General features: G+C 67.8%; 55 protein-coding genes (2 of these 55 running past the window's edge). 32 read left to right on the forward strand and 23 right to left on the reverse strand.

The features are described from left to right. Together IEY31_RS09880 and mscL are read right to left on the reverse strand one after the other, a co-directional pair. Positions 1-4 carry the start of an aminotransferase class V-fold PLP-dependent enzyme gene (locus IEY31_RS09880; RefSeq protein WP_188971457.1) on the reverse strand. It extends 1,268 nt beyond the left edge of the window, so only the first 4 of its 1,272 coding nucleotides appear in the window; the start codon lies at positions 2-4; its stop codon lies beyond the left edge, outside the window. A gap of 109 nt (positions 5-113) precedes the next feature. After that, positions 114-497 carry a large conductance mechanosensitive channel protein MscL gene (mscL, locus tag IEY31_RS09885; RefSeq protein ID WP_188971459.1) on the reverse strand — a complete coding sequence of 128 codons (384 nt, stop codon included), beginning with the start codon at positions 495-497 and terminating at the stop codon, positions 114-116. 198 nt (positions 498-695) lie between these two features. Here mscL and IEY31_RS09890 point away from each other — a divergent pair, with 198 nt between their 5' ends. Next, positions 696-1,115, forward strand: a complete 420-nt coding sequence (locus IEY31_RS09890) for a cysteine hydrolase family protein (RefSeq protein WP_188971461.1) — start codon at positions 696-698, stop codon at positions 1,113-1,115. A gap of 24 nt (positions 1,116-1,139) precedes the next feature. Here IEY31_RS09890 and trmH read toward each other — a convergent pair whose 3' ends face one another. From trmH to IEY31_RS09905, 3 genes are all read right to left on the reverse strand, one after another. Then, positions 1,140-1,805, reverse strand: a complete 666-nt coding sequence (gene trmH / locus IEY31_RS09895) for a tRNA (guanosine(18)-2'-O)-methyltransferase TrmH (protein WP_188971463.1) — start codon at positions 1,803-1,805, stop codon at positions 1,140-1,142. A 94-nt stretch (positions 1,806-1,899) separates the two neighbouring features. After that, on the reverse strand, positions 1,900-2,952 hold the full coding sequence (locus IEY31_RS09900) for an MBL fold metallo-hydrolase (protein ID WP_188971466.1): 1,053 nt from the start codon (positions 2,950-2,952) through the stop codon (positions 1,900-1,902). Positions 2,953-3,027: 75 nt separating this feature from the next. Then, a complete protein-coding gene (locus IEY31_RS09905; protein WP_188971468.1) occupies positions 3,028-3,795 on the reverse strand; it encodes an ABC transporter substrate-binding protein in 768 nt (255 codons plus the stop codon). Between the two features lie 181 nt (positions 3,796-3,976). Between IEY31_RS09905 and IEY31_RS09910 the strand changes: the two genes are divergently transcribed. The 6 genes from IEY31_RS09910 (at position 3,977) to IEY31_RS09935 (ending at position 8,904) form a co-directional block, all read left to right on the forward strand. After that, positions 3,977-4,744 carry an AIM24 family protein gene (locus tag IEY31_RS09910; protein WP_229723467.1) on the forward strand — a complete coding sequence of 256 codons (768 nt, stop codon included), beginning with the start codon at positions 3,977-3,979 and terminating at the stop codon, positions 4,742-4,744. Between the two features lie 57 nt (positions 4,745-4,801). After that, positions 4,802-5,389: a hypothetical protein gene (locus tag IEY31_RS09915; RefSeq protein WP_188971470.1), complete on the forward strand. Its 588-nt coding sequence runs from the start codon at positions 4,802-4,804 to the stop codon at positions 5,387-5,389. 29 nt (positions 5,390-5,418) lie between these two features. Further along, complete coding sequence (locus IEY31_RS09920; protein ID WP_188971472.1) at positions 5,419-6,588, forward strand: MFS transporter; 1,170 nt, start codon at positions 5,419-5,421, stop codon at positions 6,586-6,588. Positions 6,589-6,602: 14 nt separating this feature from the next. Next, positions 6,603-7,439 carry an enoyl-CoA hydratase/isomerase family protein gene (locus IEY31_RS09925; protein WP_188971474.1) on the forward strand — a complete coding sequence of 279 codons (837 nt, stop codon included), beginning with the start codon at positions 6,603-6,605 and terminating at the stop codon, positions 7,437-7,439. 121 nt (positions 7,440-7,560) lie between these two features. Beyond that, positions 7,561-8,568 (forward strand): malate dehydrogenase, encoded by a 1,008-nt coding sequence (locus IEY31_RS09930; RefSeq protein ID WP_188971476.1) that lies wholly within the window; start codon positions 7,561-7,563, stop codon positions 8,566-8,568. A 51-nt stretch (positions 8,569-8,619) separates the two neighbouring features. After that, positions 8,620-8,904, forward strand: coding sequence for a hypothetical protein (locus IEY31_RS09935; protein ID WP_229723468.1), 285 nt, complete (start codon positions 8,620-8,622; stop codon positions 8,902-8,904). On the opposite strand, the gene IEY31_RS09940 is transcribed toward IEY31_RS09935, so the two are convergent. Then, entirely contained in the window at positions 8,901-9,737 is an 837-nt protein-coding gene (locus tag IEY31_RS09940; RefSeq protein ID WP_229723469.1) for a DMT family transporter, read from the reverse strand. The genes IEY31_RS09935 and IEY31_RS09940 overlap by 4 nt on opposite strands. Before the next feature lie 183 nt (positions 9,738-9,920). Beyond that, entirely contained in the window at positions 9,921-10,895 is a 975-nt protein-coding gene (locus IEY31_RS09945; RefSeq protein ID WP_188971478.1) for a hypothetical protein, read from the reverse strand. A gap of 219 nt (positions 10,896-11,114) precedes the next feature. On the opposite strand from IEY31_RS09945, the gene IEY31_RS09950 reads away from it, so the two are divergent. Then, the gene (locus tag IEY31_RS09950) at positions 11,115-11,624 is read left to right on the forward strand and encodes a DinB family protein (RefSeq protein ID WP_188971480.1); all 510 of its coding nucleotides are present in this window, start codon (positions 11,115-11,117) and stop codon (positions 11,622-11,624) included. After that, positions 11,621-12,193: a class I SAM-dependent methyltransferase gene (locus tag IEY31_RS09955; RefSeq protein WP_229723470.1), complete on the forward strand. Its 573-nt coding sequence runs from the start codon at positions 11,621-11,623 to the stop codon at positions 12,191-12,193. Before IEY31_RS09950 ends, IEY31_RS09955 begins: the two co-directional genes overlap by 4 nt. A gap of 43 nt (positions 12,194-12,236) precedes the next feature. Here the strand turns inward: IEY31_RS09955 and IEY31_RS09960 are convergent, their stop codons facing one another. Continuing rightward, a complete protein-coding gene (locus IEY31_RS09960) occupies positions 12,237-13,538 on the reverse strand; it encodes a hypothetical protein (RefSeq protein ID WP_188971482.1) in 1,302 nt (433 codons plus the stop codon). Further along, entirely contained in the window at positions 13,526-14,233 is a 708-nt protein-coding gene (locus tag IEY31_RS09965; RefSeq protein WP_188971484.1) for an RNA polymerase sigma factor, read from the reverse strand. The genes IEY31_RS09960 and IEY31_RS09965 overlap by 13 nt, the downstream gene beginning before the upstream one ends. An 87-nt stretch (positions 14,234-14,320) precedes the next feature. Between IEY31_RS09965 and IEY31_RS09970 the strand changes: the two genes are divergently transcribed. The 4 genes from IEY31_RS09970 (at position 14,321) to IEY31_RS09985 (ending at position 17,125) form a co-directional block, all read left to right on the forward strand. Beyond that, on the forward strand, positions 14,321-15,004 hold the full coding sequence (locus tag IEY31_RS09970; RefSeq protein WP_229723471.1) for a hypothetical protein: 684 nt from the start codon (positions 14,321-14,323) through the stop codon (positions 15,002-15,004). Between the two features lie 106 nt (positions 15,005-15,110). Then, positions 15,111-15,764: a MarC family protein gene (locus IEY31_RS09975; protein ID WP_188971486.1), complete on the forward strand. Its 654-nt coding sequence runs from the start codon at positions 15,111-15,113 to the stop codon at positions 15,762-15,764. Positions 15,765-15,876: 112 nt separating this feature from the next. Then, positions 15,877-16,467: an HNH endonuclease gene (locus IEY31_RS09980; RefSeq protein ID WP_188971488.1), complete on the forward strand. Its 591-nt coding sequence runs from the start codon at positions 15,877-15,879 to the stop codon at positions 16,465-16,467. A gap of 103 nt (positions 16,468-16,570) precedes the next feature. Then, the gene (locus tag IEY31_RS09985; RefSeq protein WP_188971490.1) at positions 16,571-17,125 is read left to right on the forward strand and encodes an HD domain-containing protein; all 555 of its coding nucleotides are present in this window, start codon (positions 16,571-16,573) and stop codon (positions 17,123-17,125) included. A gap of 61 nt (positions 17,126-17,186) precedes the next feature. Here the strand turns inward: IEY31_RS09985 and IEY31_RS09990 are convergent, their stop codons facing one another. From IEY31_RS09990 to IEY31_RS10000, 3 genes are read right to left on the reverse strand one after another with little or no spacing between them, the layout of a single operon-like run. After that, entirely contained in the window at positions 17,187-17,648 is a 462-nt protein-coding gene (locus tag IEY31_RS09990) for a response regulator (protein ID WP_188971492.1), read from the reverse strand. Continuing rightward, the gene (locus IEY31_RS09995; protein ID WP_229723472.1) at positions 17,641-20,076 is read right to left on the reverse strand and encodes a PAS domain-containing sensor histidine kinase; all 2,436 of its coding nucleotides are present in this window, start codon (positions 20,074-20,076) and stop codon (positions 17,641-17,643) included. Before IEY31_RS09995 ends, IEY31_RS09990 begins: the two co-directional genes overlap by 8 nt. A gap of 16 nt (positions 20,077-20,092) precedes the next feature. Next, a complete protein-coding gene (locus tag IEY31_RS10000; protein ID WP_188971496.1) occupies positions 20,093-20,758 on the reverse strand; it encodes a response regulator transcription factor in 666 nt (221 codons plus the stop codon). A 277-nt stretch (positions 20,759-21,035) separates the two neighbouring features. On the opposite strand from IEY31_RS10000, the gene IEY31_RS10005 reads away from it, so the two are divergent. The 4 genes from IEY31_RS10005 to lon all read left to right on the forward strand — a co-directional run bounded on the left by IEY31_RS10005 (position 21,036) and on the right by lon (position 27,615). Beyond that, entirely contained in the window at positions 21,036-22,694 is a 1,659-nt protein-coding gene (locus IEY31_RS10005; RefSeq protein WP_188971498.1) for a ribonuclease J, read from the forward strand. A 522-nt stretch (positions 22,695-23,216) separates the two neighbouring features. After that, the gene (clpP, locus tag IEY31_RS10010) at positions 23,217-23,822 is read left to right on the forward strand and encodes an ATP-dependent Clp protease proteolytic subunit (RefSeq protein WP_188971500.1); all 606 of its coding nucleotides are present in this window, start codon (positions 23,217-23,219) and stop codon (positions 23,820-23,822) included. After that, a complete protein-coding gene (clpX, locus tag IEY31_RS10015; protein WP_188971503.1) occupies positions 23,819-25,033 on the forward strand; it encodes an ATP-dependent Clp protease ATP-binding subunit ClpX in 1,215 nt (404 codons plus the stop codon). Before clpP ends, clpX begins: the two co-directional genes overlap by 4 nt. A 146-nt stretch (positions 25,034-25,179) precedes the next feature. Beyond that, entirely contained in the window at positions 25,180-27,615 is a 2,436-nt protein-coding gene (lon, locus tag IEY31_RS10020) for an endopeptidase La (RefSeq protein WP_188971505.1), read from the forward strand. A gap of 72 nt (positions 27,616-27,687) precedes the next feature. Here the strand turns inward: lon and IEY31_RS10025 are convergent, their stop codons facing one another. The 4 genes from IEY31_RS10025 to pgeF form a co-directional block, all read right to left on the reverse strand. Then, positions 27,688-28,935: a type IV pilus twitching motility protein PilT gene (locus IEY31_RS10025; RefSeq protein ID WP_188971507.1), complete on the reverse strand. Its 1,248-nt coding sequence runs from the start codon at positions 28,933-28,935 to the stop codon at positions 27,688-27,690. An 82-nt stretch (positions 28,936-29,017) separates the two neighbouring features. Continuing rightward, positions 29,018-31,696 (reverse strand): ATPase, T2SS/T4P/T4SS family, encoded by a 2,679-nt coding sequence (locus tag IEY31_RS10030; protein ID WP_188971509.1) that lies wholly within the window; start codon positions 31,694-31,696, stop codon positions 29,018-29,020. 89 nt (positions 31,697-31,785) lie between these two features. Beyond that, positions 31,786-32,292, reverse strand: coding sequence for a YqeG family HAD IIIA-type phosphatase (locus IEY31_RS10035; protein WP_188971511.1), 507 nt, complete (start codon positions 32,290-32,292; stop codon positions 31,786-31,788). Further along, a complete protein-coding gene (gene pgeF / locus IEY31_RS10040; protein ID WP_188971513.1) occupies positions 32,289-33,044 on the reverse strand; it encodes a peptidoglycan editing factor PgeF in 756 nt (251 codons plus the stop codon). Before pgeF ends, IEY31_RS10035 begins: the two co-directional genes overlap by 4 nt. A gap of 120 nt (positions 33,045-33,164) precedes the next feature. On the opposite strand from pgeF, the gene IEY31_RS10045 reads away from it, so the two are divergent. Further along, on the forward strand, positions 33,165-33,950 hold the full coding sequence (locus tag IEY31_RS10045) for an enoyl-ACP reductase FabI (protein ID WP_188971515.1): 786 nt from the start codon (positions 33,165-33,167) through the stop codon (positions 33,948-33,950). Between the two features lie 82 nt (positions 33,951-34,032). After that, positions 34,033-35,550, forward strand: coding sequence for an IMP dehydrogenase (gene guaB / locus IEY31_RS10050; RefSeq protein WP_188971517.1), 1,518 nt, complete (start codon positions 34,033-34,035; stop codon positions 35,548-35,550). Between the two features lie 106 nt (positions 35,551-35,656). Here guaB and IEY31_RS10055 read toward each other — a convergent pair whose 3' ends face one another. Then, a complete protein-coding gene (locus IEY31_RS10055) occupies positions 35,657-36,088 on the reverse strand; it encodes a hypothetical protein (RefSeq protein WP_188971519.1) in 432 nt (143 codons plus the stop codon). Between the two features lie 165 nt (positions 36,089-36,253). On the opposite strand from IEY31_RS10055, the gene IEY31_RS10060 reads away from it, so the two are divergent. From IEY31_RS10060 to uvrB, 10 genes are all read left to right on the forward strand, one after another. Beyond that, a complete protein-coding gene (locus tag IEY31_RS10060) occupies positions 36,254-37,666 on the forward strand; it encodes a DR2241 family protein (RefSeq protein ID WP_188971521.1) in 1,413 nt (470 codons plus the stop codon). A 280-nt stretch (positions 37,667-37,946) separates the two neighbouring features. After that, positions 37,947-38,666: a phosphoribosylaminoimidazolesuccinocarboxamide synthase gene (gene purC, locus IEY31_RS10065; RefSeq protein WP_188971523.1), complete on the forward strand. Its 720-nt coding sequence runs from the start codon at positions 37,947-37,949 to the stop codon at positions 38,664-38,666. Positions 38,667-38,721: 55 nt separating this feature from the next. Further along, positions 38,722-38,988 carry a phosphoribosylformylglycinamidine synthase subunit PurS gene (purS, locus tag IEY31_RS10070; protein ID WP_188971525.1) on the forward strand — a complete coding sequence of 89 codons (267 nt, stop codon included), beginning with the start codon at positions 38,722-38,724 and terminating at the stop codon, positions 38,986-38,988. Continuing rightward, entirely contained in the window at positions 38,985-39,356 is a 372-nt protein-coding gene (locus tag IEY31_RS10075) for a cupin domain-containing protein (protein WP_188971527.1), read from the forward strand. Before purS ends, IEY31_RS10075 begins: the two co-directional genes overlap by 4 nt. Beyond that, positions 39,353-40,018 carry a phosphoribosylformylglycinamidine synthase subunit PurQ gene (purQ, locus tag IEY31_RS10080; RefSeq protein ID WP_188971529.1) on the forward strand — a complete coding sequence of 222 codons (666 nt, stop codon included), beginning with the start codon at positions 39,353-39,355 and terminating at the stop codon, positions 40,016-40,018. The genes IEY31_RS10075 and purQ overlap by 4 nt, the downstream gene beginning before the upstream one ends. Next, the gene (locus IEY31_RS10085; protein ID WP_188971531.1) at positions 40,015-40,485 is read left to right on the forward strand and encodes a DinB family protein; all 471 of its coding nucleotides are present in this window, start codon (positions 40,015-40,017) and stop codon (positions 40,483-40,485) included. Before purQ ends, IEY31_RS10085 begins: the two co-directional genes overlap by 4 nt. 61 nt (positions 40,486-40,546) lie before the next feature. Further along, positions 40,547-42,787, forward strand: coding sequence for a phosphoribosylformylglycinamidine synthase subunit PurL (gene purL / locus IEY31_RS10090; RefSeq protein WP_188971533.1), 2,241 nt, complete (start codon positions 40,547-40,549; stop codon positions 42,785-42,787). Then, complete coding sequence (gene purF, locus IEY31_RS10095) at positions 42,784-44,247, forward strand: amidophosphoribosyltransferase (RefSeq protein ID WP_188971535.1); 1,464 nt, start codon at positions 42,784-42,786, stop codon at positions 44,245-44,247. Before purL ends, purF begins: the two co-directional genes overlap by 4 nt. A 94-nt stretch (positions 44,248-44,341) precedes the next feature. Continuing rightward, complete coding sequence (locus tag IEY31_RS10100; protein ID WP_188971537.1) at positions 44,342-45,247, forward strand: LysR family transcriptional regulator; 906 nt, start codon at positions 44,342-44,344, stop codon at positions 45,245-45,247. Positions 45,248-45,453: 206 nt separating this feature from the next. After that, positions 45,454-47,469, forward strand: a complete 2,016-nt coding sequence (gene uvrB / locus IEY31_RS10105; protein ID WP_188971539.1) for an excinuclease ABC subunit UvrB — start codon at positions 45,454-45,456, stop codon at positions 47,467-47,469. Between the two features lie 23 nt (positions 47,470-47,492). On the opposite strand, the gene IEY31_RS10110 is transcribed toward uvrB, so the two are convergent. Further along, positions 47,493-48,416: a DMT family transporter gene (locus IEY31_RS10110; RefSeq protein ID WP_229723474.1), complete on the reverse strand. Its 924-nt coding sequence runs from the start codon at positions 48,414-48,416 to the stop codon at positions 47,493-47,495. Between the two features lie 160 nt (positions 48,417-48,576). Further along, entirely contained in the window at positions 48,577-51,426 is a 2,850-nt protein-coding gene (locus IEY31_RS10115; RefSeq protein WP_188971541.1) for a 2-oxoglutarate dehydrogenase E1 component, read from the reverse strand. 114 nt (positions 51,427-51,540) lie between these two features. Here IEY31_RS10115 and IEY31_RS10120 point away from each other — a divergent pair, with 114 nt between their 5' ends. Then, on the forward strand, positions 51,541-51,780 hold the full coding sequence (locus IEY31_RS10120) for a hypothetical protein (RefSeq protein ID WP_188971543.1): 240 nt from the start codon (positions 51,541-51,543) through the stop codon (positions 51,778-51,780). A 49-nt stretch (positions 51,781-51,829) separates the two neighbouring features. Here the strand turns inward: IEY31_RS10120 and IEY31_RS10125 are convergent, their stop codons facing one another. The 4 genes from IEY31_RS10125 to IEY31_RS10140 form a co-directional block, all read right to left on the reverse strand. Continuing rightward, the gene (locus IEY31_RS10125; protein ID WP_188971545.1) at positions 51,830-52,399 is read right to left on the reverse strand and encodes a dienelactone hydrolase family protein; all 570 of its coding nucleotides are present in this window, start codon (positions 52,397-52,399) and stop codon (positions 51,830-51,832) included. A gap of 89 nt (positions 52,400-52,488) precedes the next feature. After that, on the reverse strand, positions 52,489-52,779 hold the full coding sequence (locus IEY31_RS10130) for an addiction module toxin RelE (RefSeq protein WP_188971547.1): 291 nt from the start codon (positions 52,777-52,779) through the stop codon (positions 52,489-52,491). A gap of 72 nt (positions 52,780-52,851) precedes the next feature. After that, entirely contained in the window at positions 52,852-53,046 is a 195-nt protein-coding gene (locus tag IEY31_RS10135) for a YwbE family protein (RefSeq protein ID WP_456236829.1), read from the reverse strand. Positions 53,047-53,077: 31 nt separating this feature from the next. After that, a complete protein-coding gene (locus IEY31_RS10140) occupies positions 53,078-53,752 on the reverse strand; it encodes a haloacid dehalogenase type II (RefSeq protein ID WP_188971551.1) in 675 nt (224 codons plus the stop codon). 115 nt (positions 53,753-53,867) lie between these two features. On the opposite strand from IEY31_RS10140, the gene IEY31_RS10145 reads away from it, so the two are divergent. After that, positions 53,868-54,242 carry a VOC family protein gene (locus IEY31_RS10145; protein WP_188971553.1) on the forward strand — a complete coding sequence of 125 codons (375 nt, stop codon included), beginning with the start codon at positions 53,868-53,870 and terminating at the stop codon, positions 54,240-54,242. Between the two features lie 317 nt (positions 54,243-54,559). After that, a protein-coding gene (gene aceE, locus IEY31_RS10150; protein WP_188971555.1) for a pyruvate dehydrogenase (acetyl-transferring), homodimeric type crosses the window boundary here: on the forward strand, positions 54,560-55,735 show its start. It continues 1,554 nt past the right edge of the window; 1,176 of the gene's 2,730 nt are visible here — the first part of the coding sequence; the start codon lies at positions 54,560-54,562; the stop codon falls past the right edge of the window.

Below are 55,735 nucleotides of genomic sequence, written 5' to 3' on the forward strand. Positions count from 1 at the left end.
TCATGCGTCCACGCTACGCGCGTGCGGGCCGGAACGCACGGGGCATGTCCATCACACCAGGCCCGGTGCTGACGTTCGGGGTGCTGACGTTCAGGCGGTCAGCCTCAGCGGCTTCAGACCTTGCCCCTGATGGCGTCGCGGATCTCGGCCAGCAGTTTTTCCTCGTTGCTGGGCTGGGCCACCGCTGCCTTATCCTCGCGCTTGAAGCGCTCGATCAGGTGGTTGAAGGGAATGATGACGAAGAAGTAGATGATGGCCGCCGTCAGAATGAAGCTGAGCAGCGAGGTCAGGAACGCGCCGTACTTGAAGATGCTGCCGTTGACCGTGAAGGTCAGCGCCGTGAAGTCCGGCACCCCGCCGAAAATGCCAATAATCGGAAGGATCAGGCCGCTGGTGAAGGAATCCACCAGTTTGCCGAAGGCCGCCCCAATCAGCACGCCGACAGCAAGGTCTACGAGGTTGCCGCGCAACAGGAACTTCTGAAATCCACGCACCATATGTGAAGTGTGCTTCATTTGATGTTGGGTGGCAACTGCGATGACCCCCGGCACGGCGCATCCACCCCACGCGTCCTGGCATGAGCGTCCAATCCACTGTGGGGGAGCGAGGGACGAAGAGAACAAGCATGCCTGTGGGCCATGGCAACCCAGGTCGTGTGGGGAAGCGGTGAGCGTCAGTCCACTATGATCGTGTCCATGTCCCTGACCCCCACGGCCCTGCTGTTCCTCAGCGTGCAGCGCTGGCGTCTGGAAGGCCACCCGCACGAGCGGGAACTGGCACGCGGGTGGGCGCGGGCGGTGGATGAGGCCCGCGCGGGCGGGCAGTTGATCGTGCTGCTTCAGTGGGACGGCGCGGCCGACACGCCGGGCGAGACCTTCGGCAAGGGCTGGACGCTGCACCCCGATTTCCGGGCTGAGGCGGGTGACCTGCTGATCCGCGCCATGCTGCCGGACGCCTTTGCCCATACCGATCTGGCTGCTGAACTGCACGCCCGCGCCGTCCGCGATCTGGTGCTGCTGGCCCGGCCGGACGCCCCGGAAGCGGCGGCCACCGCCGGGTCAGCCCAGGCCGCCGGCTTTACCGTGCGCGTGCTGGACCTTCCTGCCCTGGCCTGAGCCGTCCCACAGGTCACGAAATATTCAGCCCAGCATCTGCCCGTGCTCGTCCAGCGCCGGGTACGGCTCGCCGCGCTCGCGGTACGCGGGGGCCAGCTCCGGATAGCCCCACTCGAAGGCCAGCCGCGCCAGCTCCTCTGGCGCAAGCTGGGGCGCCTCGTACATGCCCGCCGCCAGCCGTTGTCGCTGCGCCTCGAACAGGATGGTGGCCGCCGCCACCGAGACGTTCAGGCTCTGCACCATGCCGAACATGGGGATGATGATGTTGCCGTCCGCCGCGTCCGCCGCCGCGTCGGCCACGCCCCACTTCTCGGCGCCCAGCAGCACGCAGGTGGGCCGGGTGTAGTCGGCCTCGCGGTAGTCCACGCTGCGCTGCGAGAGGTGCGTGGCCAGCACCTGCACGCCCTGCCCCTGCAATTCACGCACGGTCTCCAGCGTGTCCGCGTGCGTCTGGACCCGCACCCACTTGTGCGCGCTGCCGGAGGTGGCCTCGAAGGTGTTGCCCTCAAAGTCCAGCGGCTTGCCGTTGCCCGGCGGCACGGCGTGGGCGGTGAGCACCCCCACCGCGTCGCAGGTGCGGACAATGGCCGAGAGGTTGTGGGGTTTGTTGACCTGATCCATCAGGACGGTCAGGGTGGGCTGGCGTTTGCTCAGCACCCGCAGAATCTTGGCGTAGCGCTCGGGGGTCATAACACCGCAGGGTAACGCAGCTCAGCCGGGATACGGCGCGGTACGCGCTGCCCAGATGGACCACTCCAGCTGTCCGGCTGGAAAGGTGGTGGACTCATGCCCGCGTAAATAACGCCGCCCCGTCTTCCCGCCGGGTCTCCACCAGATCCCCCCGTGCCGTCAGGTATTCGGCCAGCGCCGCCGTCTGGTCCAGCAGCAGGATGGCCTGCATGGGGCGCAGGCGTGGGTGCAGCGCGTGGGTCAGGTCATGGACAGTGACCGGCGCGGCAGCAGCGTCCAGCACGGCACGCAGCTTGTCGTCGTAGCGGTCCCGCAGGCTCTGGATGCGGCCCTGCCAGTCGTGCATGGGGCCGTCGTGCCCGCCCAGGGCCACGCCCACGCCGTCCAGCGCCTCGATGCGGTCCAGTGAGGCGAGGTAGTGTCGCAGCCCGGCCCCGCGCTGAGCACGCTCTGGCATCAGCGGCGGCGAGTTGCGCGGCAGCAGGTGATCGGCGCTGAGCAGCAGATCGTCCACGCGCAGGCACACCTGCGAGCCGTCGTGGCCGGGGGTGTGAATCACTGTGAACACGTCGTCCAGCACGTCGCCGTCTCTCAAGACGGTCTGCACCCTCACCGCTTCCGGCAGCATGGTGTTGCGGGCGCGGCGGCGCAGACGTTCGGCGTACTCGGCTTCCGTTCCGCCGCCGGTCAGCCCCAGCCAGCGGATGTGCCCCTCCATGTCGGCCTGCCGCGTGACCGGGTCGCCCTGCGGGTGTTCGAGGGTCTGAACGGCTCCCTCATGCGCGGCGACGGGCGCGGCGGTCCGGCTGCGAACGAACGGCAGCCCCGCCACATGGTCCGGGTGCGGGTGCGTGACCACCACGCGGTCCAGGGTCTCCCAGGCCACCGTCTCACTGTAGTCGCGGCGAATGGCCTCCAGCCCTGCCTCCAGCGCGGCGGTGCTGGCCTCGTGGCTCCCCCCGGCGTCCACCAGCGCAGTGTAGGTGGGCGCGGCAGGCTCGCCCCGCACCACCACGAACACGTTCGCGGCGAAGTGCGGAAAGGCCGGCACGCTCAGCGTGTAGACCCGCGTGCCGCCGGACGTGACGTGGCGGGTGGGCCGCGCCGCTGCGGAGGCCGGGGAAGAGACGGGGGTGGAGGCACTCATGCCCGCACCCTAGAGCAGTCGCCCCGGCCAGAGTGTCATTTCAGGTGTCGCCGGGGGCTGTTCTTGTGTCCCGGTCTACTTGCAGCGGATGTCCTGCCCGAACCACTTGTCCGACAGTCTGGCGTAGGTGCCGTCTTCCAGCAGGTTCACGAGTGCGCCGCTCATGGCCCCGTGCAGGGCCGCATTGCCCCTGGCGACGGCCCCGGCGTTGCGCTCGTTGCTGATGGCCTGGCCGATCAGGAACTTGCCGGTCTGGCCCGTCGTCTTGAGCATGTAGGCAACAACCGGGCCGTTGCTGGTCCAGGCGTCCACCCGGCCCGACTGCAGCGCCGCCAGGACGGCCTGGTCATTGGGGTAGGTCCGCACGTCCCGGATGCCGGGAATGGCCTTCAGCACCGGAATCTGTGCGGTGCCCACCTGCGTTCCCACCGTCTTGCCAGCCAGCGCCTGCCGGGTCAGGGGGCCGCCCGCCCTGGCCACAATATTGACTGCGGAGCAGTAGTGCGGCGGCAGAAAGTCCACCGCCTTCTGCCGCGCGGGCGTGATTGCGTGGGAGGCCACCACGGCGTCGAAACGCCCCTGGTTGAGCGAGATCAGCAGGTTGTCGAAGGGCTGCACCACCCACTCCACCTTCAGGCCCAGCGCCTGCCCCAGCGCGTTGCCCAGGTCCACCTCAAAGCCCATCAGCGCCTTGCCCTCGTAGAAGTTGAAGGGCGGAAAGGCAGCCTCGGTACCCAGCCGCAGCGTTCCCGACGCCGTGATCTGGTCCAGGGTGCGCGGGGCGGCCAGCGCGGTGGCGGACAGCAGCAGGGCAGCACTCAGCAGGGGGACAACTCGGATCATGGCAGAACCTCCGGTTAGTGGAGCAGGGTTTTTGGGGGGGCAGCATACAAGGCTGGGGCAGGCTGGGGTGGTCTGTTCAGCATAGGCCCAATGACTGCCGCGCCGCCCACGCGTGGCCCCGCTTCCCTCCCGAGAATCGGCCCACACATTCCGAAATAGAGGCGCGTATTACACTTCTGTCATGAGCCACATGCAACTGGTGCAGGAGCAGAAAGGCGACGGCCTGACGTTTCGGATTCACGCGCTGACCCACGTGACCCGGTATTCGGCGTCCTCGGACGGTGAGCTGGCCGAGACGCGCGTGATGGACGGGCGCTTCACGGTGGAAGCGCAGCTGCACGGCTCCGGCGTGCTGATCGAGCCGGGTGCTTTTCAGTACAGCCACGGCAACATCCAGGCCAAGGTGGAGCAGCAGGCCAAGGGCGGCTTTCTCAGCCGGGCCATCGCCACGGCGGGTACTGGCGAGAGTGCGTTCGCCACCCGCTTCACCGGCCAGGGCAAGGTCTGGACCGAGCCGACGCGCAAGCACTTCATCATCGCGGAGTCCAGCGGGGCCAAGGGCGACGACATGATTCTGGACGACAAGGCGTTCTACATGGCCCAGGACACCATGCAGCTGGGGACCCACACCCACACTTCCATCGCCGGGGCATTGTCGGGCAACGGGCTGCGCCAGCCCAAGCTGTCGGGCAAGGGCATCTTCGTGGTGGAGTCCCCGGTGCCGGTCTCGGAGGTGGAGGTGATCGAGCTGAGCGGGAGCGACAGCCTGATCGTGGACGGCGACCTGATGCTGATGTACAGCGCCTCGCTGAACGTGGAACTGCGCCCGCTGGTGCGCGGGCTGCGCAACGCCATGCGCAGCGGTGAGGGGCTGGTGTTCATGATCAGCGGCCAGGGCAGCGTGTTCCTGACGCCCACCCACCGCAACCTCTCGGCCGCCACGCTGTAGGGGTGCCGCAGGAAAGCGTGAAGGGCCGCGCCGCGCCCCATGCTTTACGCTGCCTCCATGCTGACGTTTGGGGAAGCCGCGCGGCGCGGCGCGGACACAATGGGAGAGGAAGTGCTGCGGCTCTCGGCGCAGGGCGTGCGCGGCATGGTGCTGCTGCCGGAGTTCGAGGAAGCCTTTTACCTGAGCGTCAATCTGCCGGAGCAGCTGGGCCGCCTGTTCGCGCCCATCAATCCCGCCCGGGTTGACGAGGACGCGCTGGAGGGCCTGACCGCGCGGGCCGAGGCGCTGATCCGCACCAGCTTTTTAATGGACGACGCGGTGCAGCGCTTCTACCGGGCGCTGCACAACGCTGGCCTGGACCGCGGCGCGGTGCATGTGCGCCGTCCAGGGCTGCGGTCCAACGAGGAGGCGCGGGTCACGCCCCCCGGCACGGCGGCCCTGCAGGCGGTCAAGCGGCTGTGGGCCAGCGACTGGGCCTTTGGCGCGGTGCTGACCCGGCTGGACGAGACCGGCGGCGTGGGTCTGGACGCCCGCCCCACCCTGGTCCTGCCCGGTCTGAGCGGCACGCCGGACCCGCTGCTGGCCGAGGCGCTGGGCGTTCAGACTGCCTGGGTCAACGAGACCGGCCTTGTCGGGCTGCCCTGAGCGCCGGGGCAGGATGGCCGGGAGATGACATGACGGTGCAGGCCCCCGCTCCCCATCCTCTGCTGTTCGCGGCGCTGGGCACGCTGGTCTTTCTGAACGTCTACGCGCCGCAGAGCCTGCTGCCGGTGCTGGCGCAGGAGTTCGGTGCGGGCGCGGCACAGGTGGGCTTCGTGGTGGGCGCCACCACCCTGGCGATGGCGCTGGCCTCGCCGCTGGTGGGCGTGCTGGCCGACGCCCTGGGCCGCCGGGGCGTGGTGGTCTGGGCCTTTGCGTTGTTGACCGTGCCGGCGGTGCTGGCGGTCTTTGCGCCCACGCTGGGTACCCTGAACGCGGCCCGTTTCGCCCAGGGCCTGCTGATTCCGGGCGTGATGGTGGCCCTCAATGCTTTTATTGCCGAAGAGGTGCCGCCGGCCGGGCGCGCCCGCGCCCTGACGCTGTACGTGACCGGCACGGTGCTGGGCGGGTTCCTGGGCCGGTTCCTGGCGGGGCTGGTGGCGGTCCGCTGGGGCTGGCACGCGGCGTTCTGGCTGCTGGCGCTGGCCTCGCTGGCCGGGTTCTTTCTGGCCCGCGCCGGACTGCCCCCCGAACGGCACTTCACGCCCCAGCGGAACGTGCGTGTGGTGCTGGAAGGCCTGGGCGCCCACCTGAGAAACCCCGCGCTGCTAGCGACCTGCGCGGTGGGCTTTCTGATTCTGTTCACGCTGGTGGGCCTGTTCAACACGCTGACGCTGCGGCTGGCCGCCCCCCCCTACGCGCTGAACACCGCCCAGACGGGCCTGATCTTCGCCGTCTACCTGCTGGGCGTGGTGATCACGCCGGTGGCCGGGCCGCTGCTGGCGTTGCGCGGCCCCCGGATTGCCCTGCTGACGGCGGTGGGGGCCAGTCTGGCGGGACTGCTGCTGACCCTGGCCGCGCCGCTGCCCGTGATCATTGTCGGCGTGGCAGCGGGGGCCTGCGGCGTGTTTCTGGCGCAGTCCGCCGCCCTGAGTGCCGTGCAGCGCGAGGTCACGCGGGCGCGCAGCCTGGCGTCGGGGCTGTACCACGCGGCGTACTACGGCGGGGCTGCCGCCGCCAGCGTGCTGGCCGGTCACGCGTACGAGGTTGGCGGCTGGCCCACAGTGGTGCTGCTGGTGACGGGCAGCATGGCGCTGGCCGGCGTGGTGGGTGTGCTGGGCTGGCGGAAAAGTGGCGCGGTCTGAGCTAGCCTCACACCATGAATCTTGAACAACTGTGCGCTCCCGGCGCGTACCCTGGCCTGCACCTGGAGGCGCATGACCTGACCGAACGGGGCAGCGGCATCCTGGAGATCGTGATCCGCAGCGAGAAGACGCTGAACAGCGTCAACGCTGAGGCCCACCGCGCCCTGACCGGGGTGTGGCGCGACATCGACGCCGCTGAGGGCGTGCGCTGCGTCCTGATCCGGGGTGAGGGGCGCGGCTTCTCGTCGGGCGGGGACTTCACGCTGATTGAGGAGATGAGCAGCGACTTCACCGCCCTGGCCCGCGTGTGGCGCGAGGCGCGCGATCTGGTGTACAACGTCGTGAACTGCGGCAAGCCCATCGTGAGCGCCATCCACGGCCCCTGCGTGGGCGCGGGGCTGGCGGTGGCGCTGCTCTCGGACGTGAGTGTAGCGGCAAAAACCGCCCGCATTCTGGACGGGCATGTGCGGCTGGGCGTGGCCGCCGGGGACCACGCCGCAATCATCTGGCCGCTGCTGTGCGGGCTGAACAAGGCCAAGTACCACCTGCTGACCGGCGAACCCGTCTCCGGCGAGGAGGCCGAGCGCATCGGGCTGGTCAGCCTGTGCGTGCCGGACGATGAACTGCTGGACCGTGCCTGGAAGGTGGCCCGCACCCTGGCGGCAGGCAGCCCCACGGCGGTCCGCTGGACCAAGTACGCCCTGAACAACTGGCTGAGGGCGATGGGACCGACGTTTGACGCCAGCCTCGCCCTGGAGTTCCTGGGCTTCACCGGCCCCGACGTGAAGGAGGGCCTGAGCAGCCTGCGCGAGAAGCGGCCGCCGAACTTCGCGGAGGACGCGCCGATCTGAAGACACTCAGACCTGCAGCCGTGTGAACCTCCCCCTGTTCCCCCCAAAGGAACGCCCGGCCCGCCCCCGCCCCCGCCGCGTTATGGTGGGCTGAACATCAATTCACCCAGGAGGAAGTCCCATGACCAATCAGTCCAAGAGCGACAAACACCCCGTCCGTGTGGCCGTGACCGGCGCGGCGGGCCAGATCGGCTACAGCCTGCTGTTCCGCATCGCGTCCGGCGACATGCTGGGCAAGGATCAGCCGGTCATCCTGCAACTGCTGGAAGTGACCCCGGCCCTCAAGGCGCTGCAGGGCGTCGTGATGGAACTGCGCGACTGCGCCTTCCCGCTGCTCGCGGACATCGTGACCAGCGATGACCCCAACGTGGCGTTCAAGGACGCCGACTACGCCCTGCTGGTGGGCGCGATGCCGCGCAAGGCCGGCATGGAGCGCGGCGACCTGCTGTCGGCCAACGGCGGCATCTTCAAGCCCCAGGGCGAGGCGCTGAATAGGGTGGCCAGCCGCGACGTCAAGGTGCTGGTGGTGGGCAACCCCGCCAACACCAACGCCCTGATCGCCCAGCAGAACGCCCCCGACCTGACCCCCGGCCAGTTCACGGCAATGGTTCGTCTGGACCACAACCGCGCCGTGTCGCAGCTGGCCGAGAAGACCGGCGAGCCCGTCACCGCCATCCAGAACCTGACCATCTGGGGCAACCACTCCAGCACCCAGTACCCGGACCTGAGCGCCGCCACCGTGAGCGGCAGGCCTGCGCTGGAACTGGTGGACCGCGAGTGGTACGAGGGCCAGTACATCCCCACCGTCGCCAAGCGCGGCGCGGCCATCATCGAGGCGCGCGGGGCCAGCAGCGCGGCCAGCGCCGCCAGCGCCGCGATTGACCACATGCGCGACTGGGCGCTGGGCACCCCCGAGGGCCAGTGGGTCAGCATGGGCATTCCCTCGGACGGCAGTTACGGCGTTCCCGAAGGCCTGATCTACGGCTTCCCGGTCAAGTGCAGCGGCGGCAGCTACGAGATCGTGCAGGGCCTGGACGTCTCCGACTTCAGCCGGGGCAAGATGGACGCCACCGCCCAGGAACTGACCGAGGAACGCGACGAGGTGCGTAAGCTGGGTCTGGTCAAGTAACACCACGACTGTCGAGGGGGTGAGGCTTGCGGGCCTTGCCCCCTTTTTCCCATGTATGCGCCCTTCAACGTGCCTGCCCTGCTGGGCCGCCCGCTGGAACTGCGCCTGACGACGGACGGCGGCCTGGCTGGATTGATCTTCCTGATCAAGGCGCACACCGGCCAGGAGCTGTCCAAAGACGACGCCGGACTGCGCGCCCTACACGCCCGACTGGGCGCCGAGTTCGGGGCAGGCCGTCAGACGGCGGTGGAGTGGGAGGAGATTGCAGACGAGGCGTGCGCGGTGGTGGCCGACCGGAAGGGGAGTCGGTCCGCTTCCGCTCTGCCTGACGCCTAACGCCCCGCGATCAGCCCCGCGCCCACCAACGCCACCACCACGCCCACCCATTGCGCGGCCCGCAGGCCCTCACGCAGCACGGTGACGGCCAGCAGGGTGGTGAAGGCCGGGTACAGGCTGGACAGCAGCGAACCCACCGCCAGCCCACCGCCCTGCACCGCCAGCAGGTAGAACAGGTTGCCCAGCGTATCGCCCGGCGCGGAGGCCAGGATCAGCGCCGGGTTTTTCGGGCGCAGGCCCACCAGCCGCGCGGCCAGCACCAGGGCGATCAGCGAGCTGCACAGGCGGGCCGCCCCCAGGGTCCAAAACACCCCCGGCGACTGCGCCTGCCCCAGCATCGCGAAGAAAAAGCCGAAGCCCAGGCCCGCCGCCAGCCCGATCAGCACCCCGTTGTCCTGCCACCTGACGGCATTGCTGCCCTCTCCCGGCGTGTAGCTCAGCAGGCCGGTGCCCAGCAGCACGCCCAGCGCCCCCAGCCAGCCCGGCACGCCCAACACCTCGCCGCCCAGCACGCCGATCACCACCGGTACCAGCGCCGACAGCGCGCCCGCGCCCACCGACACCGCGCCCATCGGTCCCAGCGCCAGGGCGCGGTAAAACGCCAGCACCGCGAACAGGCCCACCGCGCCCGCCGACGCGCCCCACAGCAGGTCGCCCACCGGCGGCCTGGCCTGGCCCATCAGCACCGCAAGCAGCAGCATAATCACCGCGCTGATCGGGTGGGTCAGTGCCACCACCCGCAGCGGCGAGTCGCGCCGGCTGGCCAGCCCCGCCAGAAAATCGCCGACGCCGTAGGTCAGCGCCGACAGCAGGCCGTGCAGGGCCGGATTCAAGAAAGGAGCCTCACCGCAGAAGTGTACAGGGGGCACATGTCATGGGGCAGGATGCGGTTCCCGTCCCCTGGACAGAACACCAACCAAAAAAGAGAGACCGGGAGGGTCTCCCAGTCTCGTCTCGGGTGCGTGGTCAGATGCGGAGCGGAGGTCTAGAGCCGCGCCCGCACCCCACACCGGGGGTTACTCGTCGTCGCTGCGGGTGTTGCTCCAGCCGCGGTCGGCGCGGGCACGCGGGCGGAAGCCGGCGTCGTTGCCCTCGCCGCCCTCGCGGGGTGCGGGCGCGGCGTCACGGGGACGGTCATCGCGCGGGCGGAAAGCGGGCCGGTCTTCACGGGGACGGAAGCCGCCACCCTGAGAGCCGCCACGGTCGTCGCGGCCCTGATAGCCGCCGCCGCCCTGACCACCACGGTCGCTGTTGCCGCGGTAGCCGCCGCCACCCTGACCGCCACGGTCGTCACGGGGACGGAAGCCGCCGCCACCCTGGCCGCCCCGGTCATCGCGGCCCTGGTACCCGCCGCCCTGACCACCACGGTCGCTGTTGCCACGGTAGCCGCCGCCACCCTGACCGCCACGGTCGTCACGGGGACGGAAGCCGCCGCCCTGGCCGCCACGGTCGTCACGGCCCTGATAGCCGCCGCCCTGACCACCGCGGTCATTGTTGCCACGGTAGCCGCCGCCCTGACGGTCGCCGCCGCCGTAGCCGCCCTGTCCGCCACGGTCCTCGCGGGGACGGAAGCCGCCACCCTGGGGAGCGGGACGATCCCCGCTGGGCCGGTCGCCCGCAGGACGCTCGCCGCTCTTGAAGCCGCCCTGGCCCTGGCCTTCGCGCATTTCCTTGATCTCGCGGCGCAGGCCACGCAGTTCCTTGCCCTGGGCCTCGAGCATTTCCTTCATCTCGCCCAGCAGTTCCATCAGGTCGTCGGCATCGATGTACTCGTCTTCCTCGCCGTCCTCGTTCTCTTCGGCGGCGTCCTCACCCGTGGCCTGCATGGCGTCGTCGTCGTTCTCGCCCTGGCCCTCGGTCTGGGCTTCCTGGGCGTCGAGCACCAGGTCCTCGTCTGCCTCGCCTTCCAGCTGGGGCAGGATGTCGCGCACTTCGGCGGGCATCTGGTCGTCTGGGGTGTGACCCTGGCGCGGCTCGTTGTTGTCGGTCATGGTAGTTCTCCTTTTGGCGCGGCTGGTGGTGCCTGCGCTGTTTCCCTGCCGCTTGTCGTTCACGACCCTGGCGGCGAATTCCGGACATTTTCGGCCTGTCTTTTCGGCCAGTGGCACACGTTCTGTGTGCCGGGCGCGGGCGCACCCCCGAGTGTATCACTGCCGGGGCCGCCGCCGCACATGCCTGGCAAGCGGCCCGCACTCCGGGTACGCTGAACCATGACCCAACCTGTGCAAGATGACCTCCCCCAGCACTGGCTCGAAGGCATGCTCGACATCCTTTCTGAAGCGGTGGAAGGCGGCCCGCCCGGCGAGGGCACCGCCTTTCTGGACGGCACGGCGGCGGACGGCAGCGGCAACCACGGCCTGCTGGCCACGCTCGACACCCTCAGCGCGGCGCAGGCCAGCACGCCGGTCCACGGCACCTCCATTGCCGGACACGCCCGCCACAGCGCCCTGCACATGGAGGTGGTGGTGCGCTGGGAACGTGACGGGGACCGGGGCCCGTTCGACTGGAAGGGCAGCTTCCTCCCGGCAGAGGTGGACGACCGACAGTGGGATGAGCTGCGGGTGCGCCTGCGCGCGGCCTACGACGCCCTATGTGCGTTTGCCCGGACCCAGAAGGAGGGGGAGGCGACGGGGGAGGCCACTGGCAGCCTGACCGGCGCGGTGGCCCACGTTGCCTACCACCTGGGGGCGATCCGGCAGATGTCCAAGGCGCTGGCTTGAGGCCGGACACGGGGCCGCTGCGGGTCATGATTGGCGCGGGCGAGCAGCGCTGGGACGGCTGGATCGCCACGCAGCGGGAAGACCTGGATCTGCTGGACCCGGACAGCTGGGCCGCGTGGTTCGGGAACCGACGGGCCGACGCCCTGCTGTGCGAGCACGTCTGGGAACACCTGAGCGAGGCCCAGGGCCGCGCCGCCGCCCGGGTGTGTTTCGAGTTCCTGAAGCCGGGCGGCGTGCTGCGGGTGGCGGTGCCGGACGCCAATTTTCCGGACGCCGGGTACCAGCGCACGGTGCAGGTGGGGGGGCCGGGGCCGGCCGATCACCCCGCCGCCGATCACCAGATCGTGTACGACGCGCCGCTGCTGGCCGACGTATTCAGGGGGGCCGGATTCACGGTGGAACTGCTGGAGTACTGCGACGCGCTGGGCCACTTTCACGCCACGGACTGGGACCTGGGCACCGGGCCGGTGTACCGCTCGCTGCGGCTGGACCACCGCAACGCGGGCGGAAAACTGGGCTGCGTTTCCATCATTCTGGATGCCACCAGGCCTTCCGGAGAGCAGAGCTAACGTCCGGCTGCCGGTGCGCCCTTCTCAGGCCGCTGCGCCTGCCCTACTTGCTGGCCTCGCCCTCCAGCTGCCAGCTTGTCCTGAGTGCCCCGTCCAGCACGCGCACGCGGCCCCGCCCGTTGACGCGGCCCTCGGCCACTGCGAAGGTGCCGTCGGACAGGGCCACCACGTCCATCGGATGTGCCAGCGACATGGGATTGACCTCGCCGCTGGCCAGATCGATGCGTGTCAGTGACCCGGCGCGGTCCGTGACCAGGGCCACGCCGCCGTTGACGCCCAGCTTGTCGGGGTGGCCGGGGAGGGGCCAGCTCCTTACAACCTCGCCGTCCGGACCCAGCCGCAGCAACCGGCCCCCGGCGTCCAGCGCCAGCACGGTGCCGCCCGCCTCCGGGGCCAGGTCCACCGGAGAACCGCCCACCTTCACCCGCCTGACGACATTCAGGGTGTTGGGGTCCAGCAGGCAGATCTCGCCGCTCAGGTGGTGGGTCACGAACAGCCCGCCGCCCGAGAGCAGCACGCCGTCCATCACGTCGGCCAGCGGCAGGCCGTCCTCGCGGGCCACCGTGATCTGCTGGTCCGCCCCGCCCAGCCACCCCACCGCGCCGAGCACGGTCTTGAAGTACACCCGTCCGCCGCCCGGGCCGCTGGAGGCCGTCAGGCCCGCCACGCCGCCAGGCACCGGGTGGCTGCGGACCACCTTCAGTGGGTTGGTCAGCACCTCCAGCACGCGGTTGTTGGCGGCGTCGGCCAGGTAGACCCGGTCGCCCAGCCGCACGCCCTGCGTGAACCACGATGGCTGCGCCCCGTCCGAGCGCAGGCTGGCGGTGACCTGATCGCCGCGCAGCAGGTTCAGGGTGCCGCCCTGGCCGTTGCTGGCCACCAGCAGGCCGCCCGCCGCCGCCACCACCACCGCCGGATCGGGCAGTGTCGCCGCCGCGCCGCGCGAGGGGGCCAGCAGCGCCCCGAGGGCCAGCACGCCCGACACCGCCGCCGCGCCCATCAGCAGCGGCCAGAACCGGCGTGACGGATGGCGGTGGCTGGGGTGGCGCTGTCGACCGGGGAGAGCGTGGGCGGCGGGAGGCCCCGTCCCGGCCTGCCGCGCCGCGTCCATGACCCCCGCCCTCAGGTGGGCGGGCGGTGGCAGCGGCGGCACATCCTCCAGCAGCGCTGCCTCCAGTGCACGCAGCAGGTCAAGGTGGGCGCGGCAGCCGGGGCAGGCCGCGAGATGGGCGCGCAGTTCGGGCGTCAGGGCCTGGCCCAGGCCGATGCGTTCTTCCAGTTGCTGCCCCACCGTGTCGCAGTGCCGGGTTTCAAGGAGCAGGGTGTTGTCGTTCATTCCAGCCATGACGCCGCCTCCTTGCCCAGGCCCGCGCCTTCCAGCACCGCCCGCAGATGTTTCAGGGCGTAACTCAGCCGGCTCTTGACCGTGCCCACCGGCACGTTCATCGCGCCCGAGATCTCCTCGCGGGACTCGCCCGCCAGAAAGGCGCGTTCCACCGTCTCGCGGTGCGCCGCCGACAGCTGTGCCAGCGCGGCCCGGATCTGCTCGCGGCGCTGGGCGTCCTCGCTGCGGCCCACCGGACCCTGGCCCGTGTCGGGCAGCGGCAGTTCTGCGCCCTCGTCGGTGAACAGCGGCAGGGTGGTGCGGGTGGCCCGCAGGCGGTCCAGCGCCCGCGAACGCGCCATGACCAGCAGAAAGGTCTTGAGCCCCGCCCGCGCCGGATCATAGGTGCCGGGACGTTCCCACAACCGCAGGAACACGTCCTGCAAGACCTCCTGCGCCGCCGCGTCGCCCAGCAGGCGGGTCAGGACGGCCAACACCGCCCCCGCGTGCTGGTCATACACCTCCGAGAGCGCCGCCTCGTCGCGCTGGTGCAGGCGCCAGGCCAGCGCCGTATCTCTCTCCAGCGCCGTGCCGTGTGTTGCAGAGGCCTCCTCTGGACCGGCCTGCGCCGCGCCATGCCTGTCGTTCCCCGCCGCAGCGGCGGGGGGCCGGGGGCGCAGGGAAGAGCGGAAATCAGGCACGGCCAGCCACGTCATACCCAGCATACGGGGCGCGGGGGGCCAGAGGTTCGATCCCGGGCGGCGGCATCCGTCCCCCCCTCCCCGCGCTACGCTGGCCCCGCCATGACACAGTTGCCCCCCACCCCGCAGGAATTCCCGACCTACCGCGTTCAGGAATTCCTGCCGTCGTTCCTGCTGGGCTGGGGGCTTGGCGCGCTGCTCACCTTTGGCGTGCGCGCCCTGGCCGACGCGCTGCTCACCACCCCCTGCGAGGGCCGCACGCTGCTGGCGCTGATCGTGCCGCTGCTGCTGGGGCCGGGCGGCCTGGGCTTCACGGCCCTGAACTGGCGGCGGGCGTCGCGGGCGGCGCTGGGGCTGGGTCTGGTCATGGCCTCGCTGATGCCCGCCCTGTTCGTGGGAGCGCGTGACATTGCCGGGCTGCGCGGCAGCGGCTGCGCCGGCGGCTACGTCGTGCTGGCGCCGGCAGGTGGGGACTCCGTTTCCAGCATCACGCTGCGGGTGGGCGAATCGCGCGAGCTGACCGGGCGCGTCGGCGGTTTTACCCCGCAGGAGTACCCCGGCGAATTCAGGCTCAACGGCCAGGGCAGCGCCGCCGACATCGTGGTCACGCTGCCCAGAACCGCCGTTCGCGCCGGCGAGGTCTTTCCACTGACGGTCACGGTTCAGCCGGGGGCCGGGGTCAACACCTACACGGCGGGCATTCAGGCCACCATCCTGAAGGATGGCCGGACGGTCAGCGCCGATGGCACCCTGGAAATCAACGTGCGCCCCGCCGAGGTGAAATAGGCAGAAATCGCCACGGGCTTGTTGGGGCGCTGCGCCCGCGCCCCTGCCAGCAGCAGAGGCCCGCCTGCCACGGTTCCCCGGTCCGGCAGGTGTTACGTTACTTCCCGTGAACGTGACCGAAGTTTCCAGCATTGCGCTTCAGACCTTTTTAACCATGCTGGTGGTCATGGACCCGATTGGCCTTGCCCCCATCTTTATCGGGCTGGCAGGCAACCGGCCCAGTTTCGAGCGGCGCAAGGTGGCCCTGAAGGCCGCGCTGGTGGCCGGGGGCATCATCCTGGTGTTCGGACTGGTGGGGCGCGGGCTGCTGGAACACCTGGGCATCAGCCTCAGCGCCTTCCGGGTGGCCGGCGGGGTCCTGCTGTTCCTGATCGCGCTGGACATGGTGTTTGCCCGGCCCAGCGGCAGCAAGGAAACCGCCGAGGAGGAGCAGGAGGCCCAGGAACGGCAGGACATCAGCGTGTTTCCGCTGGCGATTCCGCTGATTGCCGGTCCCGGCACGCTGGCCTCGATCATGATTCAGGCCAACACCGCCCACGGCAACCCGCTGCTGCTGACGGTGGTGTTTCTGGTCACGGCCGCCGTGCTGCTGCTGTGCTACCTGGCCCTGCGCCTGAGCGGCCAGATCGCCCGCGTGATCGGCGTGACCGGCGTGCATGTGGTCACGCGGGTGCTGGGCGTGCTGCTGGGCGCACTGGCCGTGCAGTACGTCGCCGACGGCGTGCTGGAACTGGTGCGCGGCGGCCTGCGCACCGGCTGAGCCGGGGGCGGCCACGGTGGGGGCGGCTGGGCCATTTCGCTTACGTCCACAGCCTCCACACTACGCGCCCCGGCCAACATTCTCAGGATTTCTAGGCCATAGAATGCGGGGCATGACAGTCAAGGGCAGGGTGGAAGAACTCGGACGACCATCTCACGGCGCCGCCGTTCCGGACGTCACGGCCGGGGCGCGGGTGGTGCCGGATCTGAACGCGCCGCGCGTGCTGGTGCTGAATGCCTCCTACGAGCCGCTGCATGTCACCAGCACCAAGCGGGCCATCACGCTGCTGCAGTACGGCGTGGCCGAGGTGCTGGAAGACAGCGGCGACGTGATCCGCTCGCCCAGCACGGTCCTGAACGTGCCCAGCGTGATCCGGCTGCGCCGGTACGTGCGCCGCCCGCGCGTTCACCCGGTGCCCTTCAACCGCCGCAACGTCCTGCGCCGCGACACCTTTGCCTGCCAGTACTGCGGCGCGTCCGAGGAACTGACGCTGGACCACGTGTTGCCCCGGTCACGCGGCGGGCGGCACAACTGGGACAACGTGGTCACCGCCTGCCGCGCCTGCAACCAGCGCAAGGGGGACCGTACCCCCGACGAGGCCGCCATGCCGCTGCGCACGCACCCGCACGCCCCCACCTTTGGCGTCTACGCGCACGGCCAGTTTGCCCACTGGCAGCCGGAGTGGGCCAACTACATCCGCTGAGGCGGGGCTGGACGGAGCGGGCTGCCCTCCGCACACAAATACAAATAAATAAGGGGGCCAGCTGCAGACGCGGGATGGCCTCTCATTGACTAGACTGCGGCCCATGAACCGCACCCAGGCCCATGCGCTGATGCTGGAACACACTCCGTCCCCGTCGCTGCAGCGGCACATGCTGAATGTCGAGGCCGCGATGCGCTGGTACGCCCGCCACTGGCAGGAGGATGAGGAAACCTACGCCGTGACCGGCCTGCTGCACGACTTCGACTACGAGCTGCACCCCGGCGAGCATCCGACCTGGGGTGTGGCGTATCTGCAACAGCACACCGATACGCCCCCGGAGGTGCTGGACGCGATCATGGGCCACGCGGCCTACACCGGCACGCCGCGCACCTCCCGGCTGGCACGGACGCTGTTCGCGGTGGACGAGCTGACCGGACTGGTGCAGGCGGCGGCGCTGGTCCGTCCCGACGGCGACGTGGGGCAGGTGGAGTTAAAGAGCCTGAAAAAGCGCTTCAAGAACCGTGCCTTTGCGGCGGGCGTCAACCGCGAGGAGGTCGAGCAGGGCGCGCGGGAACTGGGCGTGGAACTCGACGAGCACATGGCCAACGTGCTGGCGGCAATGCGCGAGATGGCCGCCACTCCGTTACAGCAGGCATAAAGTTGCAGCAGGCATAAATAAAGCCCTCTCCGCTGGGAAGAGGGCCTGGGGTGGCGGCGCCCTACGCGCGGGGTGGAAAGCGCACGAAGGTCAGCCAGAAGTCCTCGAAAGCGCGGATGGCGTGCAGGAAGTTCTCGAAGCCCACCGGCTTAACCATGTAGCCGCTGGCGTGAAACTCGTAGGAACTGCGCACGTCATCGTCGGCCTGGCTGGTGGTGAGCATCAGAACCGGAATGCTGACCAGCCGGGTGTCGGCCTTGATCTCACGCAGCACTTCCAGGCCGTTCTTGCGCGGCATGTTGATGTCGAGCAGGATCAGGTCCGGGCGCGGGGCCCCGGCGTACTCGCCCTCGCCGCGCAGAAAGCGCAGGGCCTCCACGCCGTCGCGGGCCACGTGCAGCCGGTTGGGCACGCGGGCTTCCTCAAAGGCTTCCAGCGTCAGCAGGATATCGGGTTCGCTGTCCTCGACGAGAAGAATCTCGATCTGACGGGCGGGGGCAGGCGACTGTGCGGTTTCAGGCATGGTGGGGGTCCGTGATCTCTGGGGGCGGGGCGTCGGGAGGCGGCGAATCTGGCGGCTGTAAAGCTGAAGTCAGAGCATCCGGGGTTTGGGAATCTGGCGAAGGGGCGGCAGGCAGCGTGAAGTGAAAGGTGCTGCCGTGGTCCGGGGCGGGCAGCGGCGTGGAGTCCAGCCACAGCGTTCCACCGTGGTATTCGACAATCTTACGGCAGATGGCCAGTCCCATTCCGTTCCCGGCGTAATCCTCGCGTCGGTTCAGGCGCTGAAAGATATCAAAGACCCGCTCACGGTACTCGGGCGCAATGCCAATACCGCTGTCCTGCACCGTCACGTGGATCATCTCGCCCTCCTGACAGGACTGTACCCGAATGCGGGCGGGCGCTCCCGGCACAGTGAACTTCAGGCCGTTGCCGATCAGATTGACCAGCAGGCGCGTGAGCAGCGGGGCGTGGGCCAGCACCCGGTGGGGGGTCTGCCAGTCCAGGCGGCCGCCGCCGGCCTCCAGCACCGCCTCCATGCTCCGGGTGACGGCGTGCAGGGCGTCGTCCAGGGCCAGCGGCTGCATCCGGACCTCGTCGCGGCCTACCCGCGAGAACTCCAGCAGGTCCTGAATCAGGCTGCGCATGCGGGTCACGGCGTCCTGCATGAAGCCGATGTAGGTCTCGGCGCGCTCGTCCAGCTGCCCCGAGTACCGGCGTGTCAGCAGCTCGGCGTAGCTGCCCAGCGTCCGCAGCGGCTCCTGCAGGTCATGGCTGGCGACGTAGGCGAACTGCTCCAGATCGGCGTTGCTGCGCTCCAGATCCTCGATGGCCTCCTGCAACAGCTGCTGGGCACGCAGGCGCTCGGTGATGTCCTGGACCATCAGCACCGCGCCGGTGACCACGCCCGTGTCCGACAGCATCGGCGTGACCACGCTGGACACCGGAACCGCGTGGCCCTGGGCGTGCCACAGCACGTCGTGGGCCACGCGGCGCGTCTGGCCGTCGCGCAGGGTCTGGTGAACCGGGCAGTCCTCCAACGGAAACGGCGTGCCGTCGGGGCGGCTGTGGTGAATCAGCTCGTGCTGCTTGCTGCTGATCAGCCGCTCGATGCTGTAGCCCAGCAGCCGCGCCGCCGCCGGATTGGCAAAGGTGGTGCGCCCCGAAGCGTCCAGGCCGAACACGCCCTCGCCCGCAGCAGTGAGCAGCAGCGTGGAAAAGCGCGTGACCTCGGCCAGTTCGCGGGTCCGGACCTCGACGCGGCCCTCCAGTTCGGCGTTCAGGGCTTTGAGCGCGGCCTCGGCCTCCTGCACGGCGCTGATGTCGGTGTAGGCCCCGATCCACTCGCGCACGCTGCCGTCGTCGCCAACCACCGGTACGGCCCGGACCTGCATGGGCACGTACACGCCGTCGGCGCGGCGCAGGCGGTGTTCGATGCTGTAATTCTGCGCCAGCGCCATGGCCTCGGCCCAGGCCTGGGTGGTGTGCTCGCGGTCATCCGGGTGAATGGCCCCGATGGCGGTGGCGGGGTCCAGGTACTGTCCGGCCGGTTGCCCGGTAAAGGCTTCCCAGTCGGGCTGCGGGTGGTGGAAGTTGCCCTGCGCGTCGGTGGAGAACACGATCTTCGAGGTGGTTTCCACCAGGGAGCGGAAACGCTGCTCGCTGCGGCGCAGTTTCTCGCGGGTCAGCCGACGCTCGGTCACGTCGGAGAACACCGTGGTGACCTGTTCGGGGCGGTCCGTGCCCGGCGCGCGGCGCGGAATGGCCGTGACCTCCAGCCAGCGCCATTCCCCGGTTCGCGGATGAAACACGCCCATCGGCACTTCCAGCAGGGCCTGCCCGGTCTGCAGCGCCTGAATCGACGGATGGGTCTCGCCCGGCAAGGCCGAGCCGTCCGGATGAATGGCCTGCCAGTGCGGGTCAAGTGAATCGCGCCCGGTCAGCTGATCCGGGCTCAGGCCCAGAATGGCCGAGGCCGAGGCGTTGGCATGCAGAATCCGGGTGTCGGCTCCCTGCACGGTCATGCCCAGGCCCATGCGGTCCATGATGTCCAGGGCCACTTCCAGCGGGTCATGCGACTCGCGGAAATGCAGCAGCGCTGCCCCCGGCCCGGCCGGGCTGATGGTCGCCAGCGCCGGGGCCACCGCGCCGGGCATGGTGACCGTCAGCCGGGACCCCTCGCCCCGCAGGGCCTGGGCCGTGGCGTTTCGCAGGGCCTGGGCCGCGTCCGGCCGAAACAGGGTGGCCCAGCTGTCGGCGGCCTCCGCGCCCTGCAAGCCTTCCAGCCCTCCCAGACGCTCGCGCGCTGCGGCGTTCAGCTGAACCTGGCCACCCGCGCTCACCCACACCGTCGGATCGGGCAGGGCCGACAGCAGCGCGGCGGCCTCCGCTCCGGCAAAGGGGGCGGCCGCAGCGGAGACGTCGGCGGCAGGCTGGTGGGTCACGTCGGTCACATCGGAAGCTCTGGTCTTAGCCGCGCAGGGCGTAGCCCACGCCCCGCACCGTCCGCAGCAGGCCGTACCCGTCCAGGTCACGCAATTTGGCCCGCAGGTTGGCCATATGCACGTCGACCACATTGCTGCCCTCGGGCAGGCGGCCCTGCCAGATTTCCTGACCGATCTCCTGGCGCGAGTACACCCGGCCCGGCTGCCGGATCAGCAGCGCCAGAATGTCGAACTCCTTGGGCGACAGCCGCAGTTCCTCGGCCTTGTAGGTGACCAGCCGCTTCTGGGGGTCCAGCGTCAGGTCCCCCATGTTCAGGCTCTCGGTGGTGCGCTGGCGCAGCTGCACCTTGACGCGGGCCAGCAATTCGTCGGGGTGAAAGGGCTTGATCAGGTAGTCGTCGGCGCCCAGGCCCAGCAGCCGCACCTTCTCGTCCACGGTGTCGCGGGCGGTCAGGACGATGATCGGCACGGCGCTGTTCTTGCGCAGGCGCTGCACCACGTCGCCGCCGTCGAAGTCGGGCAGGCCCAGATCCAGCAGGATCAGCGCGGGATGGTCCTCACGCGCCTTGATCAACCCGTTCATGGCCGAATCGGCATGGTCAACCTCAAATCCGGCGTCGGTCAAATCCATCTTGAGGACGTTGGCGATGTCCAGGTCATCTTCGATGATCAGAATGCAGGGAGAGGTCACGCCTTCATGATACCCCCTAAAGGTTGCCTTAACAGGCTCCAATGCGTGGGGCGGGTCAGGGGGGGGCGTGTGCCCGCGCCGTTGCGCCGCCTTCAGGCGTGCTAGCCTGCGGCCATCGCGCCATGATTTCGGCCTGCCAAGGCTGGAGACGGGCGACACAACCGCAGCAGTTCAGAACCGCGTTTTTCCTGACTGCCCCAGGCCGCATCCTTCGGGCCACCGCTGCACTCAACACGCCTGGCCCCACCCACGGGCCGCCACGCACGGAGATTTTCAAATGACCCAGACAGACGACACCAAGACCCCCCACCTGGAAGTGATTCCGCTTGGTGGGATGGGCGAGATCGGCAAGAACATCACCGCCTACCGCTACGAAGACGAGATCATGGTGGTGGACGCCGGGCTGGCTTTCCCCGAATCCCACCAGATGGGCATCGACCTGATCATCCCGCGCATCGACTACCTGCAGCAGAACGCCGGCATGATTCGCGGCTGGATCCTGACCCACGGCCACGAGGACCACATCGGCGGCCTGCCGTACATCCTGCCCCGGCTGCCCAAGGTGCCGGTCTACGGCGCGCCGCTCACCCTGGGGCTGGTGCGCGAGAAGCTCTCGGAGTTCGGCATCAAGGAGCACGAGACCGATCTGCGCGAGGTGGACCTGAACGCCAAATTCAAGATCGGCAAGCACTTCGAGATCGAGTACTTCCGCATGACCCACTCGATTCCCGACAACGCCGGGTACATCCTGACCACGCCGGCGGGCCGCGTGCTGCACACCGGAGACTTCAAGCTCGACGAGCATCCCGCCGACGGTCAGCTGAGTGACCTGGGCCGCATCGAGCAGGCGGGCAAGGACGGCGTGCTGCTGCTGATCAGCGACTCCACCAACGCCGAGCGTCCGGGCCGCACCCCCAGCGAGGCCGAGATCGCCGTGAATCTGGAAGATGTAATTGCCAACTGCAAGGGCCGCGTGTTCCTGACCACCTTCGCCTCGCAGGTCAACCGGATCCAGAACATCCTGAACATCGCCCACCGCCAGAGCCGCCGCGTGATCATGGAAGGCCGCAGCATGCTGAAATACGCGCAGGTGGCGCAGGCCGTGGGTCACATGAACGCCCCCGATCCCTTCCTGACCAACGATGAGGTGGCCGGCATGCAGGACCAGCAGGTGCTGTACATCTGCACCGGGTCACAGGGGCAGCCCATGAGCGTGTTGAGCCGTCTGGCCTTCGGCAACCACGCCAAGATCGCCCTGCGCCGGGGCGACAGCGTGATCCTGTCCAGCAACCCGATTCCCGGCAACGAGGAAGCGGTCAACCTAGTCATCAACCGCCTGTACGAGATCGGCGTGGACGTGTACTACCCGCCCGCCTACAAGATTCACGCCTCCGGCCACGGCAGCCAGGAAGAACTGGCCACTGTGCTGAATCTGGCGCGGCCCAAATTCTTCCTGCCCTGGCACGGCGAACCCCGCCACCAGATCAACCACGCCAAGCTGGCCCAGACCCTGCCGCGTCCGCCCAAGCGCACCCTGATCGCCAAGAACGGCGACGTGATCCGCCTGAGCGCCGACGAGTTCAAGGTGACCGGCACCGTGCCTGCGGGCGCGGTGTACGTGGACGGCCTGGGCGTGGGCGACATCGGCGACGACGTGCTGCTGGACCGCGTGAACATGAGCCAGGAAGGCATCCTGATCATGACGGCGGTGCTGCACCCCACGCCGCATGTGGAAGTGGTCTCGCGCGGCTTCGTGCGCGCCAACCGCGATCTGGACAACCAGATTCGCAAGGTGGCCCTGGACGCCATTGAGCAGGGCCTGCGCGAGAAGAAGCGGCTGGAAGACGTGCGCGACGATATGTACGGGGCCGTGCGGCGCTTCGTGCGGAAGGTGACGGGCCGCAATCCTGTTCTGATTCCCATGATCGTGGACTGAGGTCACCAGCGACACGGATGGGGCCAGCTTCATGCTGGCCTCGTTCTTTTGTGGCGCGGTGCGGAACTGCTGGCGGCAGACCTGCTCTACGCGGACCTCGAAAAGAGGCCGGGACAGGCCCCAGACGCGCCTGACCTTTCTGTATGGACCTTAGCTGATGCGCGGCGTTCTCCACGGCCTGGGAGCGTCAGCCCGGGCCGCCCTGTTCGCCTCCCCAGCTAGCGGACTGAGACGGCATGGCTGTGGTCCTGAATGTTGCCGCAGTCGGCCTATGGACGCTGGCGGGAACGTTCGCCTGGGGACGCTTTCGAAGGACGCAGGCAGGAGGTCAGCGACAGAGGACGTGTGGGACGGGCGGCGGCACTGTTCGCGTGGCCTTTTAAAGACATGCGGCTGGCCCTGATCGCCGGGAGCGTCTGCGTTGGGCTGATCTGCCTGGGCAACGTGCTGATCGTTGCCACGGGCCAGGCCACCCCTGCATTCCCCACGTTTGCCCGTCAAGGACGCCCTATAATCGCGCGCATGGGCATCATTCCTTACGTGATCGAGCAGACCGGGCGCGGCGAGCGCAGCTACGACATCTACTCGCGCCTTCTGAAGGACCGCATCATCTTTGTGGGAACGCCCATCGAGTCGCAGATGGCCAACAGTATTGTGGCGCAGTTGTTGCTGCTGGACAGCCAGAACCCCGAGCAGGAGATTCAGATGTACATCAACTGCCCCGGCGGCGAGGTTTACGCCGGGCTGGCGATCTACGACACCATGCGCTACATCAAGGCGCCCGTAAGCACCATCTGCGTGGGCATCGCCATGAGCATGGGCAGCGTGCTGCTGATGGCCGGGGACAAGGGCAAGCGCATGGCCCTGCCCAACAGCCGGATCATGATTCACCAGGGTTCGGCGGGTTTCCGGGGCAACACCCCGGATCTGGAGGTGCAGGCCAAGGAAGTGCTGCACCTGCGTGACCGTCTGGTCAGCATCTACAACAAGCATACCGATCTGCCGCACGAGAAGCTGCTGCGGGACATGGAGCGCGACTACTTCATGTCCGCCGAGGAGGCCATGAAGTATGGCCTGATCGACAGCGTGATCGAGAACACCCGCCAGATCGAGGAGGTGGGCGCATGACCACCAAAGCCGGAAGTGGGGACCGCTGCTCGTTCTGCGGGCGGCAGCACCCCCAGATCGCGCAACTGATCGAGGCGCCGGGCCGCGCCGCGTTTATCTGCAATGAATGCACGGACCGCGCCGCCGATCTGGTCAAGCAGAACAAGAAGGCAGGCAGCGAGTTCGTGCTGGAAGAACTGCCCAGCCCCAAGGAAATCAAGGCGTACCTGGACGAGTTCGTGATCGGTCAGGACGAGGCCAAGAAAGCGCTGGCCGTGGCCGTGGTCAGCCACTACCAGCGGCTGGCGCACCCGGAAGTTAACCTGCAGAAGAGCAACATCCTGCTGGTTGGCCCCACCGGCACCGGCAAGACCCTGCTGGCGCAGTCGCTGGCCGAGATGCTGGAAGTGCCCTTCGCCATCGCCGACGCCACCACGCTGACCGAGGCCGGCTACGTGGGTGACGACGTGGAAAACGTGATCGTGCGGCTGCTGCAGGCCGCCGAATACGACGTCTCCGCTGCAGAGCGCGGCATCATTTACATCGACGAGATCGACAAGATCGCCCGCAAGTCCGAGGGCACCTCGATCACCCGCGACGTGTCCGGCGAGGGCGTGCAGCAGGCGCTACTGAAGATCATCGAGGGCACTGTCGCGCAGGTGCCGCCGCAGGGGGGCCGCAAGCACCCGCAGCAGGAACTGGTGCAGGTCAACACGAAGAACATCCTGTTCATCGTGGGCGGGGCCTTCGAGAGCATGTCCGAGATCGCCCGTGCCCGCACCAACGTCCGCGCGGTGGGCTTCGGCGCGGAGCACAAGGGCGAGGAGAAGGCCGAGTTGCGTTTCCTGCCCGAGGATCTGGTGAAGTACGGCCTGATCCCGGAGTTCGTGGGCCGCCTGCCGCTGGTGGTGCAGCTTCAGGACCTGGACGAGGAAGCATTGATCCGCATCCTGACCGAGCCGCAGGGCGCGATCATCCGGCAGTACCAGGCGCTGTTCGGCTTTCAGGAGGTGGACTTGAGCTTTACCGAGTCTGCCTTGAGGGAAGTCGCCCACCGCGCAAAAGAGCGCAAGACCGGGGCGCGTGGGCTGCGGGCGGTGCTGGAGAAGGCCATGACGGACCTGCTGTTCGAGCTTCCCGTCGAAGGCCTGCGCGAACTGCGTTTCGACGGCAAACATATTGATGCCCCACTGGTATTACTTGAGTCGAAGGGACTCAAGAAGTCTGCTTAAAAGGCAACCGAGCTTACAGCATCCCCGCGCGGTCACTCCTAGAATCCTGGGACACCCTGCGGGGGTGTCGTTTTTATTCATGTCCCCGCGTTAGACTGATCTATTCATCTGTCCCGCCCCCGCGGAGGCAGTTCCAAGGAGCAAGCATGATCTGGGAACTTCCCGTAGTCGCCTTAAGAAACATCGTGATCCTGCCTGGCGTCACCATGAACGTCGATGTGGGCCGCCCCAAGAGCAAGCGTGCCGTGGACGAGGCGCAGGCCAGCGACCGCCGCGTCCTGCTGCTGACCCAGCGTGACGCCCGCACCGATGATCCCACCAAAGCTGAACTGTACGACATGGGCGTGCTGGCCGTGGTCAAGCAGGTGGTCCGCATGCCTGACAACACCTATCAGGTGCTGGTCGAGGCCCAGGAACGCGCTGCTGTGCAGGACGAGGTGGCCGCCCCCTACATGCGCGTGCGCGCCGAGACCCAGCCCACCCCCGACGATGACAGCCGCGAGGTGGTGGTGCTGACCACCGAGGTCAAGTCGGCCTTCGAGGAGTACCAGCGCCAGAACAAGAACCTGCGCCTGGACAACTACCAGCTCGAGGGCATGAAGGCCCTGACCGACGGCGGCGCGCTGTCGGATCAGGTGGCCCATCACGCCACCTGGACGCCCGAGGAAAAGCAGGAGATCCTGGAGGCCGTGACGCTGCGCGCCCGCCTGGAGGCCACCCTCAAGTTCCTGACCCGCGACACCGAGCGCTTCAATATGGACAAGAAGATCGCCGGGCGCGTCAAAGAGCAGATGGACGCCAACCAGCGCGAGTACTACCTGCGCGAGCAGATGAAGGCCATTGGCAAGGAACTCGGCGGCGGCGAGGACGGCCCCGCCGAGGTCGAGGCCCTGCGCGAGAAGATCGAGGAAGCGGGCATGCCCGAATCGGTCAAGGAAAAGGCCCTCAAGGAACTGCTGCGCCTGGAACGCACCCCCGGCGGCAGCCCCGAAAGCACGGTGGTTCGCAACTACATCGACTGGCTGGTCGACGTGCCGTGGAGCAAGCGCGACGAGGAAGTGCTGGACATCGCCCGCACGCGCGGCATCCTCGATGATGACCACTACGCGCTGGACGACGTGAAGGACCGCATTCTGGAGTTCCTGGCCGTGCGCCAGCTGACCCAGAAGGACGGCGAGACCGAGGAACAGCGCAAGGAGCGCACCGCCGAGGAACGCACCGACGACGCCGAGTTGCGCGCCCCGATCCTGTGCCTGGTGGGTCCTCCCGGCGTGGGCAAGACCTCGCTGGGCAAGAGCATCGCCCGCAGCCTGAACCGCAAGTTCGTCCGCATGAGCCTGGGCGGCGTGCGCGACGAGTCGGAAGTGCGTGGCCACCGCCGCACCTACATCGGCTCGATGCCGGGGCGGATCATCCAGTCGATGAAGAACGCGGGCGTCACCAACCCGGTGATCCTGCTGGACGAGATCGACAAGATGAGCAGCGACTGGCGCGGCGATCCCTCCTCAGCCATGCTGGAAGTGCTGGATCCCGAACAGAACCACACCTTCCAGGACCACTACCTGGAAGTGCCCTACGACCTGTCGCAGGTGATGTTCATCACGACGGCCAACACGCTGCAGACCATTCCCCGCCCGCTGCTGGACCGCATGGAAGTCATTCAGATTCCCGGCTACACCCAGGTGGAGAAGGTGGAGATCGCCCGCCGCTACCGCGTGCCGCGCCAGATCAAGAGCCACGGGCTGCTGGGCAAGCTGGAAATCACCGATGGGGCCCTGAACCGCATCGTCGAGGAGTACACCGCCGAGAGCGGCGTCCGTAACCTGGACCGCCAGATCAGCAAGCTGGCCCGCAAGGCCGCCCGCCAGCTGCTGGAACAGCCCTGGGAGGGCGTGAAGGTCATCGATGCCCCGCAGGTCTCCGACTACCTGGGCGTGCCGCTGCACCGGCCCGACAAGATGGAGAAAGAGCCGCAGGTGGGCGTGGCGCAGGGGCTGGCCTGGACCAGCGTGGGCGGCACCATGCTGCTCGTCGAAGCCCTGGCCACCCCCGGCAGCGGCAAGATCAGCATGACCGGCAGTCTCGGCGACGTGATGAAGGAGAGCGTGGGGGCGGCCGTGGCCTACCTGCGCGCGCACGCCGCCGAGTACGGCGCGGACCCCGACTTCCACAAGACCATGGATCTGCACGTTCACTTCCCCGACGGCGCGACGCCCAAGGACGGCCCCAGCGCGGGCATCACGATTGCCACCGCCGTGATCAGCGCCATCACCGGACGCCCGGTGCGGATGGACGTGGCGATGACCGGCGAGATCAGCCTGCGTGGGCGGGTGCTGCCCATCGGTGGCCTCAAGGAGAAGCTGCTGGCCGCGCACCAGGGCGGGATTCGTGAAGTGATCTTCCCCAAGGACAACGAGCCCAACCTGCAGGACGTGCCGGAAAGCATTCGCGGTGACCTGACGCTGCACCCCGCCGAGCGCGTGGGCGAGGTGCTGAAGCTGCTGCTGCTGCCCAGGCCGCAGAGTGATCAGCCGACCATGCCCCCGTCGCAGAACAAGACCGTGACCCAGCCGGGCGCCTAAGCCTGAAGTGCCAGAACGCCGCCCCTCCCTTTGAACGGGAGGGGCGGCGTTCTACTGCCGCCTGACAAGGCCTCAGCGTTTGGTTCTGCCGTAGCCGGCGGCGCCGCCGCCGTAGCCTCCGGTTTCAGGGGTGCTGGTGGCGGCCATCCGGCCCGTTTCGCCCCAGCTGGTGCCGGTGCTGGCCGCTGACGACGCGGAGGGAGGCGGGCTGTAGCTGGCAGGCGGCTGGTTCCCGGCAGCGGCCCCACCGGGGTCGTTGGCCAGCCGGGCGAATTCCTTGGGGTCCACGGCGCGCGAGGCCCCCACGTCGAAGCTGATCATGCGGCGGCGGTACAGGTTGGCCAGGAAGGCGTCCATGGTGACCATGCCCTCGCGCGCGCCGGTCTGCATGACGCTGGTGATCTGATAGGTCTTGCCCTCGCGGATCAGGGCGCGTACGGCAGGATTGGCGATCAGCAGCTCGTAGGCCATGATGCGGCCCTGGCCGTCCAGACGCGGCAGCAGCTGCTGGGTCATCACCGCCACCAGGTTGTTGGCGAGCTGCACCCGGATCTGCTCCTGCTGCTCTTCGGGGAACACGTCCACAATGCGGTCGATGGACTCCGGGGCGCTGTTGGTGTGCAGCGTGCCCATCACCAGGTGCCCGGTCTCGGCGGCGGTCACGGCGGCCCTGATCGTCTCGTGGTCGCGCATTTCCCCCACCAGGATCACGTCGGGGGCCTGACGCAGCACCGCGCGCAGGGCGTTGTCGAAGCTCAGGGTGTCCGAGCCGACCTCACGCTGGTTGATGATGCTCTGCTTGTGCTGGTGCATGAACTCGATGGGATCCTCGATGGTCATGATGTGCATCTTCTTGGTGGTGTTGATGTGGTCGAGCATGGCCGCCAGCGTGGTGCTCTTGCCCGAGCCGGTGGGTCCGGTGACCAGCACCAGTCCGCGCGGCGCGCCTGCGATATCAACCACCGTCTGTGGCAACCCCATCTCGGCGGCACTCTTGATCTTGGTGGGAATCAGACGCATCACGCCGCCCACGTTGCCGCGCTGCATAAAGCAGTTGACGCGGAAACGGGCGCGGTCGCCCAGCGCGAAGCTGAAGTCCAGTTCCCGGCGTTCCTCGAAGGTGCGCTGCTGCTTCTCGTTCATCATCGAGTACATCAGCTTGCGGGTCTCGGCGGGCATCAGTTCGGCGAAGCCCAGCGGGCCGTACACGCCGTCGATCTTGAACTGCGGGGCCATGCCCACAGTCAGGATCACGTCGGACGAGCCCTTCTCGGCAGCCAGGCGCAGGATGTCGGTGATGTCGGCGGGGGGCTGGGTCATACGTACCTCGGCGGTGGGTGGGGGAGAGGAATCGGTGGGAAGCCGTCAGAGGAAAGACCTTTGCGGCGCGTCGTTACAGGGGCTAGTTGCTGGTCACCGCCAGCACCTCTTCCAGCGTGGTCACGCCCTGAAGGGCCTTCTCGATACCGTCGGTGCGCAGGGTTTTCATGCCGCTCTTTTCCAGGGCGACGTCGCGGATCTCTGTGGCCGGTCTGCCCGAACCGATGGCGACGCGCAGCGGTTCGTCCACCACCATCAGCTCGTGGATGCCCATGCGGCCCTTGTAGCCGGTGCCGCCGCAGCGCGCACAGCCGGCCCCGCGCATCAGCGTCGCCCCGCGCACGTCGCGTTCGGTGATGCCCAGGCGGCGCAGCACGTCCGGATCGGCATTGGTGGGGGCCTTGCAGTCAGGGCAGACCTTGCGGACCAGGCGCTGGGCCAGCACCCCCACCACCGAGGCGCTGATGTTAAAGGGCTCCACGCCCATCTCCTCCAGACGCACGATCGCGCCGGGCGCGTCGTTGGTGTGCAGCGTGGCCAGCACCAGGTGGCCGGTCAGGGCCGCCTCGACGGCAATCTTGGCCGTCTCGGTGTCCCGGATTTCCCCCACGAAGATGATGTCGGGGTCCTGCCGCAAAAAGGCCCTCAGGGCGCGGGCAAATGTCAGGCCCGCCACCGGGTTGACCTGCGTCTGGATGATGCCCGGAATCTCGTATTCCACCGGGTCCTCGATGGTGGTGGTGTTCTTCTCGGGCTTGGCGATGCGCTTGAGGGTGGAAAAACTGGTGAACGACTTGCCCGAACCTGTCGGCCCGGTGACCAGGAAGATGCCGTTGGGCTTGTCGATCACGTCCAGGTAGCGCTGGAAGTTGTGATCGGAAAAGCCCAGCTGCTCGACTGTTGGAATGTTGCTGGCCTTTTGCAGCAGACGCATCACGGCCTTCTCGCCGTACACGGTGGGCAGCGTGGACAGCCGCAGGTCGATGTCGATGCTGCCCTTCTTGAAGCGCACGCGTCCGTCCTGCGGGACCCGGCGCTCGGAAATGTCGAGGTTGCCCATGATCTTGATCCGGGCCAGGATGCTCTGGGCCGCGCCCTTGGGCAGCTCGTTCTGCTCGCGCAGGACGCCGTCTATCCGGTAGCGCACACGCAGGCCGTACTCGGTGGGCTCGATGTGGATGTCGCTGGCCTCCTGCAGGGCCGCCTCGCGGATCAGGCCGTCCACCACCTTGACCACCGCGTTGTCGTCGAAATTGGCGTTCACATCGACGTCGTTGCCGCGTTTGGCGTCCTTCTCGCGCTGCAGCGATTCGGCCTGCAGGCGCTGGTTCAGGTCCGCCATGCCCAGGTTGCCGAAGTAGCGCTCGATCAGCCGGATGATGTCCTTCTCAGCCATCACCGCGGGAATGATGTCGCGCCCGGTGATCAGCTTGAGATCGTCCAGCGCAAAGACGTTGCGCGGGTCCTTCATGGCGATGACCAGCGCCTCGCCCTGTAACCTGACCGGCACCACGCCGTAGCGCCGCGCGGTGGGTTCGGGAATCAGCAGGGCCACCTTGGCGTCCGGCGGGTTCTGGACCGGGTCAAGGAATTCGTAGCCCAGCTGGGCCGCCAGCGAGCGCGCCAGCATTTCCGGTGACAGCTTGCCCGACTGCACCAGCGTGTCTTCCAGTCGGCCGCCGCCCACGTTCTGCTTTTGCAGGGCGCTGTCGATCTCGGCCGCTTCGGCAAAGCCCAGCTCCACAATCACCTCGCCCAGCGGCTTAACCTTGCCCTGGCGGGCCTGCACCTGCAGGGCCTCGCGCAGCTGCGCGCGCGACAGGGTGCCTTCCTGCACCATCTGCTCGCCCAGCCGGCCACGTTGCGGGTAGAAGCGCTCGATCAGCACCTCCAGGTCGCTGGGCCGCGCCAGAATCAGCTGGACAGGTCGCCCGATCAGCGTCCCGATGTCCTCGCGTTTGCGGGGATCGCTGGCCACCACGACCACGTGCTCGGCCGTCTCGTCCACAGGAACAGCCGAGAGCCGCAGCGCGTCGGCACGCAGCATGCTGCCCAGCACGTCCTCGGCCGGCTGGAAGTCCCGCGGATTTTTCAGGTAGATGACATTGTTCTTTTCAGCCAGCACCTCGTACAGCTGGTCTTCCGTGATGGCCTTCTGGGCCACCAGGGTGGTGCCCAGCGGCTCGCCAGTCTGCTGCTGGGCGTCCAGGGCCACCTGAAGCTGCGCGTCGGTGATCAGCCCGCGCGCGATCAACTCCTGGCCCATCTGGCCGCCGACCGCCTCCTCGCCGGCGTCGGCGGGGGCCACAGCCGTCAGGCCCAGTTCGGGGTAATGCAGCGCCACCGCCCACAGCACCTGCTCGCGCAGCGCCTGGTACGGCTCGATCAGCAGGTTGCTGTCGTCCTCCAGCGTTTCCAGCGCCAGGCTGGACAGCGGGTCCACCAGCGCCACGCGCAGGGTGCCGTTTTCCAGCGCGAAGGGAATCGCCTGGAGGTTCAGCGCGGTCTGTGCCGGAATCGCTGCCACCGCCGCCGGGTCCGGCGTGATGGCCAGCAGGTTGACCAGCGGAATACCCAGCGCCTCCTCGATGGCCCGCGCGATGCGTTTCTCGCCCACCAGCCCGGTATCAATCAGAATCTCGGCCAGCCGTCCGCCGACTTCGGAGTGACGCACCAGCGCCTTTTGCAGGTCGCCGTCGTTGACGTACCCCTGTTCAAGCAGAATCGCGCCCAGTCGGCGGTCACCGATAGAAAGTGCCATGTCGTCCCTCCTTGCCGTGCAGATTGAAACTGTTGAACGTGAAACCGTGTCTTGGGTCCAGATGTCTGGTCCGGGTGGCCCGCTCGCTCTCAGGTCTTCCAGTCATGCCCGTATCTCCTGAGCACCAGCCGTTCGAGTTGCCGGGCCACCCGCGTGTGGGGCAGCGCATTGCTGATGATGGGCCGCACCAGAATGGTGTGCATGCCGCTGAGGTTGCCGCCCAGCACGTCGGTAAACAGCTGATCGCCCACCATGCCGGCCTGATGCGCGGGCAGGCCCAGTTCGGCCAGGGCGCGGCGGTACGCGCGGGGATGCGGCTTGCCGGCCAGCCCCACGCCGGAGAAGCCCAGCCGCTCCAGCCAGAAGGCGGCGCGGCGGCCCGTGGCGTTGCTGAGCAGGTACAGCCCGGTCCCGGAGTCGCGCAGTTCGCGCGCCCAGCGGAACATCCCGGCAGCGGCAGCCTCCTCATAGCTGCCGTAGGGAACCAGCGTGTTGTCCAGGTCCAGCAGCAGTCCGCGCAGGCCGCGCCGTGCCAGAAACTCGGGCGTGATGTGCAGGATGTCGTCAATCACATCGTCGGGACGCAGGAGGCTCATGCTGAAGTTCCTGCGCGGAGGCCAATTACAGCCCACATCCGCCCGGTCTCTCCGGCGTCGCGGCGGTACGAGTAGAAGTCAGATTCGGTGGAGCAGCGGCCCGAGAGCCAGATGTTCTCCTCGTTCACGCCTGCGCCCAGCAGCACCGCCCGGTTCGCGCCTGCCAGATCGAGGTGAGGCTGCCCACCCCTCTCATGGATGAAGTCGCCCAGGCCTGCCTCTGCAAATTTTCCAGCCACCTCGGCTCCCACGCCGTAGCGCTCGCCGCAGATGCCGGGGCCGACGGCGGCACGGATGCGCTCAGGCCGTGCGCCCAGCGCGCACATTGCCTGCACAGTGTTCTGCGCAATGCGCCCCAGCGTGCCCTTCCAGCCAGCGTGGGCCGCGCCAATCACGCCTGCCTCCGGGTCTTCCAGCAGCAGTGGGTAGCAGTCCGCCGTGCCAATTGCCAGCAGCACGCCCGGCGTCCTGCTCACCAGCGCGTCCCCGGTCCAGAGGCCTGGGCCATCCACCGCGATCACGCTCGTTCCATGCACCTGGTCCAGCCGGGCAAAGTGGGCCGCGTCAAAGCCTAGGGCGGCAGCCAGTCGGCGGCGGTTCTCGGCCACCAGGGGCGTGTCGTCCTCGCGGTCGTCGAGGTTCAGGCCCCGGTAGGCACCGACAGAAACGCCACCGACACGCGTGGAAAAGGCGTGCGGCGCGTTCAGGTGTGGCGCAGTCAACAGCATCAGTGTCCCAGTATCTTCCCGCATCTCTCACTGGATTCTGACGGCTCTCCCCCCCATCCGGGGGATGACAGGAGCCAATCGCGCGGTCCCGGCTTGCACCCGCTCCAACCTCTGCCCGTCCGGCGGCGCTAAAGTCTGCTGTAGATGAGCGTGCAAATTGACCTGAAAGACAAGACGGCCCTAGTGATGGGCGTGGCGAACGGGCGCAGCCTGGGCTGGGCGATTGCCGAGCAACTGCTGGCGGCAGACTGCCGGGTGGGCTTTTCCTACCAGGGTGAGCGCCTCAAAGGAGAGCTGGACAAGCTGCTGGCGGGCCGCGAGGGCGTGTGGACCCAGCAGGCCGACGCCACCTCCGAGGAAGACCTGAGCGCCCTGTTTGCCCGTGTCAAGGAGGAATTCGGCGGGCTGGACTACCTGGTCCACGCCATTGCCTACGCGCCGCGCGCCGCGATGGAGGGCCGCTTTCTGGACACCACGCCGGAAGACTGGAACACCTCGTTGCAGGTCAGCGCGTACTCGCTGGTGGCGATCTGCCGTCACGCCGAGCCGCTGCTGCGGGAGGGCAGCAGCGTGGTCAGCCTGACCTACCACGCCTCGCAGCAGGTGGTGCCCAAGTACAACGTGATGGGCGTGGCCAAGGCGGCGCTGGAAGCCGCCACCCGTTACCTGGCCGCCGACTTCGGCTCCCGCGAGATCCGCATCAACACCATCAGCGCCGGACCGATGCGGACCATCGCCGCCCGTAGCATCCCCGGATTCGGCGGGCTGTACGACAAGGGCGCGCGCAACGCCGCCTTCGGGCGCAACGCCACCTCGCAGGAGGTGGGCAAGCTGGCCCTGTTCCTGCTCTCGGACCTGGGCAGCGGCGTGACCGGACAGACGATGTACGTGGACGCGGGCCTGAGCATCATGACGGTCAAGGAAGACTGAGCCGGCTGGGCAGGTGTGGACGGTGGGTTGCCCTGGCCGTTCGGTCACCGTAGGGGCACGGCCCAGGGCGTACTCTTAACCCATGAGTGCGCCTACTGCTGCCCCGGCTGCCCCGTCGTTTGCTGCCGAAGAACAACAGGACCGTTTCGCCTACAAGTTCGGCCAGGAAGGCATCACCTTCGATGACGTGCTGCTGCAGCCGCGTCACTCCACGGTGCTGCCGCACGAGGTGAGCGTGGAAGCGCAGCTGACCCGCCGGGTGCGGCTGAACATCCCCTTCGTCAGTGCAGCGATGGACACCGTGACCGAGACCGGCATGGCGGTGGCGATGGCCCGCGAGGGCGGCATCGGCGTGATTCACAAGAACATGGACATCGACGCGCAGGCCGAGATGGTCCGCAAGGTCAAACGGTCCGAGAGCGGCATGATCGTCGATCCCATCACGCTGCCGCCCCACGCCACGGTCGGTGAGGCCGACCGCATGATGGGCGAGTACCGCATCAGCGGCGTGCCCATCACCGATCCGGCGGGACGGTTGCTGGGCATCATCACCAACCGCGACATGCGGTTTATCGATGACCACTCCACGCCGGTGCAGGACGTGATGACCCGCGAGGGCCTGATCACCGTGCCGGTGGGCACCACGCTGGAGCAGGCGCAGGAGATCTTCAAACGCCACCGCATCGAGAAACTGCTGGTGGTGGACGAGGGCAACATGCTGCGCGGGTTGATCACCATCAAGGACCTGACCAAGCGGGTCAAGTACCCCAACGCCGCCAAGGACGAACTGGGCCGGCTGCGCGTTGCGGCGGCCATCGGGGTCAGCGCGGACCTGATGGACCGGGCCGGGGCGCTGGTGGGGGCCGGGGCAGACGTGCTGGTGCTGGACAGCGCCCACGGCCATAGCCAGGGCATCCTGAACGCGCTGTCCAGGGTCAAGGACGCCTTCGACGTGGACGTGATTGCCGGGAATGTCGCCACCCGTGCCGGGGCCAGGGACCTGATTCTGGCGGGGGCCGACGCGGTGAAGGTGGGCATCGGGCCGGGGTCGATCTGCACCACCCGCATTGTTACCGGCGTCGGCGTGCCGCAGATCACCGCCATCTTCGAGGCCAGCGCTGCCGCGATGGAAGCCGGAATTCCGGTGATCGCCGACGGCGGCATCAAGCAGACCGGTGACGTGCCCAAGGCCATTGCGGCGGGCGCGGGGGCTGTGATGATGGGCAGCATGCTGGCCGGCACCGACGAGGCCCCCGGCGAGAACATCCTGCGCGACGGACGGCGCTACAAGAGCTACCGGGGCATGGGCTCCCTGGGCGCGATGGACCAGGGCAGCAGTGACCGTTACTTCCAGAGCGGCAGCCGCAAGTTCGTCCCGGAGGGGATCGAGGGCATCATCGCCTACCGGGGCACGGCGGGCGAGGTCATCTACCAGTTCGTCGGCGGCCTCAAGAGCAGCATGGGCTACTGCGGCGCACCGGATCTGCAGGCCCTGCGCGATCACGCCCAGTTCGTGCGGATCACCGGGGCCAGCCTGATTGAGAGCCACCCGCACGGCGTTACCATTACCAAGGAAGCACCAAACTATGGGGGGCGCTGAATCCATGTTTCCGGCAGGGCTTGGCCTGATGCCTGAATAGGCCGGTGCTGGAAAGCAAAAACCCCACACAGCGGTGGGGTGTTCAACCTTTGGGGGTGGGGTTGGCCTAGCGGCCGCGCAGCAGCTTGCTGCCGATCATGCCGGCCAGACCCACGAGGCCGGCCTTGACCAGCGGGCTGCTGAGCATGCCGCCCTCGCTGAAGGCCGATTCCAGCGGGCTCTTGCCGTCCTCCTGCCGGGGGGCCTGCGCGGTGCGGGCGTAGGCGTCGGCCAGATCGCCTGGATCGTCGTGGTTGACGCGCTGCACTGGGTTGGCCGGACTCTTCACGATGGCGTCGCCCATCTGTTGACGCTGCTCGGGCGACATGCCGCCGATGTAGTCCTTCAGGATTTCCTGGCGTTCCTCGGGCGAGGCATTGGCCATGTAGTCCTGAATGTAGGCGGCGGCCTCCTGCGGGCTGACCACGCCGTCACCGTCAGTGTCACGGGGATCGATTTTTGCCATCTGCTCGTGCCGATCTCTCTGGTTAAAAAACATGGTGGGCCTCCCGAAGTGGAGTTAGATTTTGTAACGCTTCCCACGCTAGGCGTGCCGGATTGGGTTGGCGTGAGGGGGGCGTTCAGGTTCACTTATCTCCTGTGCCATCAATCGGCAACGAACAGGACATTTCTGGGTGGGGAACGGCGATACAGTGCGGCCCATATGCGCTCTCTGGTCCTGATCGGTCACGGCTCCCACCTGAACGGCGAATCGGCCTCGGCGGTGTACCGCTACGCGGAGATGATTCGCGCGCGCGGTCTGTACGACGAGGTCATCGAGGGGTACTGGAAGGAGGAGCCCTCGCTGCGGCAGGTGCTGAAAACCACTGCCAGCACGGATGTCACCGTGATTCCCATGTTCATCTCGGAGGGGTATTTTACCGAGACGGTGATTCCGCGTGAGATGGGTCTGGGCCACCAGGGACCGGTGCCGCCCGAGGGCGTGGCGCGGGTGCTGGGCGGGCGTACCGTGCGCTACACCCTGCCCTACGGCGTGCATCCCAGCATGAGCGACGTGATCCTGGCCCGCGCCCACGAGGCCCTGCCCGACGCCAGCCCCGAAGACATCGCGCTGATCGTGCTGGGCCACGGCACCACCCGCAACGAGAACAGCAACAAGATCGTGTACCAGAACGCGGGGGTGCTGCGCCAGTCGGGAAAATTTGCCGAGGTTCACGCCCTGTTTCTGGACGAGGACCCCAAGGTCGGCACGTGGCCCGACGTGGTCAAGTCGCCCCGGGTGGTGGTGGTGCCGTTCTTTGCCTCCGAGGGCTGGCACACGCTGGAAACCATTCCCGAGGACATGGGGCTGGAAGGCGCCGTGACGGTTTTTGCGGACAACCCGCACGGCACCCAGACGGTGTACTACGCCAAACCGGTGGGCACCCACAGCGCGGTGGCCGACGTGATCCTGCATCTGGCCGAGGAAGCGGCAGGCGCGTCGGGCAGTGACGGCGATACCGAACGCGCCCACGACGCTGCCTGGGCCACCTTCATGGACCGTGCCCGTGGGGGCCTGCGCTTTGGCGAGGTGATGGTGCAGCCGGAAAGTGGCATGTTCGAGCTGCGGCACGCGCTGGATGAGGGGCGACCCGGTCACGAACTCCAGACGCTGGTGACCCCCGAGGGCGTGCGCGACCAGACCCGCCGCGACGAGGGCGGCCACCACCGCCCGGTCCACACCCTGAGAAATATGCCGCGCGGCTGGCGGGCCGTGCTCGGCGAGCCGGACCTGATCCGCGCCGTGCAGTACCTGTACCCCGCCGTGATTGAGGAGACCTACGCCCACACGTGCCACACCCTGCGCCCCACGCCGTGGGTCACCACGGCCCGCCGTCAGACCGGCATCTACGCCCGTGTGCAGAAGGCCACCCCCGCGCAGGTGGAGGAGGTGGCGGCGGACGTGTGCGGCGGCTGCCTGCGGACCCGTCTGTGGGCCGGGGACAAGTTGCCCCAGACCTTCTTCGGCGGCGTTCCCGGTGCCATCCCCTGCGCCGAGGCCTGCACCTTCCTGGTGGCCGAGGTCCGCGAGGAAGTGGCGGGCAAGCGCGGCGGTGGCGGCGGACACAGCCACTGAGTGGCCCCCGGCCCACCCGCCTCCCGGCCAACGTCCGATTCCCCTGAACATCCCCGGTGTGGTGCGCTGCCGGGGGTGTTACCCTGAACTCCGGCCTCCAGGCTCTGGCGGCACATCACCTCTACCCGCGTCCTGTGAGACGCCCCGGCTGCCACAGCCGTTCAGTCCGTCCTGTGAGGCGGAGATGGAGCAAAGACATGTCAAGTGCCGCGACTTCCGAGCGTCGCCCCGATACTGTGCGGGGGACGCCAGTTCTACGTTTCTTCTTCCAGGAGCGCCGATGACCACAGGTGAGCTGAAGTACGAGGGTAAGGCCAAGCGCGTGTACGCCTCTTCCAACCCCGCCGAGTACATCGTGCAGTACAAGGACGAGGCCACCGCCTTCAACGCCCAGAAACGTGGGGAGTGGGCGGGCAAGGGGGCCACCAACAACGCCATCACGGCCCACCTGTACCCCCTGCTGGAGGCGGCGGGCATCCCCACCCATTTCGTGGAGCAACTTTCCGACACCGAACAGCGCGTGCGGGCCGTGACCATCATTCCGGTGGAAGTGATTGTGCGCAACGTCGCGGCGGGCAGTTTTGCCAAGAAGCTGGGGCTGGAGGAAGGCACGGCCCTGGCGCGGCCCGTGGTCGAGTACTGCTACAAATCCGACGCTCTGGGCGACCCACTGATCAACACCGACACGGCCATCGCCCTGAACTGGGCCACCGAACCTGAGCTGACGCGTGTGCGCGAGCTGGCGCTGCGGGTGCGTGACTTCTTGACTCCGTTTTTTCTGGAACGCGGCGTGCGCCTGATCGACTTCAAGCTGGAATTCGGCAGGCTGCCGGACGGTACGGTGATTCTGGCCGACGAGATCAGCCCCGACACCTGCCGCTTCTGGGATGCCCAGAGCGGCGAGAAGATGGACAAGGACCGTTTCCGGCGCGATCTGGGCGGCGTTGAGGACGCGTATGCGGAAATGCTGCGGCGCGTGACGGCGCCCGCCGAAGGCTAGAACGCCGCCCGCCCGGTCTGCCCCACCCCCCCACCGCCGCCCCCGGAGGAACCCCATGTCCCATTACCATGCCCGCGTTTACGTCACCCTCAAGCCCAGCATTCTTGATCCGCAGGGGCGCACCGTGGAACGCGCCCTGTCGCATCTGGAACACGCCAATGTCAGCGGCGTGCGCGTGGGCAAACTGATCGAGCTGCGCCTGAGCGGTGAGCGTGCCGAGGTCGAAGCCCAGCTGCGCGACATCACCCAGAACGTCCTGAGCAACCCCGTGATGGAAGACGCCCGCTGGGAAGTGGAAGAAGTGGCGCTGGAGCCAGCGTGAGCCTGCCGCAGACGGTGAACCTGCCCGAAAAGTTCGGCCAGTTCACGGAGCGCTGGCAGCCCAAAATCGTCGCTGAACTCAACGGCCAGCACGTCAAGATCGCCCGCATCGCTGGAGAGTTCGAGTGGCACGCGCACGAGCAGGAGGACGAGCTGTTCATGGTGGTGCGCGGAGTGCTGCGCCTGAAGTTCCGGGACAGCGAGGCGGTGGTCAACGAGGGCGAGCTGATCGTGGTGCCGCGTGGCGTGGAACACCTGCCTGTCGCCGAGACCGAGGAAACGTGGATCATGATGTTCGAGCCTGCCTCCACCGTGAACACCGGAACGGCAGGTGGCGAACGCACCGTGACGGAGTTGCAAAGACTATGAAAACGGCAGTCATTCAATTCCCCGGCTCCAACTGCGACGCCGACGCCCTGCACGCCGCCCGCCTGACCCTGGACCCGGACGCGCAGTTCGTGTGGCACACTGAGGCGGGGCTGCCGGACGGCACCGAACTGGTCTTCGTGCCCGGCGGCTTTTCCTACGGCGATCACCTGCGCAGCGGCGCGATTGCCGCCCGCAGCCCGATCATGGCGGCGGTGAAAGCGCACGCCGAACGCGGCGGCTTTGTGCTGGGCGTGTGCAACGGCTTTCAGGTGCTGACCGAGGCGGGCCTGCTGCCCGGTGCGCTGGGCCGCAACCGTGACCTGCACTTTTCCTGCCAGCCGGTGCATCTGCGCGTTAACAACGCGACGGCGTTTACCTCGGCCTACCGCCAGGGCCAGACCATCGAAATCCCCATCGCGCACGGCGAGGGCAACTACTACGCGGATGCCGAGACCGTGGCACGGCTGGAGGGCGAGGGCCGCGTGGTGTTCCGTTACCTCGACAACCCCAACGGCAGCCTCAACGACATCGCTGGCATCGTGAACGAACGCGGCAACGTGCTGGGCATGATGCCCCACCCCGAACGGGCTGTAGAGGCCCTGCTGGGCGGCGAGGACGGGCGCGGCGTCTTTCAGAGCCTGCAAGGAGCACTGGTCAAATGATGGGTCTTCAGGAATTTCTGGCCGACAACTACCGCACCGAACTGACTGCCTTTCGCGCGGTGCTGAACGGCATCCCGGACGAAGCGTTCGGCATTGATCGCCTGGGCCACAGTCCCGCGTGGCACGCGCTGCACATCGCCGACTGGCTGCGCCTGACCGTGCTGGGTGACCGGACGGCCAACTACCACTACCTGGGCTGGGAGGACAAGGACTGGGCGCAGGCCATGAGAACGGACGCCGCCCCCGTGCAGCAGGACGCCTCTAAAGCGGACATCCTGGCGCGGCTGGATACGGTGGGCGAGCAGGCGGTGGCTTACCTGCAAAACGCCAGCGACGCCGATATGGAGGGCATGACCTTTTCCCCCAGCGCACCGACCGGCGAACGTCCGCGTCTGGCTGCCGTGGGGCTGCACCTGCGGCACATTGCCTACCACCGGGGCCAAGTGGTGATAGGGCAGAAGGACTGAAGTGCCGTTCTGCTGCCCGACGCTGTTCTCTCGCCCCGCGCTCCCGCTGTAAGGACTCTCCATGACCCAATCCACCTCCCAACCTCAGCCCCTCCGTTCCCAGGCGGCCACCTTTGGCCTGTCCGAAGGCGAATACGATCTTCTGGTGTCCAGCATCGGGCGTGAGCCGAATGCCCTGGAGGCCGCCATCGTCGGCGCGATGTGGTCCGAACACTGCGGCTACAAAAACTCGCGCCCGCTGTTTTCCGCCTTTCCCACCACCGGGCCGCAGGTGCTGCAAGGCCCCGGCGAGAACGCGGGTGTGGTGGACATCGGCGAGGGCTGGGGCGTGGCCTTCAAGATGGAATCGCACAACCACCCGTCGGCCGTGGAACCCGTGCAGGGCGCGGCGACGGGCGTGGGCGGCATCCTGCGCGACATCTTTGCAATGGGGGCGCGGCCTTTCGCCGTGCTGGACAGCCTGCGCTTCGGCAACCCCGACAGCCCCCGCACCCGCTTTCTGGTAAACGGCGTGGTGGAGGGCATCGCCCATTACGGCAACGCGATTGGTGTGCCCACCGTGGGCGGCGAGGTCACCTTTCACCCCAGCTATCAGGAAAACCCACTGGTTAACGTGATGGCGCTGGGCCTGCTGAGGCACGAGGATCTGGCGACGGGCACGATGGGCGAGGTGGGCAACCAGATCATCTACGTCGGTTCCAAGACCGGGCGCGACGGGCTGGGCGGTGCGGTGTTTGCCTCGGCGGACCTGTCGGAGGCCAGCCAGGCCGACCGCCCCGCCGTTCAGGTGGGCGATCCTTTCATGGAAAAGCTGCTGCTGGAAGCCACCCTGGAAGCCATCGAGTCCGGCGTGGTGGCGGGCGTGCAGGACATGGGCGCGGCGGGTCTGGTGTCCAGCACCTGCGAGATGGCCTACCGCGCCGGGCTGGGCATCACCATGGATCTGGATAGGGTCCCAACCCGCGAGTCCGGCATGGTGCCGATGGAGCTGTGCCTGTCCGAATCGCAGGAGCGAATGATTCTGGTGCCGGTGCCGGGCCGCGAGCAGGAACTGTATAGCCTGCTGGACAAGTGGGAACTGGACGTGGTGAACATCGGGCAGGTGGAATCGCACAACAATTACCGCCTGACCTGGAAGGGCGAGGTGGTGTGTGACCTGCCCGTCGCCCTGCTGAACGAGGCCCCCAAATACACCCGCGAGGGCGTGGAATCCCCGGAGATCAGGGCGGCCCGCGAACGCGATCTGAGCGGTGTGCCCCAGCCCGGCGACGCTGGCGCAGTGCTACTGGAACTGCTGTCTCACCCCACCATCGCCAGCAAGCGCCCGATCTTCCAGCGCTTTGACCATCAGGTGATGACCAATACGGTGGTGGTGCCCGGTGCCGCCGACGCCGCGGTGATGCGCGTCAAGGGCAGCCGTCTGGGCGTGGCCGCAACCTCGGACTGCAACCCGCGTTTCGTGCAGCTCGATCCGTACACCGGGGCCGCCGCCGCCGTCGCCGAGGCTGCACGCAACCTGGCCTGCGTGGGGGCCACGCCGCTGGCCATCACCGATAACCTCAACTTCGGCAACCCGCACCGCCCCGAGGTCTATTACCAGATGCAACAGTCGGTGCAGGGCATCGCGGACGCCTGCCGGGCGCTGAACACGCCGGTCACGGGCGGCAACGTCAGCCTGTACAACCAGTACACCCAGGGCGACGAGCGCGTGGCGATTCATCCCACCCCGACGATCGGTATGGTGGGCGTGCTGCCTGACATTTCCAAGCGGGCCACCCTGGGCCTCAAGGCGGCGGGGCAGACGCTGTATCTGCTGGGCGAACACGCGGACAGCATCGGGGCCTCGCAGTACCTGGAAACGGTGCATGGGCTGGAAGCCGGGCGGGTACCCCCGCTGGACCTGGGGCTGGAGCAGCGGGTCATTGACGGCACGCTGGCCCTGATTCGCGCGGGCCTGACCGACACCGCCCACGACGCAGCCGAGGGTGGGCTGGCCGTGGCCCTGGCCGAGATGGCGATGGCCGGGAGCATTGGGCTCAGCGTGACGCTGGACGCCCCCGCCGAGGTCCGCACCGACGCCCTGCTGTTCGGCGAGGCCCACAGCCGCGTCGTGGTGGCCGTGCAGGACGCAGACGCCACCGAAAAGACACTGCGTGAACTGGGCGTGCCGTTCGTGCGCCTGGGCCAGAGCGGAGGCGATACGGTCACGGTCACGGCCCCGACACGCGGCCTACACTTGAGTGTGAACCTCGCGGCGCTGACCCTGGCCTATGAATCTCCGCTCGTGGGGATTCTGGGATGACCCTCCCTGAGCCCCCGTCCTCCTTCCCGCTCGCGGCCCTGTCCGAGAACGACTTCGGCACCGACAAGCCGCGCGAGGAATGCGGCGTCTTCGGCCTGTACTCTCCGGTGCCCAACGATCTGGCGTGGCTGACCTACCTGGGCATGTTCGCGTTGCAGCACCGGGGCCAGGAAGCGGCGGGCATGTGCGTGTCGGACGGCGAGAAATTCCACGTCGAGAAGGACCTGGGACTGGTCACGCAGGTCTTCGACGAGCGCCGTCTGGACAGCGTGCGGCTGCCCAACGCCCGCGTCAGCATCGGGCACGTGCGCTACAGCACCACCGGCTCAAATCTGCGCTTCAACGCCCAGCCGCTGACCACCCGCACCAACAAGGGCATCCTGGGCATGGCGCACAACGGCAACTTCGTGAACGCGCTGGAGGTGCGCGCCGAGATGCTGGGCGAGGGCGCGCTGTTCCAGACCACCAACGACTCCGAGGTGATGCTGAACCTGATTGCCCGCGAGAGCCACATGGATCTGGTGGAGGCCACCGCCGCCGCCATGCGCCGCCTGAAGGGCGGGTACGCCTGCGTCCTGATGAACCGCCACGCCCTGATCGGCTTCCGTGATCCGCACGGCGTCCGTCCCCTGGTGATCGGGCAGCGCGACGACGGCGCGTACGCAATGGCCAGCGAACCCTGTGCGTTGTACGCGGTGGGGGCGCGGCTGCTGCGCGACGTGCAGCCCGGCGAACTGGTCTGGGTGGACAGAGACGGCCTGCACAGCCTGATGGTGGAGCCGCGTGCGCCCACACCCTGCGCCTTCGAGTGGATCTACTTTGCCCGCAGCGACAGCCAGCTGGACGGCATTGACACGCACGCCAGCCGCATCCGCATGGGCGAGCAGCTGGCCCGCGAATTCCCGGTGGACGCGGATATCGTCGTGCCGGTGCCCGACAGCGGCATCGGCGCGGCCATCGGCTACGCGCGCCAGAGCGGGATACCCTTTGACTACGGTCTGTACAAGAACCCCTACGCGGGCCGCACCTTCATCGCCCCCACGCAGGAGGCCCGCGAGCTGAAGGTCAAGATGAAACTCTCGCCCACCAGCGCCGTGCGGGGCAAGCGCGTGATTCTGGTGGACGACAGCATCGTGCGCGGCACCACCTCGCGCCAGATTGTCAACCTGCTGCGCGACGCGGGCGCCACCGAGGTGCATTTCCGGGTGTGCAGCCCGCCCATCACGCACCCGTGCTTCTACGGCATCGACACCGCCGCTCGCAAGGAACTGGTCGCCAGCACGCACACCCAGGAGGAAATCCGGCAGCTGATCGGCGCGGACACCCTGGCCTTCATCAGCGAGCGGGGTCTGCGTGAGGCGGTGGGCGGGCCGGGGCTGTGCCTGGCGTGCTTCAACGGCGACTACCCGGCGGGAACCCCACTGCTGAACGACGTGGACAAGCTGGCGCTGGAGGGCTGAGGCCACCCGCAGCAGCTGCACGTTTGGACGTTGACGGCCCCCCGAGCGGGGCCTTTGACATTCCGCCCACCCGATATGGCAAGCTGTGCCTCACATGGAACTGCGTCACCTGCGCCATTTTGTCGCGCTGGCCGAGGAGGAACACTTCGGGCGGGCTGCCGAGCGCGTGTTCGTGGTGCAGCAGGCCCTGAGCAACAGCGTCCGCAACCTGGAAGAGGAGGTGGGCGTGCCGCTGGTGCTGCGGACCACCCGCCGCGTGCAGCTGACCCCCGCCGGGCAGGAGTTCCTGGTGGGCGCCCGCGAGACGCTGGCGCTGGCCGGCCAGACCGTGGACCGCGCCCGCCGCGCCGCGCGGGGCGAGGTGGGCCGCCTGACCGTGGGCTTCGTGAGCGGGCTGGCCTTCGGCGGCCTGCCGGAAATCGTGCGGCGGTTCCGTGAGTTGTACCCCAATGTCAGCGTCGATCTGCGCGAGCTGACCGCCCACGAGCAGGAGGCCGGGCTGCGCGGCGGCGTGCTGGACGTGGGCCTGATGCTGCTGCCGGTGCGCGCCGCCAGCCTGGATTCCCGGGCGCTGTGGCGCCAGCCGCTGGTGGCGGCCCTGCCCGCCGGACACCCGCTGGCCCGCAAGCGGAAGCTCAAGATCTCCGACCTGGCCCCCGAACCCTTCGTGTTCTTTCCGCGCCAGTTGCGCGCCACCTATTTCGATCAGGTGATGCGCTGGTGCGCCGGGGCCGACTTCACCCCCAACGTCGTGCAGGAGGCCATCGAGGTTCCCACGCTGCTGTCGCTGGTGGCGGCGGGCGTGGGCGTGTTTCTGCCCATCGAATTCTTCAACCGCCTGTCGCTGCCCGGCGTGGTCTACCGCCCCATGGAGGACGCCCCGCTGGTCGACATTGTGGCCGTATGGCGGCGCGACGAGGGTGGAAATCCGGTGGTCCGCGCCTTTCTGGGCGTGGCCGAGGAGATGCTGGCGGCAGATAAGGGCCAGCCAGCCGAATAGCTCCATTTCAAGTGATGCAGCGCGCCCTGATCGTCAGTCGTCCGGGACCACGCCGACAGCCCCGTGGCCGGGAGACGAACACACATCTGCCCGTCTCTCAAATCCGCCATCTGGCCTACCATTCTCTTATGTCAGGGGCGTAAACTGTGGGAAACGCTTCGGCGCCTGCCGCTCTGCCCGTGTCCCTTTTTCTGGAGGTTTCCCCGATGCTCAAGATCAAATCCGAGTTCACGCCGTCCGGCGATCAGCCCACCGCCATCCGCTCTCTGGTGGACGGGCTGGAATCAGGACTGCGGTACCAGACGCTGCTGGGGGCAACGGGCACAGGAAAAACCTACAGCGTCGCCAAGGTGATTGAGGAAACGAGCCGTCCCGCGTTAATCATGGCCCCCAACAAGATTCTCACGGCCCAGCTCGCCTCCGAGTTCCGCGAGTTCTTCCCTGACGCTGCCGTTGAATTCTTTATCAGCTACTACGATTACTACCAGCCCGAGGCCTACGTGCCGGGCAAGGACCTGTTTATCGAGAAGGACGCGGCGATCAACCAGGAAATTGAACGCCTGCGCCATTCCACCACCCGCAGCCTGCTGACGCGGCGCGACACCATCGTGGTGGCCTCGGTGAGCTGCATCTACGGCCTGGGCGATCCCAAGGAGTACACGGCGCTGAACCTGATTCTCAAGAAGGGGGACGCGGTGGGCCGCGACGAGATTCTGGGCCGCTTGATCGGCATGCAGTACGAGCGCAACGACATCGAGATGATGCCGGGCCGCTTCCGGGTCAAGGGCGAGATGATCGAGGTCTGGCCCGCCTACGACGAGCAGCCGCTGCGCATCGAGCTGTGGGGCGACGATGTGGAGCGCATTGCCGTGGTGCATCCGCTGACCGGGGACCGGCTGGCCGAGCTGGACGCCACGGTGGTCTACCCGGCCAAGCATTACGTGTCCAGCGCGGGCAACATCGAGCGGGCCATCGTGACCATTCAGGAGGAGCTGGAGCAGCGCCTGGAGTACTTCAAGTCCACCGGCAAGCTGCTTGAAGCCCAGCGCATCAAGGAGCGCACCCTCTACGACCTGGAGATGCTCAAGGTGCTGGGCTACTGCTCGGGCATCGAGAACTACTCGCGTCACATCGACGGCCGCGCCCCCGGCATGACGCCGTACACCATGCTGGACTACTTTCCGGACGATTTCATCACCTTTATCGACGAGTCGCACGTCACCGTGCCGCAGATCGGCGGGATGGCGAACGGGGACCGTGCCCGCAAGCAGACGCTAGTGGACTACGGGTTCCGCCTGCCCAGCGCGATGGACAACCGCCCGCTGAACTTCGAGGAATTCATGGCCAAGACCGGGCAGACCATCTACGTGTCGGCCACGCCCGGCCCCTTCGAGCGGGAGGTCAGCGACAGCATTGCCGATCAGATTATCCGTCCCACCGGACTGGTGGACCCGCCTGTGTCGGTGCAGCCCATCACCGGCCAGATCGAGGACCTGCTGGGCCGGGTGCGGCAGCGCGCCGCCATCGGTGAGCGCACCCTGGTCACCACCCTGACCAAGCGCATGTCCGAGGACCTGACCGAGTACCTGCTGGAAAAGGGCGTCAAGGCACGCTACATGCACAGCGACATCGACAGCGTGGAGCGGCAGGTCATCATCCGGGATCTGCGGCTGGGCCATTACGACGTGCTGGTGGGCATCAATTTGCTGCGCGAGGGGCTGGACCTGCCGGAAGTCTCTCTGGTTGCCATTCTGGACGCCGACAAGCCCGGCTTCCTGAGAAGTGAGCGCGCCCTGATCCAGACCATTGGCCGCGCCGCCCGCAACCTGAACGGCGAGGTGATTCTGTACGGCGACTCGATCACGCCGGCCATGCGCAGTGCCATCGACGAGACCGCCCGCCGCCGCGAGAAGCAGACCGCCTACAACCTGGAACACGGCATCACGCCCACCACCATCATCAAGGGCGTGCGCAACGTCATTCGCGGCGAGGAACAGCCTGAGGAGATCGGCAGCGCTGGCCTGGGGGAGGACCGCGACGCGCTGACCGCCCAGCTGACTGATCTGGAACTGGACATGTGGCAGGCCTCGGAAGATCTGGACTTCGAGCGGGCCGCGTCCTTGCGCGATCAGATCCGGGCCATCGAGGCCAAGTTGCAGGGCAAGGAGTTCAAGCAGGCGACGGTGCCGGGGCAGAAGGTGCGGGCGCGCGGACGACGGTAGGGTTGCCCTACCGCTTTCCTGGGTTACCCGGCCCGCCCCCGCGTAACTGCTCCCCACATCCCCGGCGCCGCACTCGCCAGCAGCACGCCGCCCACGCAGCCCAGCAGGCCGGTCAAGGCCAGGGGGGTGAGGCGTTCGCCGTACAGAACGTAGGCCTGGAGCACCACCAGCGGCGGCACCAGATAGAACAGGCTGCTCACGCGGGCGGCGGGCATCCGGCGAATCAGCGTGAGCAGCAGTAGCACCGCGCCCACCGACAGCGCCAGCGTCAGCCACACTAGCGACACGATGAACTCCGTGTTCCAGTGGATGTAGGCCCCGCCGTGCAGGGCGGTCAGCACCAGCATGGCCGCCGCGCTGGCCGCGTACTGCCCTGCCGTGCCGCCCAGCAGCGGAATATCCGCCCCCGAACGCCGCTGGTACAGCGTGCCCAGCGTCGTGGCCAGCAGCGCGAACACGGCGGCCAGCAGCGCGGGAGCCGCGTAGGCGCCGCTGCCAGCCTCGCGGCCCAGCACCACCAGCACCACGCCCACGAAGCCCAGGCCCAGGCCCGCCCACTGCCGCGTGCTGACCGCCTCTCCCAGCAGCGGCCCCGACAGCAGCCCCGTCAGCAGGGGTTGCAGACCCACGATCACCGACATCACCCCGGCAGGCAGGTCCTGCGCGATGCCGTAGGCAACGGCCCCCAGGTAGCCGGCGTGCAGCAGCAGCCCGCTCACCGCCGCCTGGGTCCACTGCGCCCGGCCACGCGGCCACGGCGCCCGCAGCGCCAGCGTCAGCCCGGCCATCAGCAGCGCCGCCAGCACAAAGCGCACGCTCAGAAAGGCAAAGGGGTCAGCGTTCAGGGCCGCGCCCTTGATGCCTACAAACCCCGTGCTCCACAGCAGGACGAACAGCAGCGGGGCCAGCGTGGTGGCCGCCGGGCCGGACGGGCGGGAGAGAGACACACCAGAGCCTAGAGCATCTGTCTGAAGGCCAGGGCCGGCAACACCCCCCGGAGGCCGTCCGGCCCGTCTGTGCTGGGGACCACCTGCACCCGACAAGGAAAAAGGCAGGACCGGATCGCTCCCGGCCCTACCTGTCCATCCTGCTTAACCCTCACGGGCCTCAGCCCGGCTGCGAGGCCTCCTCGGCCAGCTGTTCCTGCTCCTGGATCACTGCGCGGTCGATCTTCTCGCCCAGCGCGGCGGCGATCACGGCGGCCTGCTCGCGGGCATGGACGCTGGCGTACCCGGCGGCAGTGCTGGCGCTGCGCGGGCGGCTGGCGTGGCTCAGCACCTGACCGGGGGCCAGCACACTTTCCAGGTCTTCCCAGACCATCAGCCACGCGCCCTGGTTCTCGGGTTCCTCCTGCGCCCAGACGACCTGCGCGCCGGGGTGGCGGGCCAGTTCGGTGCGCAGGGCGTCGGCAGGGAAGGGGTACAGCTGCTCCAAGCGGATCAGCGCGGTGCCGGCATAGGCGTCCTGATCGGCGTCCCGCGCCTCCACCAGTTCCCAGTGCAGCTTGCCGCTGCTGATGACCACGCGGCGGCCCGCCGTCACGTCGTAATCCCCGATCACCTCGGAGAAACGGCCCTCGGTGAAATCGGACAGCGGGTTCATGGCCTGCTTGTTGCGCAGCAGGCTCTTGGGGGTCATCACGATCAGCGGCTTGCGGTACGGGCGCAGCACCTGACGGCGCAGCAGGTGGAACATCTGGGCGGCGCTACTGGGCACCACCACCTGCATGTTCTTCTGGGCGCACAGCTGCAGGTAGCGCTCCAGGCGCGCGCTGGAGTGCTCCGGCCCCGCGCCCTCGTAGCCGTGGGGCAGCAGCAGGGTCAGGCCGCTCAGGCGCAGCCACTTGCTCTCGGCGGCGCTGAGGAACTGGTCAATAACCGCCTGCGCCCCGTTGGCAAAGTCGCCGAACTGTCCTTCCCAGGCCACCAGTCCCTTGGGTTCAGAGGTGGAATAGCCGTACTCGAAAGCCATCACCGCTTCCTCAGACAGGGTGCTGTCAATCACCTCGACGCGGCCCTGGTCAGGGGAGAGGTGGGCCAGCGCCATGTACTCCTCGTTCAGGGGGTCCTCGGCATTCTGGTTGTGCAGCACGGCGTGGCGGTGCACAAACGTGCCGCGCCCGCTGTCCTGGCCCACCAGCCGCACGCCGTAGCCCTCGTCGAGCAGGGTGGCGTAGGCCAGCATCTCGCCCATGCCCCAGTCCAGCGGCTGCTCGCCGCGGGCCATGGCCGCCCGCGCCTTGAGCACGCGCTCGATGCCCCGGTGCGGCTGGAAGTTCTCCGGCACGCTGGCGAGTTGCAGGCCCAGGGCTTCGAGCTTCTCGCGCGGCACCGCCGTGGAGACCTCGTCCTCCCAGCGGGTGCCGGTGTACTCGGACCAGTCCACGGCCAGCTCGCTCTGGGCCAGATTTTCCATCTCGGTCACCACCGGCTGCCCGGCGTCGAGCTTGTCGCGGAAGCTCTCGGTCAGGGCGTCGCCCTCGCCGGCTTCCAGCACGCCCTCTGCTTCCAGTCTGGCGGCGTAGAGGGCGCGAACGCCAGGGTGCTTGTCGATCTCGCGGTACATGATCGGCTGGGTCATGCGCGGCTCGTCGCCCTCATTGTGGCCGTTGCGGCGGAACGAGATCAGGTCGATAAAGACGTCCTTGCCGAATTCCTGGCGGTAGGCCAGCGCGAGGTCGCCACAGAACACCACGGCGTCGGGATCATCACCGTTGACGTGCAGTACGGGGGCGTTGGCCACCTTGGCGATGTCGGTGCAGTAGCGGCTGCTCCGGGTGTCGCGCGGGTCGCTGATGGTGAAGCCCACCTGGTTGTTGATCACGATGCGCACCGCGCCGCCTGTAGCAAAGCCGCGCAGGCGCGACAGGTTTAGCGTCTCCATGACCACGCCCTGCCCGCTGACCGCCGCGTCGCCGTGGATAGTGATGGGCAGGACCGTCTTGCGGTCAGTGTCACCGCGCCGGTCCTGGCGGGCACGCACGCTGCCGTGCACCACGGGCGAGACGATTTCCAGGTGCGAGGGGTTAAAGGCCAGCGCCAGGTGCATCGGCCCGCCGGGGGTCCGCACGTCGCTGGAGTAGCCCATGTGGTACTTCACGTCGCCGGCCACGTCGGGGTTGTCGCTGAGCTTCTTCTTGCCGTCGAACTCGTCGAACAGCACGCTGGGCGGCTTGCCGAAGATGTTGACCAGCGTGTTCAGGCGGCCACGGTGGGCCATCCCGATCACCACTTCCTTGACCCCGTAGACGCCGGCCTGCTGAATCAGGCGGTCCATCAGCGGGATAAAGCTCTCGGAGCCTTCCAGGCCGAAACGCTTGACGCCGGGGTACTTGTTCTTGAGGTACAGCTCCAGCCCTTCGGCGGCGTTCAGCTTGAGCATGATGCGCCGGCGCTCCTCCTTGCTGAAGGCGTAGCGGCCCCGGCCCTGGCCCTGCTCGATGCGCTCCTGGAACCAGCGGCGCTCGGCGGCGGGCAGGTAGTTGTACTCGAAGCCGATGGAGCCGGTGTAGGTCTCCTGAAGCTGCTTGATGACGTCGCGCAGCGGGCCGCTGAAGGCCCCCTCGTCGACGGTCTCGTTCAGGTCTGCCTCGGACAGGCCGTAGAACTCGGGGGTCAGTTCAGGCACCACCGGCTGGCCGCGCATCTTCAGCGGGTTGTTGTGGGCGCTGATGTGGCCGTACACGCGGTAGGCCGTGACCAGCGCGCTGCCGGCCTGCTGCGCCCCGCTGTTGCCGCCGGAGGCCGGAGCGGGCGCACCCCCCCGGCGGCTCTGGCCAAGGTCATAGAAGGCCTGCTGGACGGGTGAATGCAGCGCCTCCTGGGTCCCGCCGCGTAACTCGTCAAAGAGGGTTCGCCATTCGGCGTCCACACTTCCAGGATCGGTCAGGTAGGCCTCGTACAGCCCCTCAATAAAGGCCGCGTTCCCGCCGGACATGATGGTCTGCCACTGCGTCATAACATGCCCAGCATACCCTTATGCCGCCGCCTAAAGGTGGCCTGAAGAGCCCCGGTCAGGGAAGGCTGGGCGGGGTTCCCCTCCGGGTGACAGGCCAGCCCGTAAGATGAAGCCATGAAAATCGTTTCTCGCATCGTGGTGGCGGTGGGCCTCGTGGTCTTCGTGGTGTCGCTGCTGCTGCTGGGTAAGGATGTCATCGACATCAACCAGCTGCACGCCGTTGCCAACGCCAACCGCTCTACCAGCTTTCCCAGCCCGCTGAACAACGTGCTGATCACCTACGCGCTGGCCGTGCTGGGTGGCCTGCTGCTGGGGCTGGGCATCACGCTGCCGCGCCGCCGGGCGCAGCGCTAAGGCCGGCGCCGGATTCACGCCTGAGCGTCCCGCCGCGCCGCCGATCAGCTCAGTTCCGCTTCAGAAACTCCAGCACCCGCCGCATCAGCAATGAGGTGGCGGCCTCGTCGTAACTGGACAGGCTGCGGTCTGTAAAGAGGTGCTGGTCACCACGGTAGAGGAACAGCTCGCCCAGCGGCGCGTCCTTGACCAGGGCCTGGGCCGCCCCGGCGTCTTCCTCGAAGAAGGGATCGTGGTCCATCGCGTGAACCTGGACCGGCACGGCGGACGGCCACGACGCGCCGAACTCCGAGACGGGCAGGCAGCCGTGAAACAGCAGCGCTCCCCTGGCCCCGGGCCGGGTCTGCGCGAGCTGCTGCGCCGGCGAAACCCCCAGGGAGAACCCGGCGTACACGAGCGCAGTGGAGAGGTTCCGGGCCGCGTCCACACCGCTCTGCGCGATGTTGCCGAAGCCGAGCTGCCTGGCATAGGCGATTCCATCGTCCAGGGTGTCGAAGGTCTTGCCGTGATAAAGATCGGGGGTGTGAACTGTGTGGCCCGCCTCCCGCAAGGCGTCCGCAAAGGCAACGACGCCGGAAGTCAGGCCCTGGGCGTGGTGAAACAGCAGCAGTTCGCTCATGCCCCAGAGCGTAATCCCGATACAGGACAGAGGCTGGCGTATTTCAGCTGTGGCCCTCAACGTGCAGGCTCAGGGGGTGAGGCAACCCGCTATCCCAGCGCGTCCACCAGTTCTGCCTTGCTCATCCTGCTGCGTCCCTTGATGTCCCTCTCCCTGGCGCGGTTGTACAGCTCGTCGCGGGTCAGGTCAGATAGGGCAGTGTTGGGATTGCCGGTGCCCTGGGTGCGTCTGTTGGGGCTGCGGCCTTCCTCGCGGCGCTGCTTGTTGACGGTGCGGCCCGCGATTTCCTCGGCACGGTCCTCGCTCTCGCCCCGCTTCAGCTCGCTGTCCCTGACGTGCTGGTACTGGCGCTCATCCTTTTTACTCCAGGCCTCTGGCATGGGCGGTCCTCCTGTGTCTGCACGGTAAGAGCCCCGCCCAGGCCACAGATGAGACCTGCCGTCACGCCCGCTTTATTCAGCGTTTGCCAGCGCCTGCACGCGCCCCACCTCGCCGGTGGTCAGGCGCACCTTGATGCCGTGCGGGTGTGTGGCCGAGGACGTCAGAAGTTGTGCCACCACGCCGCGCGTGAGCTGACCGCTCCGTTGGTGGTGCTTTTGCACGATGTCCACGGTCAGGCCAGGGCGAATGGCCGAGCGCGGCGGCACGCTCATGCCTGCACCCTCAACAACGGCCCCCTCACGCCTGTCCGTGCAGCCGCCCGATCAGCGCACGGGCCACGGTGGGCAGCGGGCCGGAGATGTCGGCGCGCATCAGCGGGTTCTGGGCCTGACCGGGGCGTTCTACGAAGGCCGTTCGCAGGCCCGCTGCCTTTGCGCCCGCAATATCCCAGCCGTGGGTGGCCAGCAGCCAGCTGTCGTGGGCGTGCGCCCCGGTGCGCGACAGCCCGTATTCGTAGGCGGCCCGCCCCGGCTTGAGCATCCGGCCCGGGTCCACCGAGACCGCGCCGTCCACCAGATCGGCGAAGCCTGCATTGGCCAGCTGAACGTCCAGCACAGCCTGCGTGTTGTTGGTCAGGCAGACCAGCCGCGCCCCGCCCGCCCGCAGAATCTCCAGGCCCTCGCGGGTGTCGGGGTGCGCCGGGAGCATCCGCACGCCTGCCGACAGCTCGTCCTGAAACTGCCCGCTGATCTCCAGCCCACGGGCCTCGCCCAGCGCCCGCAGCGCCGCGCCGCCCAGTTCCGAGAAATCGCGGTACTCGCCCAGCAGCGTGTGGGTCAGGGCCAGTTGCAGCAGATGGTTAAACCACTGCGTCCTGGCTCCCGGATCGCCGAACGCCGCCACGAACAGCCCGTCCAGCGCCGAGAGATCAAGCAGGGTCTCGTTCATGTCCAGAAAAACGGTGGGGGTCATGGTGGGGAGAATACGCTTCTCCTGCCTTTTACCCGAACCACCCGCCCCACAACACAGGCCTTTTTCGCAGCCACAACGTTGCCCCACAGTCTGTTGCCAGCCGCTACTCTGGCGTATGTCCCCCACCTTTGACGCCTTTATCGGCTTCTATCCCACCACCGATCTGGCGGCCACGCACGACTTCTATGTCGGCACGCTGGGGCTGACGCTGGCGCGGGATCAGGGGACGTGCCACATCTATGCGGTGGCGGGCGGCGGCTACCTGGGCTTTTGCCTACGCCCTGCGACCGAGTTGCCGCCCACCGTCGTCCTGACGCTGGTGACGGAAGACGTGGACGGTGTGTACGAACGGCTGTTGGCGGCGGGCGTCACGGCAGAGGCCGCGCCGAAGCACAACGCCGAGTATGGGATTTACCACTTCTACGCACAGGGGCCGAGTGGAGAGAGGGTGGAAGTTCAGCGGTTTGATGAGGGACTGCACGACTCCTGATATCTCTGTAATTTCGTCCTGTATTTGACTGGGCCCGGCACTCCCGTACTTCCGCCGTTCCCCCACCCTGGCGACAGAAAGTGTCATCCATCTTCCGCGCGATTGTCCCCCACCAGCGACTATTCCCTGGCCCCCATCCTTTGGCCCTTGCGAACTCAGACGCCGTGGCTGCTGTGCGGTGTTCTGCTGCATGGTTGCCCCCGGTAGGCAGCGGCTCAGGGCGAAGAAACCGCAAACCTGCACTCACCACCGCGTCTGGTCAATGCCATGACAACTGAGTGTTGGAAGTGTGGAAGGGGGTGGCCTAGACTGGCCGCATGACAAAACCGCCGCCCAACCGCCCGCCGCGTGCGGGTCTGCCGCCGCAGGAGCGCGATTCGCTGAACAGCGTGGAAACGCAGGAGTGGCTGGACTCTCTGATCTACGTGCTGGCGGACGCGGGCCACACCCGCGCGGCGGAGCTGCTGACCGAACTTGATCACTACGCCTATTTTCACGGCGCGCCCATTGAGTACAAGCAGAACACCCCGTACATCAACACCATTGACGTTGAAGCCCAGCCCGAGTACCCCGGCGACGAGGAGCTGGAGCGCAAATTCCGCAACGCGATCCGCTGGAACTCGGTGGTCATGGTGCTGCGTGCCAACAAGGCCAGTGACGGCATCGGCGGCCACCTGGCCACCTATGCCAGCGCCGCCGAGCTGCTGGAAGTGGGCTTCAACCACTTCTTCCGGGGGCCGGAAGCCGGGCCAGACCGCGACATGGTCTTCTTCCAGGGCCACGCTTCTCCCGGCGTGTACGCCCGCAGCTTCCTGGAAGGCCGCTGGGGCGAGGACCGCATGAACCGTTTCCGGCGCGAGCTGTCGCCGGACGGCCCCGGTCTGTCCAGCTACCCCCACCCCTGGCTGATGCCCGACTACTGGGAATTCCCCACCGTCAGCATGGGTCTGGGGCCGATCCAGGCGATCTATCAGGCCCGGTACATCAAGTACCTGGAAAACCGGGGCCTCAAGCCCAAGGGCGACGCCCGCGTGTGGGCCTTCCTGGGCGACGGCGAGATGGACGAGCCGCAGAGCATCGGCGCGATCCGCTTTGCCGCCTACGAGAATCTGGACAACCTGATCTTCGTCCTGAACGCCAACCTCCAGCGCCTCGACGGCCCGGTGCGGGCCAACTCCAAGGTGATTCAGGAGTTCGAGGCATTGTTCCGGGGCGCAGGCTGGAACGTGATCAAGGTGATCTGGGACGGCAAATGGGACGAGCTGCTTCAGAAGGACTACAACGGCGAGATCGTCAAGCGCTTTGAGCTGCTGGTGGACGGCGAGTCGCAGCGGTACGCGGCCTTCGGCGGCCGGGAACTGCGCGAGAAGTTCTTCAACACCCCCGAACTCAAGCGCCTGATCGACGGCTGGTCCGATGCCGATCTGGAACTGCTGAACCGGGGCGGCCACGACGTCCACAAGATCTATGCCGCCTACGCCGCCGCCATTGCC

Source organism: Deinococcus aerolatus, from assembly GCF_014647055.1.
In the GTDB taxonomy this organism is placed as follows: Bacteria; Deinococcota; Deinococci; order Deinococcales; family Deinococcaceae; genus Deinococcus; species Deinococcus aerolatus.

Excerpts from the sequence above, each read along its gene's own strand:
- mscL (WP_188971459.1), bottom strand. The coding sequence starts at position 497 with ATGGTGCGTGGATTTCAGAAGTTCCTGTTGCGCGGCAACCTCGTAGAC.
- IEY31_RS09890 (WP_188971461.1), top strand. The coding sequence starts at position 696 with ATGTCCCTGACCCCCACGGCCCTGCTGTTCCTCAGCGTGCAGCGCTGG.
- trmH (WP_188971463.1), bottom strand. The coding sequence starts at position 1,805 with ATGACCCCCGAGCGCTACGCCAAGATTCTGCGGGTGCTGAGCAAACGC.
- IEY31_RS09900 (WP_188971466.1), bottom strand. The coding sequence starts at position 2,952 with ATGAGTGCCTCCACCCCCGTCTCTTCCCCGGCCTCCGCAGCGGCGCGG.
- IEY31_RS09905 (WP_188971468.1), bottom strand. The coding sequence starts at position 3,795 with ATGATCCGAGTTGTCCCCCTGCTGAGTGCTGCCCTGCTGCTGTCCGCC.
- IEY31_RS09910 (WP_229723467.1), top strand. The coding sequence starts at position 3,977 with ATGAGCCACATGCAACTGGTGCAGGAGCAGAAAGGCGACGGCCTGACG.
- IEY31_RS09915 (WP_188971470.1), top strand. The coding sequence starts at position 4,802 with ATGCTGACGTTTGGGGAAGCCGCGCGGCGCGGCGCGGACACAATGGGA.
- IEY31_RS09920 (WP_188971472.1), top strand. The coding sequence starts at position 5,419 with ATGACGGTGCAGGCCCCCGCTCCCCATCCTCTGCTGTTCGCGGCGCTG.
- IEY31_RS09925 (WP_188971474.1), top strand. The coding sequence starts at position 6,603 with ATGAATCTTGAACAACTGTGCGCTCCCGGCGCGTACCCTGGCCTGCAC.
- IEY31_RS09930 (WP_188971476.1), top strand. The coding sequence starts at position 7,561 with ATGACCAATCAGTCCAAGAGCGACAAACACCCCGTCCGTGTGGCCGTG.
- IEY31_RS09935 (WP_229723468.1), top strand. The coding sequence starts at position 8,620 with ATGTATGCGCCCTTCAACGTGCCTGCCCTGCTGGGCCGCCCGCTGGAA.
- IEY31_RS09945 (WP_188971478.1), bottom strand. The coding sequence starts at position 10,895 with ATGACCGACAACAACGAGCCGCGCCAGGGTCACACCCCAGACGACCAG.
- IEY31_RS09950 (WP_188971480.1), top strand. The coding sequence starts at position 11,115 with ATGACCCAACCTGTGCAAGATGACCTCCCCCAGCACTGGCTCGAAGGC.
- IEY31_RS09960 (WP_188971482.1), bottom strand. The coding sequence starts at position 13,538 with ATGGCTGGAATGAACGACAACACCCTGCTCCTTGAAACCCGGCACTGC.
- IEY31_RS09965 (WP_188971484.1), bottom strand. The coding sequence starts at position 14,233 with ATGACGTGGCTGGCCGTGCCTGATTTCCGCTCTTCCCTGCGCCCCCGG.
- IEY31_RS09970 (WP_229723471.1), top strand. The coding sequence starts at position 14,321 with ATGACACAGTTGCCCCCCACCCCGCAGGAATTCCCGACCTACCGCGTT.
- IEY31_RS09980 (WP_188971488.1), top strand. The coding sequence starts at position 15,877 with ATGACAGTCAAGGGCAGGGTGGAAGAACTCGGACGACCATCTCACGGC.
- IEY31_RS09985 (WP_188971490.1), top strand. The coding sequence starts at position 16,571 with ATGAACCGCACCCAGGCCCATGCGCTGATGCTGGAACACACTCCGTCC.
- IEY31_RS09990 (WP_188971492.1), bottom strand. The coding sequence starts at position 17,648 with ATGCCTGAAACCGCACAGTCGCCTGCCCCCGCCCGTCAGATCGAGATT.
- IEY31_RS10005 (WP_188971498.1), top strand. The coding sequence starts at position 21,036 with ATGACCCAGACAGACGACACCAAGACCCCCCACCTGGAAGTGATTCCG.
- clpP (WP_188971500.1), top strand. The coding sequence starts at position 23,217 with ATGGGCATCATTCCTTACGTGATCGAGCAGACCGGGCGCGGCGAGCGC.
- clpX (WP_188971503.1), top strand. The coding sequence starts at position 23,819 with ATGACCACCAAAGCCGGAAGTGGGGACCGCTGCTCGTTCTGCGGGCGG.
- lon (WP_188971505.1), top strand. The coding sequence starts at position 25,180 with ATGATCTGGGAACTTCCCGTAGTCGCCTTAAGAAACATCGTGATCCTG.
- IEY31_RS10025 (WP_188971507.1), bottom strand. The coding sequence starts at position 28,935 with ATGACCCAGCCCCCCGCCGACATCACCGACATCCTGCGCCTGGCTGCC.
- IEY31_RS10030 (WP_188971509.1), bottom strand. The coding sequence starts at position 31,696 with ATGGCACTTTCTATCGGTGACCGCCGACTGGGCGCGATTCTGCTTGAA.
- IEY31_RS10035 (WP_188971511.1), bottom strand. The coding sequence starts at position 32,292 with ATGAGCCTCCTGCGTCCCGACGATGTGATTGACGACATCCTGCACATC.
- pgeF (WP_188971513.1), bottom strand. The coding sequence starts at position 33,044 with ATGCGGGAAGATACTGGGACACTGATGCTGTTGACTGCGCCACACCTG.
- IEY31_RS10045 (WP_188971515.1), top strand. The coding sequence starts at position 33,165 with ATGAGCGTGCAAATTGACCTGAAAGACAAGACGGCCCTAGTGATGGGC.
- guaB (WP_188971517.1), top strand. The coding sequence starts at position 34,033 with ATGAGTGCGCCTACTGCTGCCCCGGCTGCCCCGTCGTTTGCTGCCGAA.
- IEY31_RS10055 (WP_188971519.1), bottom strand. The coding sequence starts at position 36,088 with ATGTTTTTTAACCAGAGAGATCGGCACGAGCAGATGGCAAAAATCGAT.
- IEY31_RS10060 (WP_188971521.1), top strand. The coding sequence starts at position 36,254 with ATGCGCTCTCTGGTCCTGATCGGTCACGGCTCCCACCTGAACGGCGAA.
- purC (WP_188971523.1), top strand. The coding sequence starts at position 37,947 with ATGACCACAGGTGAGCTGAAGTACGAGGGTAAGGCCAAGCGCGTGTAC.
- purS (WP_188971525.1), top strand. The coding sequence starts at position 38,722 with ATGTCCCATTACCATGCCCGCGTTTACGTCACCCTCAAGCCCAGCATT.
- purQ (WP_188971529.1), top strand. The coding sequence starts at position 39,353 with ATGAAAACGGCAGTCATTCAATTCCCCGGCTCCAACTGCGACGCCGAC.
- IEY31_RS10085 (WP_188971531.1), top strand. The coding sequence starts at position 40,015 with ATGATGGGTCTTCAGGAATTTCTGGCCGACAACTACCGCACCGAACTG.
- purL (WP_188971533.1), top strand. The coding sequence starts at position 40,547 with ATGACCCAATCCACCTCCCAACCTCAGCCCCTCCGTTCCCAGGCGGCC.
- purF (WP_188971535.1), top strand. The coding sequence starts at position 42,784 with ATGACCCTCCCTGAGCCCCCGTCCTCCTTCCCGCTCGCGGCCCTGTCC.
- IEY31_RS10100 (WP_188971537.1), top strand. The coding sequence starts at position 44,342 with ATGGAACTGCGTCACCTGCGCCATTTTGTCGCGCTGGCCGAGGAGGAA.
- uvrB (WP_188971539.1), top strand. The coding sequence starts at position 45,454 with ATGCTCAAGATCAAATCCGAGTTCACGCCGTCCGGCGATCAGCCCACC.
- IEY31_RS10115 (WP_188971541.1), bottom strand. The coding sequence starts at position 51,426 with ATGACGCAGTGGCAGACCATCATGTCCGGCGGGAACGCGGCCTTTATT.
- IEY31_RS10120 (WP_188971543.1), top strand. The coding sequence starts at position 51,541 with ATGAAAATCGTTTCTCGCATCGTGGTGGCGGTGGGCCTCGTGGTCTTC.
- IEY31_RS10125 (WP_188971545.1), bottom strand. The coding sequence starts at position 52,399 with ATGAGCGAACTGCTGCTGTTTCACCACGCCCAGGGCCTGACTTCCGGC.
- IEY31_RS10130 (WP_188971547.1), bottom strand. The coding sequence starts at position 52,779 with ATGCCAGAGGCCTGGAGTAAAAAGGATGAGCGCCAGTACCAGCACGTC.
- IEY31_RS10140 (WP_188971551.1), bottom strand. The coding sequence starts at position 53,752 with ATGACCCCCACCGTTTTTCTGGACATGAACGAGACCCTGCTTGATCTC.
- IEY31_RS10145 (WP_188971553.1), top strand. The coding sequence starts at position 53,868 with ATGTCCCCCACCTTTGACGCCTTTATCGGCTTCTATCCCACCACCGAT.